The 57,089-nt window shown below is 71.0% G+C and carries 51 protein-coding genes (2 of these 51 only partly in view); 20 read left to right on the plus strand and 31 right to left on the minus strand.

The genetic code is table 11. The annotated features are described in order from the left end of the window. The 3 genes from ACIA8K_RS14385 to ACIA8K_RS14395 all read right to left on the minus strand — a co-directional run. Positions 1–255 carry the 5' end (the start) of a class I SAM-dependent methyltransferase gene (locus ACIA8K_RS14385; RefSeq protein WP_396059218.1) on the minus strand. 486 nt of this gene lie to the left of the window's left edge, so only the first 255 of its 741 coding nucleotides appear in the window; the start codon lies at positions 253–255; its stop codon lies off the left edge, out of view. 271 nt (positions 256–526) lie between these two features. Beyond that, positions 527–736, minus strand: coding sequence for a BldC family transcriptional regulator (locus tag ACIA8K_RS14390; protein ID WP_033343489.1), 210 nt, complete (start codon positions 734–736; stop codon positions 527–529). 379 nt (positions 737–1,115) lie between these two features. After that, positions 1,116–1,958: a hypothetical protein gene (locus tag ACIA8K_RS14395; protein ID WP_396059220.1), complete on the minus strand. Its 843-nt coding sequence runs from the start codon at positions 1,956–1,958 to the stop codon at positions 1,116–1,118. Positions 1,959–2,123: 165 nt separating this feature from the next. Here ACIA8K_RS14395 and ACIA8K_RS14400 point away from each other — a divergent pair, with 165 nt between their 5' ends. Then, a complete protein-coding gene (locus tag ACIA8K_RS14400) occupies positions 2,124–3,218 on the plus strand; it encodes a Glu/Leu/Phe/Val dehydrogenase (RefSeq protein WP_396058731.1) in 1,095 nt (364 codons plus the stop codon). Between the two features lie 139 nt (positions 3,219–3,357). Continuing rightward, positions 3,358–3,582, plus strand: a complete 225-nt coding sequence (locus tag ACIA8K_RS14405; protein ID WP_396058733.1) for a DUF3073 domain-containing protein — start codon at positions 3,358–3,360, stop codon at positions 3,580–3,582. Between the two features lie 217 nt (positions 3,583–3,799). Here ACIA8K_RS14405 and amcA read toward each other — a convergent pair whose 3' ends face one another. From amcA to ACIA8K_RS14430, 5 genes are all read right to left on the minus strand, one after another. Further along, the gene (gene amcA, locus ACIA8K_RS14410; RefSeq protein ID WP_396058735.1) at positions 3,800–4,042 is read right to left on the minus strand and encodes a multiple cyclophane-containing RiPP AmcA; all 243 of its coding nucleotides are present in this window, start codon (positions 4,040–4,042) and stop codon (positions 3,800–3,802) included. Next, the gene (gene amcB, locus ACIA8K_RS14415) at positions 4,008–5,114 is read right to left on the minus strand and encodes a cyclophane-forming radical SAM peptide maturase AmcB (protein ID WP_396059222.1); all 1,107 of its coding nucleotides are present in this window, start codon (positions 5,112–5,114) and stop codon (positions 4,008–4,010) included. The genes amcA and amcB overlap by 35 nt, the downstream gene beginning before the upstream one ends. A gap of 293 nt (positions 5,115–5,407) precedes the next feature. Further along, complete coding sequence (purM, locus tag ACIA8K_RS14420) at positions 5,408–6,550, minus strand: phosphoribosylformylglycinamidine cyclo-ligase (RefSeq protein WP_396058737.1); 1,143 nt, start codon at positions 6,548–6,550, stop codon at positions 5,408–5,410. A 107-nt stretch (positions 6,551–6,657) separates the two neighbouring features. Further along, positions 6,658–8,259: an amidophosphoribosyltransferase gene (gene purF, locus ACIA8K_RS14425; protein ID WP_396058739.1), complete on the minus strand. Its 1,602-nt coding sequence runs from the start codon at positions 8,257–8,259 to the stop codon at positions 6,658–6,660. 129 nt (positions 8,260–8,388) lie between these two features. Continuing rightward, positions 8,389–8,742: a sterol carrier family protein gene (locus tag ACIA8K_RS14430; protein WP_396058741.1), complete on the minus strand. Its 354-nt coding sequence runs from the start codon at positions 8,740–8,742 to the stop codon at positions 8,389–8,391. A gap of 185 nt (positions 8,743–8,927) precedes the next feature. Here ACIA8K_RS14430 and ACIA8K_RS14435 point away from each other — a divergent pair, with 185 nt between their 5' ends. Continuing rightward, positions 8,928–11,024 (plus strand): hypothetical protein, encoded by a 2,097-nt coding sequence (locus ACIA8K_RS14435; RefSeq protein ID WP_396058743.1) that lies wholly within the window; start codon positions 8,928–8,930, stop codon positions 11,022–11,024. A 56-nt stretch (positions 11,025–11,080) separates the two neighbouring features. Here the strand turns inward: ACIA8K_RS14435 and ACIA8K_RS14440 are convergent, their stop codons facing one another. The 6 genes from ACIA8K_RS14440 to ACIA8K_RS14465 all read right to left on the minus strand — a co-directional run bounded on the left by ACIA8K_RS14440 (position 11,081) and on the right by ACIA8K_RS14465 (position 18,640). Continuing rightward, positions 11,081–11,857, minus strand: a complete 777-nt coding sequence (locus tag ACIA8K_RS14440; RefSeq protein ID WP_396058745.1) for a 2-phosphosulfolactate phosphatase — start codon at positions 11,855–11,857, stop codon at positions 11,081–11,083. 287 nt (positions 11,858–12,144) lie between these two features. Next, positions 12,145–14,592, minus strand: a complete 2,448-nt coding sequence (gene purL, locus ACIA8K_RS14445; protein WP_396058747.1) for a phosphoribosylformylglycinamidine synthase subunit PurL — start codon at positions 14,590–14,592, stop codon at positions 12,145–12,147. Further along, on the minus strand, positions 14,589–15,284 hold the full coding sequence (gene purQ, locus ACIA8K_RS14450; protein ID WP_396059224.1) for a phosphoribosylformylglycinamidine synthase subunit PurQ: 696 nt from the start codon (positions 15,282–15,284) through the stop codon (positions 14,589–14,591). Before purQ ends, purL begins: the two co-directional genes overlap by 4 nt. Next, entirely contained in the window at positions 15,281–15,529 is a 249-nt protein-coding gene (purS, locus tag ACIA8K_RS14455; RefSeq protein WP_396059226.1) for a phosphoribosylformylglycinamidine synthase subunit PurS, read from the minus strand. Before purS ends, purQ begins: the two co-directional genes overlap by 4 nt. A gap of 254 nt (positions 15,530–15,783) precedes the next feature. Beyond that, positions 15,784–17,235: an adenylosuccinate lyase gene (gene purB, locus ACIA8K_RS14460; RefSeq protein WP_396058749.1), complete on the minus strand. Its 1,452-nt coding sequence runs from the start codon at positions 17,233–17,235 to the stop codon at positions 15,784–15,786. Between the two features lie 118 nt (positions 17,236–17,353). Continuing rightward, on the minus strand, positions 17,354–18,640 hold the full coding sequence (locus ACIA8K_RS14465; protein WP_396059228.1) for an acetyl-CoA C-acetyltransferase: 1,287 nt from the start codon (positions 18,638–18,640) through the stop codon (positions 17,354–17,356). A 39-nt stretch (positions 18,641–18,679) separates the two neighbouring features. Between ACIA8K_RS14465 and ACIA8K_RS14470 the strand changes: the two genes are divergently transcribed. Further along, positions 18,680–20,032 (plus strand): 3-oxoacyl-ACP reductase, encoded by a 1,353-nt coding sequence (locus ACIA8K_RS14470; RefSeq protein ID WP_396058751.1) that lies wholly within the window; start codon positions 18,680–18,682, stop codon positions 20,030–20,032. Beyond that, positions 20,032–20,820, plus strand: a complete 789-nt coding sequence (locus ACIA8K_RS14475) for a MaoC family dehydratase (RefSeq protein ID WP_396058753.1) — start codon at positions 20,032–20,034, stop codon at positions 20,818–20,820. The genes ACIA8K_RS14470 and ACIA8K_RS14475 overlap by 1 nt, the downstream gene beginning before the upstream one ends. Here the strand turns inward: ACIA8K_RS14475 and ACIA8K_RS14480 are convergent, their stop codons facing one another. Genes ACIA8K_RS14480 through ACIA8K_RS14495 form a run of 4 tightly spaced genes read right to left on the minus strand, consistent with a single transcriptional unit; the run spans position 20,821 to position 24,345 of the window. Beyond that, positions 20,821–21,366 carry a hypothetical protein gene (locus tag ACIA8K_RS14480; protein WP_396058755.1) on the minus strand — a complete coding sequence of 182 codons (546 nt, stop codon included), beginning with the start codon at positions 21,364–21,366 and terminating at the stop codon, positions 20,821–20,823. Between the two features lie 17 nt (positions 21,367–21,383). Then, a complete protein-coding gene (locus ACIA8K_RS14485; protein WP_396058757.1) occupies positions 21,384–22,562 on the minus strand; it encodes an ABC transporter permease in 1,179 nt (392 codons plus the stop codon). Continuing rightward, the gene (locus ACIA8K_RS14490; protein ID WP_396058759.1) at positions 22,559–23,236 is read right to left on the minus strand and encodes an ABC transporter ATP-binding protein; all 678 of its coding nucleotides are present in this window, start codon (positions 23,234–23,236) and stop codon (positions 22,559–22,561) included. The genes ACIA8K_RS14485 and ACIA8K_RS14490 overlap by 4 nt, the downstream gene beginning before the upstream one ends. Continuing rightward, positions 23,233–24,345 carry a peptidoglycan-binding protein gene (locus ACIA8K_RS14495; RefSeq protein WP_396058761.1) on the minus strand — a complete coding sequence of 371 codons (1,113 nt, stop codon included), beginning with the start codon at positions 24,343–24,345 and terminating at the stop codon, positions 23,233–23,235. Before ACIA8K_RS14495 ends, ACIA8K_RS14490 begins: the two co-directional genes overlap by 4 nt. Before the next feature lie 102 nt (positions 24,346–24,447). Here ACIA8K_RS14495 and ACIA8K_RS14500 point away from each other — a divergent pair, with 102 nt between their 5' ends. Both ACIA8K_RS14500 and ACIA8K_RS14505 read left to right on the plus strand, forming a co-directional pair. Next, the gene (locus ACIA8K_RS14500) at positions 24,448–25,116 is read left to right on the plus strand and encodes a response regulator transcription factor (protein ID WP_396058763.1); all 669 of its coding nucleotides are present in this window, start codon (positions 24,448–24,450) and stop codon (positions 25,114–25,116) included. Then, positions 25,113–26,840 carry a sensor histidine kinase gene (locus ACIA8K_RS14505; protein WP_396058765.1) on the plus strand — a complete coding sequence of 576 codons (1,728 nt, stop codon included), beginning with the start codon at positions 25,113–25,115 and terminating at the stop codon, positions 26,838–26,840. Before ACIA8K_RS14500 ends, ACIA8K_RS14505 begins: the two co-directional genes overlap by 4 nt. 117 nt (positions 26,841–26,957) lie before the next feature. Here the strand turns inward: ACIA8K_RS14505 and ACIA8K_RS14510 are convergent, their stop codons facing one another. After that, the gene (locus tag ACIA8K_RS14510; RefSeq protein WP_396058767.1) at positions 26,958–28,928 is read right to left on the minus strand and encodes an alpha/beta fold hydrolase; all 1,971 of its coding nucleotides are present in this window, start codon (positions 28,926–28,928) and stop codon (positions 26,958–26,960) included. 139 nt (positions 28,929–29,067) lie between these two features. Here ACIA8K_RS14510 and ACIA8K_RS14515 point away from each other — a divergent pair, with 139 nt between their 5' ends. After that, a complete protein-coding gene (locus ACIA8K_RS14515) occupies positions 29,068–30,231 on the plus strand; it encodes a sensor histidine kinase (protein WP_396059230.1) in 1,164 nt (387 codons plus the stop codon). Then, the gene (locus tag ACIA8K_RS14520; protein WP_396058769.1) at positions 30,228–30,884 is read left to right on the plus strand and encodes a response regulator; all 657 of its coding nucleotides are present in this window, start codon (positions 30,228–30,230) and stop codon (positions 30,882–30,884) included. Before ACIA8K_RS14515 ends, ACIA8K_RS14520 begins: the two co-directional genes overlap by 4 nt. Before the next feature lie 5 nt (positions 30,885–30,889). Here ACIA8K_RS14520 and ACIA8K_RS14525 read toward each other — a convergent pair whose 3' ends face one another. Next, complete coding sequence (locus ACIA8K_RS14525) at positions 30,890–31,522, minus strand: TetR/AcrR family transcriptional regulator (protein ID WP_396059232.1); 633 nt, start codon at positions 31,520–31,522, stop codon at positions 30,890–30,892. A gap of 57 nt (positions 31,523–31,579) precedes the next feature. Between ACIA8K_RS14525 and ACIA8K_RS14530 the strand changes: the two genes are divergently transcribed. The 3 genes from ACIA8K_RS14530 to ACIA8K_RS14540 all read left to right on the plus strand — a co-directional run bounded on the left by ACIA8K_RS14530 (position 31,580) and on the right by ACIA8K_RS14540 (position 34,943). Further along, on the plus strand, positions 31,580–32,032 hold the full coding sequence (locus ACIA8K_RS14530; RefSeq protein WP_396058771.1) for an SCP2 sterol-binding domain-containing protein: 453 nt from the start codon (positions 31,580–31,582) through the stop codon (positions 32,030–32,032). A 4-nt stretch (positions 32,033–32,036) separates the two neighbouring features. Further along, positions 32,037–33,248 carry an acyl-CoA dehydrogenase family protein gene (locus ACIA8K_RS14535; RefSeq protein ID WP_396058773.1) on the plus strand — a complete coding sequence of 404 codons (1,212 nt, stop codon included), beginning with the start codon at positions 32,037–32,039 and terminating at the stop codon, positions 33,246–33,248. An 81-nt stretch (positions 33,249–33,329) separates the two neighbouring features. Continuing rightward, positions 33,330–34,943: a diguanylate cyclase gene (locus ACIA8K_RS14540; protein ID WP_396058775.1), complete on the plus strand. Its 1,614-nt coding sequence runs from the start codon at positions 33,330–33,332 to the stop codon at positions 34,941–34,943. Positions 34,944–35,172: 229 nt separating this feature from the next. Here the strand turns inward: ACIA8K_RS14540 and ACIA8K_RS14545 are convergent, their stop codons facing one another. From ACIA8K_RS14545 to ACIA8K_RS14560, 4 genes are all read right to left on the minus strand, one after another. Further along, positions 35,173–36,606, minus strand: coding sequence for an FAD-dependent oxidoreductase (locus tag ACIA8K_RS14545; protein ID WP_396058777.1), 1,434 nt, complete (start codon positions 36,604–36,606; stop codon positions 35,173–35,175). A 39-nt stretch (positions 36,607–36,645) separates the two neighbouring features. Beyond that, positions 36,646–37,788: a polysaccharide pyruvyl transferase family protein gene (locus tag ACIA8K_RS14550; RefSeq protein ID WP_396058779.1), complete on the minus strand. Its 1,143-nt coding sequence runs from the start codon at positions 37,786–37,788 to the stop codon at positions 36,646–36,648. 111 nt (positions 37,789–37,899) lie between these two features. Beyond that, positions 37,900–39,141 carry a phosphoribosylamine--glycine ligase gene (purD, locus tag ACIA8K_RS14555; protein ID WP_396058781.1) on the minus strand — a complete coding sequence of 414 codons (1,242 nt, stop codon included), beginning with the start codon at positions 39,139–39,141 and terminating at the stop codon, positions 37,900–37,902. 34 nt (positions 39,142–39,175) lie between these two features. Then, entirely contained in the window at positions 39,176–40,462 is a 1,287-nt protein-coding gene (locus ACIA8K_RS14560) for an adenylosuccinate synthase (RefSeq protein ID WP_396058783.1), read from the minus strand. A 127-nt stretch (positions 40,463–40,589) separates the two neighbouring features. Here ACIA8K_RS14560 and ACIA8K_RS14565 point away from each other — a divergent pair, with 127 nt between their 5' ends. Further along, entirely contained in the window at positions 40,590–41,597 is a 1,008-nt protein-coding gene (locus ACIA8K_RS14565; protein ID WP_396058785.1) for a hypothetical protein, read from the plus strand. Between the two features lie 672 nt (positions 41,598–42,269). After that, the gene (locus tag ACIA8K_RS14570; protein ID WP_396058787.1) at positions 42,270–43,856 is read left to right on the plus strand and encodes a chromosome partitioning protein; all 1,587 of its coding nucleotides are present in this window, start codon (positions 42,270–42,272) and stop codon (positions 43,854–43,856) included. Between the two features lie 43 nt (positions 43,857–43,899). On the opposite strand, the gene ACIA8K_RS14575 is transcribed toward ACIA8K_RS14570, so the two are convergent. Beyond that, the gene (locus tag ACIA8K_RS14575; protein WP_396058789.1) at positions 43,900–44,316 is read right to left on the minus strand and encodes a DUF3151 domain-containing protein; all 417 of its coding nucleotides are present in this window, start codon (positions 44,314–44,316) and stop codon (positions 43,900–43,902) included. Between the two features lie 234 nt (positions 44,317–44,550). On the opposite strand from ACIA8K_RS14575, the gene ACIA8K_RS14580 reads away from it, so the two are divergent. Both ACIA8K_RS14580 and ACIA8K_RS14585 read left to right on the plus strand, forming a co-directional pair. Continuing rightward, positions 44,551–45,747 (plus strand): LOG family protein, encoded by a 1,197-nt coding sequence (locus ACIA8K_RS14580; protein WP_396058791.1) that lies wholly within the window; start codon positions 44,551–44,553, stop codon positions 45,745–45,747. A 238-nt stretch (positions 45,748–45,985) separates the two neighbouring features. Then, complete coding sequence (locus tag ACIA8K_RS14585; protein WP_396058793.1) at positions 45,986–46,192, plus strand: hypothetical protein; 207 nt, start codon at positions 45,986–45,988, stop codon at positions 46,190–46,192. A gap of 3 nt (positions 46,193–46,195) precedes the next feature. Here ACIA8K_RS14585 and ACIA8K_RS14590 read toward each other — a convergent pair whose 3' ends face one another. From ACIA8K_RS14590 to ACIA8K_RS14605, 4 genes are all read right to left on the minus strand, one after another. Continuing rightward, on the minus strand, positions 46,196–46,714 hold the full coding sequence (locus ACIA8K_RS14590) for a hypothetical protein (RefSeq protein WP_396058795.1): 519 nt from the start codon (positions 46,712–46,714) through the stop codon (positions 46,196–46,198). Between the two features lie 97 nt (positions 46,715–46,811). After that, positions 46,812–47,837: a class II fructose-bisphosphate aldolase gene (gene fbaA, locus ACIA8K_RS14595; protein WP_396058797.1), complete on the minus strand. Its 1,026-nt coding sequence runs from the start codon at positions 47,835–47,837 to the stop codon at positions 46,812–46,814. A gap of 124 nt (positions 47,838–47,961) precedes the next feature. Then, the gene (locus tag ACIA8K_RS14600; protein ID WP_396058799.1) at positions 47,962–48,933 is read right to left on the minus strand and encodes an LCP family protein; all 972 of its coding nucleotides are present in this window, start codon (positions 48,931–48,933) and stop codon (positions 47,962–47,964) included. Between the two features lie 5 nt (positions 48,934–48,938). Next, the gene (locus ACIA8K_RS14605) at positions 48,939–49,418 is read right to left on the minus strand and encodes a SigE family RNA polymerase sigma factor (RefSeq protein ID WP_396058801.1); all 480 of its coding nucleotides are present in this window, start codon (positions 49,416–49,418) and stop codon (positions 48,939–48,941) included. Between the two features lie 272 nt (positions 49,419–49,690). Here ACIA8K_RS14605 and ACIA8K_RS14610 point away from each other — a divergent pair, with 272 nt between their 5' ends. The 4 genes from ACIA8K_RS14610 to ACIA8K_RS14625 all read left to right on the plus strand — a co-directional run bounded on the left by ACIA8K_RS14610 (position 49,691) and on the right by ACIA8K_RS14625 (position 56,409). After that, a complete protein-coding gene (locus ACIA8K_RS14610) occupies positions 49,691–51,298 on the plus strand; it encodes an LPXTG cell wall anchor domain-containing protein (protein ID WP_396058803.1) in 1,608 nt (535 codons plus the stop codon). 120 nt (positions 51,299–51,418) lie between these two features. Continuing rightward, on the plus strand, positions 51,419–52,822 hold the full coding sequence (locus tag ACIA8K_RS14615; RefSeq protein WP_396058805.1) for a 3' terminal RNA ribose 2'-O-methyltransferase Hen1: 1,404 nt from the start codon (positions 51,419–51,421) through the stop codon (positions 52,820–52,822). Then, on the plus strand, positions 52,819–55,356 hold the full coding sequence (locus tag ACIA8K_RS14620) for a polynucleotide kinase-phosphatase (RefSeq protein ID WP_396058807.1): 2,538 nt from the start codon (positions 52,819–52,821) through the stop codon (positions 55,354–55,356). The genes ACIA8K_RS14615 and ACIA8K_RS14620 overlap by 4 nt, the downstream gene beginning before the upstream one ends. A gap of 141 nt (positions 55,357–55,497) precedes the next feature. Then, positions 55,498–56,409: a DedA family protein gene (locus ACIA8K_RS14625; RefSeq protein ID WP_396058808.1), complete on the plus strand. Its 912-nt coding sequence runs from the start codon at positions 55,498–55,500 to the stop codon at positions 56,407–56,409. A 192-nt stretch (positions 56,410–56,601) separates the two neighbouring features. Here ACIA8K_RS14625 and ACIA8K_RS14630 read toward each other — a convergent pair whose 3' ends face one another. Next, entirely contained in the window at positions 56,602–56,979 is a 378-nt protein-coding gene (locus ACIA8K_RS14630; protein ID WP_396058809.1) for an ArsR/SmtB family transcription factor, read from the minus strand. Between the two features lie 56 nt (positions 56,980–57,035). Further along, positions 57,036–57,089 carry the end of an orotate phosphoribosyltransferase gene (pyrE, locus tag ACIA8K_RS14635; protein WP_396058810.1) on the minus strand. The gene runs 486 nt beyond the window's last position, so the window shows 54 of its 540 coding nt (coding positions 487–540); its start codon lies beyond the right edge, outside the window — the gene reads right to left on this strand; it ends in the stop codon at positions 57,036–57,038.

The raw sequence follows: 57,089 nt of genomic DNA on the forward strand, positions 1-57,089 counted from the left end.
ACCCGACTCCTGCAGCGCCAGCGCGATCCGGCCTCCGCCGGTGCCGATGTCAAGCGCCCGCCCGCGCACCCGCGCGACGGCCCGGTGGTCATGTGCCTGCCACTCGTCCGGGCCGAGAAGGTACTGCTCAGCGGGCGCGCCGTTGATCGTGCCGTCCTCGCGCTCGATGATCTCGATGACCGGCCGCGGCACCCGGCCACCGGCCAGCGGTCGGCGCCCGGCGCCGATGTGGATCGCGTAGGCGTCCTGAAGCATCTCGCCGAAGACGTCGCCGAGTCGCGGACGCGGAACGATCTGTTCGTTGCTCACGTCCACAGCCTGTCAGATGGGAGACACCGAACTCGGCCGCCGCGCGTTGAGCCGTTCGGAGCGCGATCCCGTATGTAAGGTCAGCGAGTCACAACCGAACAGAGAAGCCTTCCGCGGATCTGCCCGCAGACAGAGCGAAGGCGGAGGATCACACGGACTGATCCGTGATTCCCTCCGCCCTGGCACTACCTACCGGCGGGTCGTGAAGAGCGGTCCGTCAGTCACCCTGACGCTGCGTGGGGATCTGCCCCTGCAGCAGGGCGCGAACCTCAGACTCACGGTAGCGACGGTGGCCGCCCAGCGTCCGTATTGCGCTGAGCTTGCCCGCCTTCGCCCACCGAGTCACCGTCTTCGGGTCGACACGGAACATCGACGCGACCTCGGCCGGCGTGAGTAGCGGCTCTGGTTCGTGCGTACGCGATGCCATCGGTCACTCCTCCACAGGTACCTAAAGACATCGGCCGGGGTCCCGCCGGCCGACGCGTCTCTCATGGTCCGGCTAGTCCCCGATGTCCGACATGGGCCGAACGGACTAACGTCCCTGGATGGACGGATGAGCCATGACCGATTTATCCACATTTTCTACGCCCAATACCTACTTATTTGGACGGTCCATCACGCTTGGTAGCTGGTTACTCACGAGTCTAACCGCCCATGGGAGCGCGACCACGGTCCGATTCGACCCGCAATGTTCGCCATTTGCGTGACATGTCGCGCAGGGGTGTGTCGATCGGCCGACATCCCTATAACAAGACGACCGCGGGTAGGCGTGTCAGCACGCCCCGCGGCCGTCCCGAAGATCGCTCTCAGTTACATCGCTCCAGAAGCTGGACCGCACGCCACCGCGCGACGAGCTTCTCGTAGGCCTCGGTCGCGCCCTCCGCATCGCCGTTAGCGAGACCGGCGAGCCCGGCCGCGACAAGCGCCGGCGAATCGTCCGCCTCCAGCTGGTCATCCGGCATCAGATCCACCAGCCCGCCGTAGTCCAGCTCCACCACCGACCGCGGGTGGAACTCCTCCAGCCAGCGCGCGCCCTCCTCCACCGCCTCGGTGATCGGCGCGTCGCCCACGCTCTTGCGCAGCACCGAGACGCCACGGTGGGCACGCCGGCGCGCCTTGGAGATGTCGGTGCGGAACCGCAGGCGCCGCCGGCCCCTGGGCCCGGTCACCAGTTCCCGCTCCCCCTGGTCCACGAAGACGAACCAGCGCAGCGGTACGCCCCACGTGGAGGCCTGCTCGTGCACGCGCGGCACACCCTGCTCCAGCACCTTGGCCCCGCTGCGCCAATCGTCCACCACGGCCTTGGCCTGACCGGCCAGGATCGGCGGCACGAACGCGTCGGCAAGCACGGCGGGCACGCCGTCCCGGGCGGAGAGCGCGGCCTCGGCGACCCGCAGCTTGAGGTTCCATGGGCAGACCAGGATCGTGTCCTCGTCCTCAAGCACGTAGGCCTCGTCCGGGAGGTCGGGCAGCCGAGTCCAGCCGGCGCCGAGCGCCTCAAGCACCGCGGTGCGTTGCCGCCCGGGGCCGTCGCCGGTCGTGATCGCCCGGCCCTCCCGCGCGTACCGCCGCCAGAAGAGCTGACGTTCCCGGTCGAAAGCGGTCAAGGGCTCGTAGACCCGCAGGTACGACGCGAACAGTGACGACACGGCCCGATCCTTCCACGCCGCGGTGAAGTGCTCGTCCACAGCATCTCCGATCACGGTACTTATCGCCCACTCCAACGCCGAAGTCCTAGGGTCTGTGTAGGCACCGACAAACCTGCCTACGACGTATTCGCCCCACAAGGGCGCCGCTACCGCCAGGGAGCAGAGATGTCCTTCTTCGCCAACGCCGACGACCAGGGACTGACCGGTCATGAACAGGTCGTCTTCTGCCAGGACAAGCAGTCCGGGCTGAAAGCAGTCATCGGGATCTACTCGACCGCACTGGGCCCCGCGCTCGGTGGAACCCGCTTCTTCCCCTATCCGGACGAGGAGTCCGCGGTCGAGGATGTGCTCAACCTCTCACGCGCGATGGCCTACAAGAACGCGCTCGCCGGCCTGGACCTCGGCGGCGGCAAGGCCGTCATCTGGGGCGACCCGGAGCAGCTGAAGAGCGAGGCCCTGCTGCGGGCGTACGGCCGGTTCATCGAGTCGCTGGGCGGCCGCTACTACACGGCCTGCGACGTCGGCACCTACGTCCCGGACATGGACGTGATCGCGCGCGAGACGCGGTACGTGACCGGGCGCAGCGTGGAGCACGGCGGCGCGGGCGACTCGTCAATCCTCACCGCGTGGGGCGTGTTCCAGGCCATGCGGGCCTCGGCCGAGCACCTGTGGGGCAGTCCGACACTGGCCGGGCGCCGGATCGGGGTCTCCGGGCTGGGCAAGGTCGGCAAGTACCTGGTGGGGCATCTGATCGAGGACGGCGCGTCGGTGACCGCCACGGACGTCAGCGCGGCCTCGCTGGAGTGGGCGCGCAGCACGTACCCCCAGATCGATCTGGTTCCGGACACGGACACGCTGATCACCTCGGACCTCGACGTCTACGCGCCCTGTGCGCTGGGCGGCGCGCTCAACGACGAGTCGGTGCCGCGGCTGCGCGCCAAGGCGGTGGTGGGCGCGGCGAACAATCAGCTGGCGCACCCGGGCGTCGAAAAGCTGCTTGAGGAGCGCGGAATTCTCTACGCGCCGGACTATCTGGTGAACTCCGGCGGCGTGATCCAGGTGGCCGACGAGATCGAGGGCTTCAATTTCGAGCGTGCGAAGCTCCGGGCGAGCAAGATCTACGACACCACGAAGAAGATTCTGCGTCTCGCGGAGTCGGACGGGGTGCCGCCGGCGGTCGCCGCGGACCGGCTGGCCGAGCGCCGAATGGCCGAAGTCGGGCGGCTTCGGGGGATTCTTCTGCCGCGCCGGGCCTTTTAACGACGCGCGTGGGGCAACGTGCGCTACCCGAGGTGCCGAACGTCGCCTCGCCCATGTACCGTAAGACCCACGAGAGATGCCTGACGTCATCGGGGCCCGCCTTCGGGCTGCCCCGAATTCTGTGCGAGGGGGTCGAGCCATGGGGCGCGGCCGAGCCAAGGCCAAGCAGACGAAGGTGGCCCGGGAGTTGAAGTATCACTCCCCGAACACCGACCTCGCCGCCTTGCAGCGGGAGCTTACCGGCGGTCCGAATTCGGGCCACGACATCGACGACGGGCAACAACCGCGCGTCGACGATGACGACGAGGACGATACCGCCGACGACGACACGGATTCGTGGTCGTCGCCGCGGCGACGTCATTGATCGCTGGCAACACTGAGCACGCGGACCCCCCGCGTGCTCATGCGTGTCCGCATCCGCCCTGAGGCGTTTCCACGCCCCTCGCGGTGATGATGCATGCGCGCACATCCAGCGGTCACGTCATTCGTGGCGCACCTATACGTAACACCGGCGGATCGTTGCAGGGCCACTGCGACGATCCGCCGGTGCTCCGTGCCCGCGTCTCACATCGACACATGACCTAACGGCTGGGCCGGTTGTTCCAGTTGTAGAAGGTCGGGATGTTCTCGAAGTGGTTCCACGCGCAGACCGCGCTGGAGCCGTCTTCGCCGGCTGCCGCCTCCGCGCGGCGTGAGCGTGCCTCCGCGGCCTCGTCGAGCAGCGCGGTCAGCCCGGCACCGGCGCTCCGAACCCGCTCGGCCACCGAGCCGGGAGCCTCCTCGACGGCGCTATCCGGCTCTCGAGGGTTGGTGATCTCGGGCATGATGCAGCACTCCCTCCAATAAGCGGATCTTGCTGTTGCGGCAGTGGTTCGTCTCCGTACCGTCGAAACGCCCGTGCTCGAAGTATCGGTTGGCGGCATGCGCGCCACCGCAGAACTCGAAGTACGGGCACCGGGTACGGCAGGCCTCCACGCCGGCCAGGAACTCACCGATCCATGGGGTGGACGTCGCGTCCGCCAGAATGTGCTCCAGACTCCGCTCCAGCACATTGCCGCTGGTGAAGTCGCCGTACCGTGGATCGGAGAAGCCCGCCAGCTCCGGCGAGAGCAGCACGACCGAGCCGTCGTACGCGATTGTGGGGATCGGGTCCAGCCGGCGCGGCAGTAATGCGCTCGCGGTGCCATCGAGCACCGCGGCCGCGTACCGCAGGCACAGCTCAACCTCCCGCAGGTGGATGCGCGGGTCCCGGCGCCAGGCCGTGACCAGCTCCGCCCAGAACGCGGTCACCGCCTCGGCCGGGAAGCCGTTGTCGCGCGTGTTGACGCCCTCCAGCTCTTCGACGTTGATGCCGAGCACGTCGCAGCCGAGCGTGAGGAAGTAGTCGTAGATCTCGGTGGCGAGGCCCGGGAACGGCGCGCCGACCACGCAGAGCGCGGAGTAGCCGATGCCGTGTCTCCGCAGCGTCTCGATGCCCCGGGCGATCCGGTCGTAGGCGGGCCGGCCGCCCCGGGTGACCCGCTCCCCGTTCCGCTCGCGCGGGCCGTCCACGCTCACGCTCACCCGCATGTCGTGCGCGGTGAAGAACTCGCACCAGGCGTCGTCGATCAACGTCGCGTTCGTCTGGACGTGATGCTCGACCTCCGGGCCGAACGGGGCCATCAGCGCGGCCAGGTGCTCCCGGCCGGTCGCCAGCGGCTCGCCCCCGTGCCAGACGACGGAGAAGCGGGTGTCCCGCGCCCACCTGTTCACCGGGGCGGCGACCGCCTCGGCCACGGCCGTCGGCATTCGCCGGTCGACGGCACGGAACGGCAGATAGCAGTACGTGCAATCGAGGTTGCACAACGTCGTCGGCTGCATCACCACGTACGACGGTACGGCGGCGATCCCACGCATCCCCGAATCGCTCACCGCACCTCCCCACCAGCCCGCCCGCTCCGGTGAACGCCGGGTAACGCCTTTTCAGGCTAGGCGTCCATGTCTACCCGGGTGAAGCCCCAATCAGGTATCTGGAGGATCACCCACGCAGGTCCCGGAACCGTGCAACCTCGCAGCACACCCGCCGGGTCTGCCGGACCACCGCGGCACCGGTGCCCGCGGGAGCAAACGGGCCGGACCACGGCGGGAGTGGGAAAAGGAAAAGGCCGCGCAAGCGGTGAAAGCCTGCGCGGCCGGTAATGCCGATGCCTTTAGCCCCGGGTGTGCTGGCCGATCATCTGGACCGTGCCGGTGCCCTCGATGATCTCGCCCGCGTGCCAGGCGTCGACGCCACGGCCGGCCAGGAAGGCCAGCGCGCGGTCCGCGTCGGCGGCCGAGACGATCGCGAACATGCCGACGCCCATGTTGAACGTCGACTCCATCTCCGGGTCGTCGATCCGGCCCTTGGACTGGACCAGCTCGAAGATCGACTGCGGCTTCCAGGTGGAGCGGTTGACCACCGCGTCCACGTGGTCCGGGAGGACGCGGACCAGGTTGCCGGGGATGCCACCGCCGGTGACGTGCGCGAGCGCGCGCACCTCGCACTCAGCGATCATGCCCAGGCAGTCCTTGGCGTAGATCTTGGTGGGGGTGAGCAGCTCCTCGCCGAGCGTGCGCTGGCGGCCGAACTCCTCGACCACAGTGTCCAGCCGCATGCGGCCGGCGCCGAGCAGCACGTGGCGGACAAGCGAGTAGCCGTTGGAGTGCAGGCCGGAGGAGCGCATCGCGATCACGACGTCGCCGACCTCGACACGCTCGCGGCCGAGCAGGTCGGCCTCCTCGACCACGCCGACGCCGGTCGCGGAAAGGTCGTACTCGTCCGGGCGGAGCACGCCCGGGTGCTCGGCCGTCTCGCCGCCGAGCAGCGCGCAGCCCGCGTAGCGGCAGCCGTCCGCGATGCCCGCGCCGATCTCCGCGACCTTCTCCGGCTCGACCTCACCGCAGGCGATGTAGTCGAGCAGGAACAGCGGCTCGGCGCCGCAGGCCACCAGGTCGTCGACGACCATGGCGACCAGGTCGATGCCGACCGTGTCGTGGATGTTCAGCTGCTGGGCGATGACTAGCTTGGTGCCCACGCCGTCCGTGGAGGAGGCGAGGATCGGGTTCTTGTACTTCTTGGCGTCCAGCCGGAACAGGCCCGCGAAACCGCCCAGGTCGCCCATGACCTCGGGACGGGAGGCGCGGCGCACCTTGTTCTTCAGAAGCTCGACGGCGCGCTCACCGGCGTGGATGGAAACACCGGCGTCCGCGTACGTGACCGTGCGCTTTCCCCTGCTCCGACCGGCGCCGGCCTGCCACGGCTGCCGGTCACCGTTATCCGCCGCGTCGTTGGATCGCTCGGTCACGTGCGTCACGTATCTCCCCTTGTGCTCTCGCGTCAGGCCGGGCGTGCCGCCTTGCGCGCTTGACTGGCCGAACGGCCGCGAAGTCACGGTTCTCGTGGGTCGCGGCACGCGCGTGCCTAAGAATGATGCGGGTTGTCCGCGCCGCCGGGCGAGGCGACCAGGTCCACACCATCGTTTTCCAGCTCGTGGTCCGGGCTCGGGCCCGGAGCACCGCCCTCCGTAGCCTGCACGGGCACGACCGGCAGACCACCGGAGACCCGGCGGCCGACACCCTCGAGCACGTGCTTGCCGATCATGTCGCCGTCCGGCAATGCGATCGGGTACTCCCCGTCGAAACATGCGCGGCAGAGCCGGGTCTTCGGCTGCTCGGTGGCGGAGACCAGGCCGGCCAGCGAGATGTAGCCCAGGGAATCCGCGCCGATCGCGCGCCGGATGCCCTCGGTGTCGAGTCCGTTGGCGATCAGCTCAGCCCGGGTGGCGAAGTCGATGCCATAGAAGCAGGGCCAGCGCACCGGGGGCGACGAGATCCGCACATGAACCTCGAGCGCGCCGGACTCGCGCAGCATGCGCACGATGGCCCGCTGCGTGTTGCCCCGGACGATCGAGTCGTCGACCACGACGATCCGCTTACCGCGCACGTTCTCCCGGAGGGGGTTCAGCTTGAGGCGGATGCCGATCTGGCGGATGGTCTGCGAGGGCTGGATGAAGGTGCGGCCGACGTAGGCGTTCTTCAGCAGGCCCTGGCCGTAGGTGATGCCTGAGGCCTCCGCGTAGCCGATCGCGGCAGGCGTGCCGGACTCCGGCACCGGGATCACCAGGTCGGCCTCGACCGGCGCCTCCTTGGCCAGCTCACGGCCGATCTGCACGCGGGCGGAGTAGATGTTCCGGCCGTTGATCGTGGTGTCCGGGCGGGCCAGGTAGACGTACTCGAAGAGGCAGCCCTTGGGCTCCGGCGTCGCGAAACGCACCGAGCGCAGGCCGTCCTCGTCTATCGCGATCAGCTCGCCCGGCTCGATCTCGCGGACCACGCTGGCGCCGCAGATGTCAAGCGCCGCGGTCTCGCTCGCCACCACCCAGCCGCGCTCCAGGCGGCCGAGCACAAGCGGGCGCACCCCGGCGGCGTCACGGGCCGCGTACAGCGTGTTCTCGTCCATGAACACGAAGCTGAAGGCGCCGCGCAGCGTGGGCAGCACCTTCATCGCGGCTTCCTCGACCGACAGATCGGGGTAGCCGGCCAGCAGCGTGGTGACAAGCGACGTGTCAGTGGTCGAGCCGTCGGAGCCGAGGTCCAGGCCACGGTTGGTGACCTCGCGGGCCAGCTCCGCCGTGTTGACCAGGTTGCCGTTGTGCGCAAGCGCGATCGTGGTGCCGGAGGTGGTCGCCTTGATCGTGGGCTGCGCGTTCTCCCAGTTGTTGCCGCCAGTCGTGGAGTACCGGGCGTGACCGACGGCCAGGTGGCCGCGCAGGCTCGCCAGCGTCGGCTCGTCGAACACCTGGGAGACCAGGCCGACGTCCTTGTAGACCACCACGCTGGAGCCGTCGCTCACCGCGATGCCCGCCGCCTCCTGGCCGCGGTGCTGAAGTGCGTAAATACCGAAATAGGTGAGCTTGGCCACTTCTTCGCCCGGGGCCCACACTCCGAACACGCCGCAAGCATCTTGCGGGCCGGGCCTTTGGGGGTCGAGTTCGTGGCTCAACAGCCCGTCGCCTCGGGGCACCTGCTGCTCCATCCGTGTGGATCCGGCGGAAGTTCCGTCCGCCCGAAACAGTGTACGCGAGGCCAGGCGATTAACAGAGAGCCACCTTTTCGCTGCCAGAGGTCGATCAGCCCGTAATCGCACGGGAGACTAGATAGGGATGTAGGCAGATATATCAGCACGGTTTCCGCTGATGCGCAGACGTCCCTGAGTAATCGCGTCTTCCCAGGAGAGGCGCCCGGTCGCCAGACGTACCCATGTCTCCGGGTCCATCTCGACCACATTGGGCGGTGTGCCGCGGGTATGACGGGGCCCTTCGACGCACTGAATCGCACCGTACGGAGGAACGCGGACCTCCACCGAACGGCCGGGAACGCGCGCCGCGAGGGTGGCCAGAAGCGCACGCACCGCATCACGGAGAGCAATACGTTCCGGCGTCTCCCCGGCATCGAGGGAGGCCAGCACCGCTGCCACGACTGCCTGCTTATCGAGCGGAGAGGGCACGTCGGGACAATACGTTCCGACACCTGATGACTTCGTAGCTCCCCTGGGTCGCGCGTGAGGCACCCGACAAGGCATAGTGGCCCACGGTGTACTCAATCACGGGGTGAACCCGGCACGTCCGAGGCCGGGAGTCGATATCCCGGAAGGCGGTGGACGTGACAGCACACCGAAGGACCTGGCGCGATTTGGCTGGTCAGGAGGTCCGCGGCAGGCGCGCGCGTACCGCTGGCCTATTCCGCGCGGGTGTTGCGTTCCTGGCGGTCACCGGCAGCGTACTCTTCGTCGCTCCCGCTCCCGCCCAGGCGGCAGCACCCAAGCTCTCCAATGTCGTTCTCTCCAACTCAAGTCTCACGACCGGTCAGACAGCCCAGCTGAAATACACGGTCAAGGGCGACGACGATGACACCGCGGTAAGCGTGACGATCGGGCAGGCCGACGGCGTCACCTGCTCCGGCGACTGTTCCCCGAGCCTGACCGGCGAGGGTACGTTCACCGCGACGATCACCGCGGGCACCGTGGCCGCAGGCCAGACGAAGAACGTCGCGCTCAAGCTGACCGCCACCTCCAAGGGTCTGCTCGGCGGCGACGAGGTCACCACCCAGACGCTGAACCTGGAGATCAAGGGTCCGGCCGCGGTACAGACCGTCAAGAAGATCAGTGGCACGGTCGTCGACAACAAGACCGGCGCCGGCATCTCCGGCGCCTCGGTCGCGATCCAGGACGGCGGCGGCCACCGGTACGACACGGCGACCAACGGCCGGGGCACGTTCACCTTCAACGGGACCACGGACAAGCCGATCACCCCCGGCTCCATCAACATGGTCGTGGTCGCGAAGAACTTCGAGAACGGCGCTCAGACCATCAACGGCGCCAACAACGCCACGGTCTCCGAGGTGTCGTTCAAGCTGGCCTCCACAACTGCGCCCAGCCCGTCGGCGACACCGAGCGCGTCGGAAAGCGCGGAGCCGTCCGAGTCTCCGTCCGCGGAGGCGTCCGAGGCCGGCGGCGAGACCACGCCCGAGGCCACCGACGAGGCTGCGGAGACCGACAACGCGGCGAACTCGACGGATGACGACAGCGGCATCCCGTGGGCCGTCATCCTGATCGGCGCGCTGCTGGTCGCGATCGGCGTCGGCACGATGGTGCTGCTGTTCATCCGGCGCAAGCAGGACAAGGAAGCGGACGCCGCGGCGGTAAGCGAATACCGCGAACGCGGCCCGGGTGCCGCGGGTGGCGCCTACGGCGCGACGAACGACGCCACGCGCATCGGTGGCGCAGGCATGGGTGCGGGTGGTATCGGCGCGGGCGGCATGGACGACGCCACCCGGATCACCAACCCGTTGGCCGACGCGCCCACGATGATCACGTCGCGGGCCGCGATGGACGAGTTCCCCGACCCGTACGGCGCTCCGCCGCCCGGTGCGCCAGGCGCGCCGAAGTGGGCCGGCAGCGAGGACAACTACGGCGCCGGCGGGGATGCCACCCGCGCCGGCTACGGCGATGACCGGGGCGGCTACGGCAGCGCCGGGTCCGCGTCCGTCTCCGGCGCCGGCTACGGCGACGCCGACAACCACGGCGCCGGCGGCTACGACCGGGGTGGGTACGGCAGCGCAGGCTCCGCATCGGTCTCCGGCAGTGGTTACGGCGCGGGCGGCCGGGGCGACTACGGCGGCGCCGGGTCCGGCTCGGTGTCCGGTGGCGGCGGCTACGGTGCGGGCAACGACCCGTACGAGGAGCCCACCGGCCGGTACAACGGTGGCGGAGACGGCTACGGCGGTCAGGGCGGCGGCTACGGCGCCAACCCGGCCGGGCCGTACGGCCAGCGTGCGGACCAGGGTGGCTACGGCGCCCAGGAGATCGACTACGGCACGCAGGGCCAGGGCGGCGGCGCGGGTTACGGCGGCGGCCAGGGCGGCTACGGCGGCGGCGCAGGCGCTCAGGGTGGCTACGGCGGCCGGGGCGACGAGTACGGCTCCGGCGCTGCAGGTGGCTACGGCGGCACCGGTGGTCAAGGCGGTTACGGCGGCGCGGGCGGTCAAGGCGGCTACGGCGGCGCCAACGGCCAGGGTGGTTACGGCGACCGTGCCGGTTACGACCAGGGCGGTTACGACCAGCAGGGCGGCGGCTACGACCAGGCGGGTGCCGGGTACGGCGCCGACCAGTCCGGCTACCCGGCCCAGCAGGGCGGTGACCGCAGTGGTTACGACCAGAGCGGCGACCGCAGTGACAACCGCGGCGGCAACCAGCGCGGCGATCGTCGCATCGACTGGATGGACGATTAAGCCGATCGGCTGAGTAGAACGGGCCCGTGCCGCTTGGCACGGGCCCGTTCTCCGTTTCAGGCCCTGGTGAAGATGCCGCCGCGGAGCAGTGGCACGACAGTGGAGATGTTGCGCTGGACGGCTGTTTCGACGTCCTCGGCGTAGCCGCGGGCGATGAGTTCCCGGCCGGAGACGCAGCCTCGGACCGCGGCCGGGACGTCCGGCACGCTGTTCAGGGCGGCCAGCGCGACCGCCGCCTCCACCGACAGCCCGCCGGGGGCGCCGGCCAGCCCGTCCAGGACGGACGCGGCGCCGAGCAGGTCCTCCACCCCGGGTCGCAGCGCCTGGTCCGGCCACTGTTCGCCGGCCGCGATGACGCCGATCGGGGCCTGCACGGTGCCGTACCCCTGGGAGAGCAGCCAGTGGGCGACCGAGCGGGCGTTGCGGAGACAGGCGGCCACGACCGGCAGGCCGGTGGCGCTCGCCGCGGCGGAGATCGCGGACCCGTTCGGCGACGGCAGGACCAGGTCCGGCGTGGCGGGTGCGCGATGAAGAGCGGCCGGCGACAACGTCCAGGGCCGCTCCGCGCTGACGTCGGCGCGCCCGACCGCGGCGACCGCGCCGACCCGGGCCGCGTACGCGTCCGCCTGTGCGCTCCACGGGAACGGATGGACCCGGGTCCCGCGCGCGACCAGCACATCCACCGCGGTGGTGAAGGAGAGTACGTCGACCACGACCAGGGCGGCGCAGACGCGGCCCAGCTCGCTCGCGCCGGCCAGTCCCCAGTCGAACCGCACTCCCGCACCGGGCTGCGCGTAGACCGCGTCCACCACCGGATCAGCTTCGCCGCTCACGTGCGCACGCCCCGCCGTTCGTCGGGCACCGCTCACCGGCACCGCCGCTCATCAGACGCCACCCATGATGCCGCCCCACCGCCCGCCGGTGCGGCCACTCACCGCCCCTAGAAGCGCTGTATCGACGTCGGATGCCGGGGGCGGCGAGGCCCCGCAGCCTTACGTCGAGAAGCAAGGGGCGATGTGCGGCCCGGCATCCCACGTCGATACAGGCTCCGAACCCGGACACGGCGGAGCCCGCGCCGATCATCATCGACGCGGGCTCTGCCGTTCGTTACCGGAGACCGTTACTCGGCCGGGGTGGCGATGCCGTCCTCGCTGCTCGGCTCCGCCTGGGTGCTGTCCGCGGCGGCGGCCGGCAGGCCCTCCTCCGCGGGAGCTGCCGAGTCCGGCGCCGGGTCGTCGCCGGTGGCCGGGGAGGCCACGTTGCCGAAGAGGCGCGGCAGCGTGGCCGTGTGCGCCTCGCGAAGCTCGTCCAGCGGGACGCTGAACTGGCCGACGACCTCGACCGCGTCGCTTGCGGCCTCGGTGGTGCCGATCGCTGCCCACGGCAGCCCGTGCTCCTCGCAGAGCGCGGTGAACGCGGTCTCGTGACCGCGCGGTACGGCCACCACGGCCCGGCCGGCGGACTCGCTGAACAGGAAGACGAACGGCATGGTGCCGCCGGTGAACTCGTCCGGCAGCTCGACCTTGACGCCGACGCCGCGGCGCAGCGACGACTCGACGAGCGTCTGGATGAGGCCGCCGTCGGAGAGGTCGTGCGCGGCGGTGAGGTGCCCGACGCGGGCGGCCTCGGCCAGCACCTCGGCAAGCGACTTCTCGCGGGCGAGGTCGACGCGCGGGGGCTCGCCGCCGAGGTGGCCGTGGGTGACCCACGCCCACTCGGAGCCGGAGAGTTCGTTGCGCGTCTCGCCGAGCAGGAAGACCAGGTCGCCCTCGGGGTGCGCGGACGGCGTGAAGCCGATCGGCACCCGGGTGGCGACGTCGTCGATCAGGCCGAGGACGCCGACCACCGGGGTGGGGTTGATCGGGGCGGCACCGGTCTGGTTGTAGAAGCTGACGTTGCCGCCGCTGACCGCGATGCCGAGCTCCTGGCAGCCGTCGGCGAGACCGCGGACGGCCTCGGCGAACTGCCACATGACTGTCGGGTCCTCGGGCGAGCCGAAGTTGAGGCAGTTGGTGACCGAGATCGGCTTGCCACCAGCCACGGCGACGTTCCGGTACGCCTCGGCCAGCGCCAGCTTCGCCCCGTTGTACGGGTCGAGGCGCGCGTAGCGCCCGTTGCCGTCGACGGAGAGCGCGACGCCGAGGCCGGTCTGCTCGTCGATGCGGAGCACGCCCGCGTCCTCCGGCTGGGCGAGGACCGTGTTGCCGAGCACGTACCTGTCGTACTGCTCGGTGACCCAGGTCTTGTCGCACAGGTTCGGCGAGGCGATCATGCGCAGCACGGTCTCGCGGAGCGCGTCGCCGCCGACCGGGCGGGGCAGCGTCTCGGCGCGGTCCGCACGCAGCAGGATCAGGTCGGCCGGCTCGCGCATCGGCCGGTTGTAGACGGGGCCGTCATCCACGAGCGAGCCCGGCGGCACGTCGACGACCGTGTGGTCGTTCCACGTGACGAGCAGGCGGTCGCCGTCGGTGACCTCGCCGATCGCGGTGGCGAGCACGCCCCACTTGTCGGCGATCTTCAGCACCTCGTCGAGCTTCTCCGGCGCGACGATCAGGAGCATGCGCTCCTGGGACTCGCTGGCCAGGATCTCGTGCGGGTCCATGGACGGCTCGCGCAGCGGCACCCGCTCCAGCCAGACGCGCATGCCGGCCTCGGCTGCGGCGGCGGTCTCGGTGAGCGCGCAGGTGAGGCCCGCACCGCCGAGGTCCTGGATGCCGACGACAAGTCCGGCGTCGTAGAGCTCCAGGCAGGACTCGATCAGGAGCTTCTCCATGAACGGGTCGCCGACCTGGACGGACGGGCGGCGCTGCTCGCTGCCGTCGTCGAAGGTGGCGCTGGCCAGCACGGAGACGCCGCCGATGCCGTCCCGGCCGGTCTTCGCGCCGAGCAGTACGACGATGTTGCCGGCGCCGGTCGCCTCCTTCTTCTGGAGGCGGTCGACCGGCAGCACGCCGATGCTTAGCGCGTTGACAAGCGGGTTGCCCTGGTAGCAGGGGTCGAAGACGACCTCGCCGCCGATGTTAGGCAGGCCGAGGCAGTTGCCGTAGCCGCCGACGCCGGCGACGACGCCGGGCAGGACGCGCTTGGTGTCCGGGTGCTCGGGGTCGCCGAAGCGCAGCGGGTCCATCACCGCGATCGGGCGGGCGCCCATGGCGAGGATGTCGCGGACGATGCCGCCGACGCCGGTGGCCGCACCCTGGTACGGCTCGACGTAGCTCGGGTGGTTGTGCGACTCGACCTTGAAGGTCACCGCAAGCTCGTCGGAGATCTGGATGACGCCGGCGTTCTCACCGATGCCGGCCAGCAGGCGCTCGTTCTTCGGCGCCTTCTCGCTGAACTGCTTGAGGTGGACCTTGCTCGACTTGTAGGAGCAGTGCTCGCTCCACATGATCGAGTACATCGCCAGCTCGGACTGGGTGGGCCGGCGGCCGAGGATGTCGCGGATCCGCTGGTACTCGTCCTCGAGCAGGCCCAGCTCGGCGAACGGCTGGAGCTGCTCGGGGGTGGAGCCGGCGACGTCGACCGTGTCGGGCGCGGACACCGCGGTCTCCTTAACTGTCTGGGTCACGCGGGCACCGCCGCGGACTTGCCGGCGAGGTGGGCGAGGACGGAGGCGAACAGGCCGAGACCGTCGAGCGACGGCCCGGTCAGCGCCTCGACCGCGTGCTCGGGGTGCGGCATGATGCCGACGACGTTGCCGCGCTCGTTGGTGATGGCGGCGATGTCGCGCTGCGACCCGTTGGGGTTGCCGCGGATGTAGCGGGCCACGACCCGGCCCTCCGCCTCGAGCTCGTCGAGCGTGCGCTGATCCGCCACGTAGCAGCCCTCGCCGTTCTTGACCGGGATCAGGATCTCCTGGCCGTCGGTGAACGTGCCGGTCCAGGCGGTGCTTGTCGACTCGACCTTCAGCCACTGGTCCCGGTTGCGGAAGTGCAGGTGCTGGTTGCGGGTCAGCGCGCCGGGAAGCAGGTGCGCCTCGCAGAGGATCTGGAACCCGTTACAGATGCCGAGCACCGGCAGGCCGCCGTTGGCCGCGTCGATGATCGACTCCATCGCGGGAGAGAACCTGGCGATCGCGCCGCAGCGCAGGTAGTCGCCGTAGGAGAAGCCACCGGGGAGAACGACGGCGTCCACGCCGTGCAGGTCCGGGTCGGCGTGCCAGAGGCGCACGGCCTCGGCACCGGCCAGCCGGACGGCACGCGCGGCGTCCCCGTCGTCGAGCGAACCCGGGAAGGTCACCACACCGATCCGCATGCTCAGGCCTCGACCCGCTCGTCGGTGTGGATTGTGAAGTCTTCGATGACCGGGTTGGCCAGGAGCTGGTCGGCGATCTGCCGGACCCGGTCCTGGTCGGCGTCGCCGGAGAACTCCAGCTCGATGCGCCGCCCGATGCGGACCGACGTCACGTCGGTGACACCGAGCCGGGGCAGAGCGTTGGCGACGGCCTGGCCTTGCGGATCGAGGATCTCCGGCTTGAGCATGACGTCGACGACGACGCGAGCCACGAGGCACTCCTGACTGTTTGCGCTGTCCTGGCTGTTCTGCCGGTCAGTGGTGGCCAACCGGCTCACCAGCACCGCCTGGAGGGGCAAGCGCCCTCAGACTACCTGGTGGCCGGTCCGCACTCAGCTTGTGGTCGTCGCTGCGCTCCTCCGGCTCGGCGCCACTCCCGGCGGTGGCAGATTTCCCTGGGGGGAAATTTGCCACCTCTGGTCGCCCGCGCCTCGAAGCGCCTATGGCCGAGTCGAGGGCGGCCGGCCTAAAGGATCGGTGCCGGCGAATATGCGGCGGCGATCGGGTGGGCGGCGACCACGTCGGCGACCCGGTCGGCCACCGCATGCACCTGCGACGGGGCGGCGCCGATGAACGCGGCCCGGTCCGCCACGAGCGTGTCGATCTCGTCGCGGCTGAGGCTGAGTCGCTCGTCCGAGGCGAGCCGGTCGAAGAGGTCGTTCTCGGCCGCGCCCTTCTCGCGCATGGCCAGCGCCACGGCGACCGCGTGCTCCTTGATCACCTCGTGCGCGACCTCGCGGCCGACCCCACGGCGTACCGCCGCGACCAGGATCTTGGTTGTCGCCAGGAACGGCAGGAACCGGTCCAGCTCGCGGCCGATCACGGCCGGGTAGGCGCCGAACTCGTCGAGCACTGTCAGGAACGTCTGGAACAGCCCGTCCGCGGCGAAGAACGCGTCGGGCAGCGCGACGCGGCGCACCACGGAACAGGAGACGTCGCCCTCGTTCCACTGGTCGCCGGCCAGCTCGCCGACCATCGACAGGTAGCCGCGGATGATCACGGCGAAGCCGTTGACCCGCTCGCTTGACCGCGTGTTCATCTTGTGCGGCATCGCGGACGAGCCGACCTGGCCCGGCTTGAAGCCCTCGGTGGCCAGCTCCTGGCCGACCATCAGGCGGATCGTGGTGGCAAGCGACGACGGCGCGGCAGCGGTCTGCGCGAGCGCGGAGACCACGTCGAAGTCGAGCGAGCGCGGGTAGACCTGGCCGACGCTGTCCAGCACGCGCTCGAAGCCCAGGTGGCGGGCGACCCGGCGCTCCAGCTCCGCGACCTTCTCGGCGTCGCCGTCGAAGAGGTCGAGCTGGTCGGCGGCGGTGCCGACCGGTCCCTTGATGCCGCGCAGCGGGTAGCGGCGGATCAGGTCGTCGATCCGCTCGTAGGAGATCAGCAGCTCCTCGGCCGCCGACGCGAAGCGCTTACCGAGCGTGGTGGCCTGCGCGGCCACGTTGTGCGACCGGCCGGTCATCACCAGGTCGGAGTGCTCGATCGCGAGCCGGGAGAGGCGGGCGAGCGCGGCCACGATCCGGTCCCGGACCAGCACCAGCGACGCGCGGATCTGCAGCTGCTCGACGTTCTCCGTGAGGTCGCGGGAGGTCATGCCCTTGTGCACGTGCTCGTGCCCGGCGAGCGCACTGAACTCCTCGATCCGGGCCTTCACGTCGTGCCGGGTGATCCGCTCCCGGGCCGCGATCGACTCCAGGTTGACCCGGTCGAGCACCGCCTCGTAGGACTCGATCACGCCCTCCGGCAGCCCGATCCCGAGGTCACGCTGCGCCCGGAGCACGGCGACCCACAGCCGCCGCTCCATCCGGATCTTCTCTTCCGGTGACCAGATCGCGAGCAGCTCGGTGGAGGCGTACCGCCCGGCGAGAACGTTCGGGATGCGCGGGCGCTCGGTGGCGTCGGGGAGGGAAGTCACGGCCGAAGTCTCTCATGTTCGGCCTGCGCCACCGCCCGCCTGGCCACCGGACAAGATCCACCAATAGCGATACCAAGGATCAAACAGCGACATTCACGTGGGTACGGGGTGAACTATGTCACCGCTCGACGATGGCGACGACCCCGAGCCCACCGGCGGCGCAGATGGAGATGAGGCCTCTCCCGGCCGGCCTGTCGCTGAGCAGCTTGGCAAGCGTCGCCACGATCCGGCCGCCGGTCGCGGCGAACGGGTGCCCGGCCGCCAGCGACGAGCCGTTCACGTTGAGCTTCGCCCGGTCGATCGCGCCGAGCGGCGCCTCCAGGCCCAGCCGCTCCTTGCAGAACTCCGGCGACTCCCAGGCCGCAAGCGTGGCGAGCACCTGCGACGCGAACGCCTCGTGGATCTCGTAGTAGTCGAAGTCCTGAAGCGTGAGCCCGTTGCGCGCGAGCAGCCGCGGCACCGCGTAGGCCGGCGCCATCAGCAGCCCTTCGTCCCCGTGCACGAAGTCCACACCCGCGGTCTGGCTGTCACCGAGATAGGCCAGAACGGGAAGATTGTGCGCCTTCGCCCACTCCTCGGACGCGAGCAGCACGGTCGACGCGCCGTCGGTAAGCGGCGACGAGTTGCCCGCGGTCATCGTCGGGTGCGCACCGCGCGTCCCGAAGACCGGCGTGAGCCGCGCCAGCTTCTCAGGCGAGGTGTCGGCCCGCAGGTTCTGATCCTGCTTGAGCCCGAGGAAGGGCGTCACAAGATCATCAAAGAAGCCGCGCTGGTACGCCGCCGCCAGCCGCAGATGCGACTCAAGCGCGAGCTCGTCCTGCTCCTCGCGGCCGATGTTCCACGTCTCGGCCGTCAGCGCCGCGTGCTCGCCCATCGACAGCCCGGTCCGCGGCTCCGCGTTGCGCGGCATCTCCGGCTTGAACGGCTGCACCGGCCGCAGCTTGGTGGCCGCCTTCAGCCGGGCGCCGAGCGTGCGGGCCGTGTTCAGCTCAAGCAGCGCACGGCGGAAGTCCTCGTTCAGCGCGAGCGGCGCGTCAGACGTGGTGTCCACGCCGCCGGCCACGCCCACCTCGATCTGGCCGAGCGCGATCTTGTTGCCGACCAGGATCGCCGCCTCAAGCCCGGTGCCGCAGGCCTGCTGCACGTCATAGGCGGGGGTCCGCGGGTCCAGCTGGGAGCCGAGCACTACCTCGCGGGTCAGGTTGAAGTCGCGGGAGTGCTTGAGCACGGCGCCGGCCGCCACCTCGCCGAGCACCTCACCGGCCAGGCCGAACCGGGCGACCAGGCCGTCCAGCGCCGCGGTCAGCATGTCCTGGTTGGACGCCTGCGCGTACCGCCCGTTCGACCTGGCGAACGGGATGCGGTTGCCGCCAAGGATCGCGACCCGGCGGATGCTCTGCTGCACTGTTCCCCCCTCGGACTTACTCACGGGTAGGCTACGCCCATGGTGGACCGGTACGCGACCTTTGCCAACTCCGCGGCGGGCAGGGCGCTCGTCACACGCCTCGGCCTGCCCACCCCGCCCGTGCTCCGCCGCCACTCCCCCGGCGACCCGCTGGTGACCGGCCAGGTGCTTGTCGACGCCGCGCCGGGCGGGCGGCTGGCCCCGGTGGTGCGCACGATCCTGAGCGAGGCGGGTGTCCCGCTGCGCGACCCGGCCGCCGCCGCGGTGGAGGCCGGCGCCTCGGCCACGCCCGGCCGGCTCGCCGCGCTGATCTTCGACGCCACAGGTGTCACCGCGTCCGAGCAGCTGCGCGCGCTCTACGACTTCTTCCACGCCCAGGCCCGCACGCTGCTCCCGTCCGGCCGGGTGATCGTGCTCGGCACCGCGCCGGAGGACTGCGCGACGCCGCGCGAGGCGGTCGCCCAGCGCGCGCTTGAGGGCCTGGTCCGCAGCATCGGCAAGGAGTTCGGCCGGGGCAGCACGGCCCAGCTGGTCTACGCCGCGCCGGACGCGCCGCTGGAGTCCACGCTGCGGTTCCTGCTCTCCGGCCGCTCCGCCTACGTCTCCGGCCAGGTCACCCGCGTCGGGGAGGCCGGCCCGGAGACGCCCGCGGACTGGGAGAGGCCGCTGGCCGGCAAGATCGCGCTGGTCACCGGCGCGGCACGGGGCATCGGCGCGGCGATCGCCCGGGTGCTTGCCCGCGACGGCGCCCGCGTGATCGCGCTTGACGTGCCGGCCGCCGGTGAGCCGCTGGCCGCGCTGGCGAACGAGATCCGCGGCGAGGCGCTGCAGCTCGACGTCACCGCCGCGGACGCGCCAGGCCGCGTGGCCTCCTACCTCCGCGACCGGCACGGCCGCGTCGACGTGGTGGTGCACAACGCCGGCATCACCCGCGACAAGACGCTTGGCCGGATGAGCGCGGACCAGTGGGACGCGGTGCTCGACGTGAACCTGTCCAGCCAGGAGCGGATCAACGACGCGATCCTTGAGCTGCTGCCACCCGGCGGCCGGCTGATCCAGGTCTCCTCGGTCACCGGCATCGCGGGCAACCGCGGCCAGACCAACTACTCCACCTCCAAGGCGGGCGTGATCGGCCTGGTCGACGCGCTGGCGCCGGCGCTTGCCGGTCGCGGTGTGACAGTGAACGCGGTCGCGCCGGGCCACATCGAGACCGCGATGACCGCACGGATGCCCGTCGCGCTGCGCGAGGCGAGCCGCCGGTTGAACAGCCTCAGCCAGGGCGGACTGCCGGTGGACGTGGCGGAGACGATCGCCTGGCTCGCGTCGCCCGGCTCGTCCGGCGTCACCGGGAACGTGGTCCGCGTGTGCGGGCAGAGCCTGCTGGGCGCCTGATGTCCGTCTACAGGCGTGCGGCGCTCGGGCTGCTGCCGCTCGGCGCCCGGCCCCGCGACCTGCCGGACACCACACTGACCAGGAAAAACGTGGTAGTGAACCGGGCACACCTGGCCCGGTACGACAGGGTGTGCGGCTTCCGGTTCGGTGATGCGCTGCCCACGACGTACCCCCATGTACTGGCCTTTGATCTGGCCATGGAGTTGATGACGGCGCGCGCGTTCCCGTTTCCGGTGGTCGGGCTGCTCCATGTGACGAACCGGATCGAGGTGCTGCGGGCGCTGACCGCGGACGACCGCCTCGACATCGCGGTCAGGGCGTCGGGCCTGCGGGATCACCCGCGCGGGCGGCAGTTCGACATCGAGGCGACCGTGACCGCCGGGGGCGAGGCCGCCTGGCGGTCACGGTCCACCTATCTGCATCGCGGCCCCGGGACCGGCGAGTACGCCGCGGGCGGACCGGAGGTGCCGGCCACGACCGCCCGCTGGCGGCTGACACCGTCGATCGGCCCGGAGTACGCGGCGGTCTCCGGCGACCACAATCCGATCCACACGTCCTGGCTGGGCGCCCGCGCGTTCGGCTTCCCGGGCCCGATCGCGCACGGCATGTGGACGCTGGCCCGCGGGCTCGCCGCGATGGAGGGCCGGCTGCCCGCGACAGGTGTGGTCGAGACGGAGTTCCGCCGCCCGGTGCCGCTGACCGGCACCGTCGCGTTCGGCACCGACCTGCGCGCCTTCGCCGTCACCGACCCCCGCTCCGGCAAGCCGTACCTGATCGGAACTGTGTAGCTAACCCTTCCGGCCGTCGAAGGCGGTCGCCTGGCACTCCATCTCCATCGCCTCGTCCGGCTCCCACGTGTCGAAGCCGGGGCCGACCTTCCACTCACCGTTCTCCTTGACCAGCGGCTTACCGCCCGCGACCAGGCACTTGTGGTAGTTCTCGTTGTCGTCCGCCCAGTACGGGTTCTTGGTCTCGTCAAGCTCCGGCGCGAGTACCGGCCACAGCTTCTGGCAGTCCGCGTAGGCCGGATCATCGCGCGATGTGAGCCGCTGATTCCCCGGCGCACCGGGATCCAGATCGAGCAGCCCCTTCTCGTCAGTGGTGAGCCGCATCCCCTTCTCCTGCAGACACCTCATGAACGGCTGCTGCATGACGCGCTGCTCGTCCCAGGTGGTGTCCGGCCGGATCACCGGCGCGCCGGCCGGCGGCGTGGCCGAGGCCGCCGCGGCGGGCGTGGTGAGCGTGGGGATCTGTGGCGTGGCCTCCGGCTCGGCGCCACCGCACGCGGCGAGCAGAAAAACCGATCCAAGCACGACGAGGGTACGTTTCCGCATGTCGATCAGACCTTTCATCAGGTGGTGGCGAGTGCTTCGGTGGGGGTGAGGCGGGCGGCGCGCATCGAGGGGTAGACGCCCGCCACGACGCCGACGACCAGCGCGCCGCCGACGCCGGTGCCGAGCGCCAGCAACGGCACGACCGGCGGCCAGCCCTGATGCAGCGCGTAGCCGACGGACGCGGCCACGCCGAGCAGGGTCCCGGTCACGCCGCCGAGCAGCGACAACGCGACCGACTCGGCGAGGAACTGGGCGCGGATCTGTCCCCGGTGCGCGCCGAGCGCCCGGCGCAGGCCGATCTCCCGGCGGCGTTCCAGCACGGAGATGACCATGGTGTTGGCCACGCCGATGCCGCCGACAAGCAGCGCGACCCCGGCCAGGCCCAGGAAAAGCGCGTTGAAGTGCGTCTCGGTGGTGCGCTTCGCGGCAAGCGCGTCGGACGGCCTGGTGACCCGGACCTTTCCAGCACCCTCCGGGAAGACTGTCGCCGGCAGCACGTCGCGGACCGCCTCGACTGACGCGTCGTGGCTGCGCACGTAGACCACAGTCGGATGGCCGTCGAAGCCGAGCGTGGACTCGGCGGCGGGCCAGCCGACAAGCGCGGCCCGGTCGATCTCCGGGGCCAGCGGGACCGGGTCGAGGATGCCGGTAAGCGTGAACCAGCGCCGCCCGATCCAGACCTGCTGGTTCGCGGCCTCGGTGAAGCCCAGCCGGCCGGCCGCCTCCGCGCCGAGCACCACTGACGGGAACTGCTCGGTGGCCGGGCCGAACCACAGTCCGTCCTGGACGGTGCCGTGCAGCAGTGCCAGCAGCTCCGGCTCGACGGCCAGCACCGCGGTGGCGGCGGACGCGTCGGCGCGGTCGTTGCGGGCGATGGTGACGTGCGTGTTCGCCACCGCGCCGGCCTCGGTCACCGGCGCGATCCGCAGCGCCATCGCGGTGGCCTCCTTCGGCAGCTTGACCGGCGGATTCTCGTTCGGCACCGCGCTGGCCTGGAGCAGGTTGGTGCCGAGCCGGTCCAGCTCGGCCAGCAATGCCCGCTCGCTTGAGGCCGGGATGCTCATGACCACGACCATTGTGGCGATGCCGATCGAGATGCCGAGCGCGGAGAGCGCGGCCCGCATGCGGCGCACCCGCAGACCGACCAGGCCGAGCCGGATCAGGTCTCCCGCGCCCAGCCTGCTTGTCTCGATCATCTGGGCGCTCCGGTGTCCGTTACGATCCGGCCGTCGCGCAGCACGACGCGCCGCGGCAGCGCGGCCGCGATGTCCCGGTCATGGGTGATCACCGCGATCGTGGTGCCCTCCCGATTCAGTTGTCTGAGCAGCTCCAGGACCGCATGCCCGTTAGCGGTGTCAAGCGCGCCGGTCGGCTCGTCCGCGAGCACCAGCGACGGCCGGGTGACCAGCGCGCGGGCGATGGCCACGCGCTGCCGCTCGCCGCCGGAGAGTTCGTGCGGGCGGTGGTCCCGGCGGTGTGCCAGCCCGACCCGGTCCAACGCCTCGCTCGCCACCTGCCGCCGTTTCCGCCGGGGTACACCCGCGTAGAGCAGGCCGGTGCTCACGTTCTCCACCGCGGTGAAGCCATCGGTGAGGTGAAACTGCTGGAAGACGAAGCCAAGCTGCCGGCCGCGGAGCGCGGAGAGCTGCCGGTCGGAGAGCCGGCTGACGTCGTGCCCGCCGACCGCGACCGCGCCGGAGCTGGGCCGGTCGAGCGTGCCCATGATGTTGAGCAGCGTGGACTTGCCGGAGCCGGACTGGCCGACGATGGCCAGCAGCTCACCCGCGCGCACGGTGAGCGACACCCGGTCGAGCGCGGTCACCGTGCCGTAGACGCGGCTGACGTCGCTGATCTCCAGAACCGTGGTCATGAGACGGTGGCCACCGTGACGCCCTCGGCGATGCCGTCGCCGCTGATCTCCACCATGCCCATGGCGAACATGCCGGTCTGCACCGCGATCAGCGGGCCGCCGGAGACCTGGACCGCATAGCCGCCCTCGCGCAGTGCCAGCAGCGCCGCGACCGGCACGGCAAGCACGTCCTCCCGCGTCTGCCCGGCGAACGAGACCTGCACGACGCCGGACTCCAGGTCCTTCACCGCGTTCGGATCGGTGACCGCGACGACCACGGAGACCTCGGCGGCGGTGGTCACGTCTGCGTTCTGGTCGCCCTCCGGTGCGGTGGCGTTCCGGTCGATCAGCTTCACCGTCCCGGGCGTGCGCGTGCCGCCGGGCAGCTCCACCTCGACCGTCACACCCTCCTTGATCGCGCCCAGCTCGGCGACCCGGACCGGCGCGGTGACCAGCTTCTCGCTTCCGGTAAGCGACAGCACGCCGTTCGCGGCCGGGTCGCCGAGCTGCGCGTTGAGCGCGCTCACCCGGGCCGGGCCGGGCAGCACCACCACCCGCGCCGGGTCGATCACGCCGGTCACCGGCAGCTGGGCGTCGGTCTGCCAGCGCTTGATCGCCTTGATCACGTCGGCGGTGAGGATGCCGTCGTCCTTCTGCACGACCACCGGCACCGGGGACTCGCCCGGCTCGTTGACGGTCCGCCCCGGGCTCGGCTGGAGGCCCACCTGATAGTTCAGGGCGCGCAGGTTGTCGATCACCACGCGGACGTCGCGGCCGATCTGGTTCGGGGTGTCCAGCTTCCGGAACAGCGGCGTACCGCCGTAGAAGACGATCACCGGGTTGTCGTTGTTCCGGTACAGCGTCCGGCCGCGCTCCGCGTTCGCGCCGACGGCCGGCAGCCAGGTCACCGCGCCCTCGGCCCCCTTGATCACCCGAGGCGTGCCGTACCCCAGCTGTCCCCGGTAGGTCTGCGCGGTGGTCAGATCGGTGCGGGTGACCGCGACCGTCTGCACCGCGGTCGCCGGCGGCGCCGCATCCGCCGTTCGGTTCGTGCTCGTGCCCGCCCACCAGGCCGCGGCGATGCCCACCGCGCCGGCCAGGCACATCACGGCCGTCCATCTACGTCGCATACCGTCCGACCCTGCCGGGCGTTCGTCGCGCGGCGGTCAGCGATTTGTCGAGGGATTGTCAGATTTCCCGGCTTCGTCCCCGGTCCCCTTTACAGTCGAGCGGTGTTCGCCCGGATCCTGATCGCCGAGGACGACCCCCGGCAGGCGGAGATCGTCCGCCGATACCTGCAGGCGGCCGGATTCGACCCGGTCGTGGTCGGCGACGGCCGCGCCGCGATCGACGCGGTCCGCAGCAACCCACCGGATCTACTCGTGCTGGACGGGATGCTTCCGGAGATCGACGGCAAGGACGTGTGCCGCGTACTGCGCGTCGACTTCGACCTGCCGATCCTGATGCTCACCGCGCGGTCCGGCGCGGACGACCGGGTGCTCGGCCTGGAGCTGGGCGCGGACGACTACCTGACGAAGCCGTACGACCCGCGCGAGCTGGTCGCCCGGGTGCGCGCACTGCTGCGCCGCAGCTCCCCCCGGCCCGCCGCACCGCGACTCCTGCGGATCGGCGGGCTCGCGGTCGACCCGGCCGGGCATACAGTCACGCTGGACGGCGCCGACGTGCCGTGCACCCGCGGCGAGTTCGCGGTGCTTGCCGCGTTCGCCGCCGAGCCGGGCCGGGTCTTCAGCCGCCGCCAGCTGGTGGAGCGGATCAGCGGGCTGGACCGCAACGCCACCGATCGGGGCATCGACATGCACGTGATGAACCTGCGTCGCAAGATCGGGGCGGCCTACCTGGTGACAGTGCACGGCGTCGGCTACAAGCTGGTGGCCGGGTGAAGGGCGTACCGCCGCACCGCAGCCTTGTGGTCCGGCTCCTGGCCTCCTCGATCCTGATCGTGGTCGCCTCGGTCGCGGCCGCGGCGTGGCTTGCCGCGAAGACCGCCACCCGGGCGGCCCAGGAGGAGAGCGGCGCCACGCTGGCCGCGGACTCGACGATCTACGACACGCTGCTCGGGTACGCCGCCACCCACCCGGACTGGGACGGCGTCGAGCTGACCGTGCGTGCGCTTGCGGACGAGACCGGCCGGCAGATCGGGCTGGCCACCGCGGACGGGACGCCGATCGCGGGCATGACGCCGAAGGGGCAACCGGCCGCGACCGTCGATCCGCTTGACCCGGCGGGCGCGGCCGTGATCGACGAGCGGGCGGTCGGGCCGTACCGGCTGACCGAGGCGGAACGCACCAAGCAGCACGCCGCGGCCGAACAACGACTGCGCTGCCTGCGAGAACAGGGATTGGCGGCGTCAATCACCGAGTCGCCGAACGGCCGGGCGGTGGTGCGGATCGACCTGGTGAACCCACGCCAGCAGAGCGACTGTGGATATCCCGAGGGCATGATCACCGAGTCCGAGCGCGAGGCGCTCGACCGGCTGAACATCATGGTGGACGACTGCACCCGGGACGCCCGGCTGCCCGGCGTGAAGTTCATCAGCTACGACTTCACCTACATCTACGACATCGAGTCCGAGACGGAGATGCGCGGCACCGAGTTGCAGGCCTGCATCGACAGGAGCCGGCGTGCGCAGTTACGGCCGTTCGTGGCCGCGCCCGCGCTGCTCTACATCAGCAGCCCGGCCCGGCCGCCGGTGCCGGTCTTCGACCTGTCGCCGGCCAGCACGCTGCGGATCGCGGGCGCGACCGGGGCGGTGCTGCTGCTGGCGATCGTCACCACCGTGCTTGTCGGCATCCGGCTGGTCCGGCCGCTGCGCGCGCTCACCGCCGCGGCGGAGCAGGCATCGGACGGCCCGGTCGCGGTACGTGTGGACCGCAACGACGAGATCGGGCGGCTGGCCGGCGCGTTCAACGCGCTCTCCGCCCGCCGCGAGCACAGTGAGGAGCAGCGACGGAGCATGGTCAACGACATCGCGCACGAGCTGCGCAGCCCGCTGACAAACATCCGCAGCTGGCTGACCGCGGGCCAGGACGGGCTCGCCGAGGTGGATCAGGACCTGCTGGAGTTGCTGCTCGAAGAGACCGTGCTGCTCCAGCACATGGTCGACGACCTGCGCGATCTGGCCGCCGCCGACGCGGGCACGCTTACGCTGACACCGTCGCGCTGCTACATCGCGGACCTGCTGCGCCAGGTGGTGGACGCGCACCGGGGACCCGGCGTGACGCTCACGCTTGAGGCCCACGGCGACCCGGAGGCGGACGTCGACCCGGCCCGCCTCCGGCAGATCGTCGGCAACCTGGTCTCCAACGCGGTCCGGCACACCCCGCCCGGCGGCCGGGTGGCGGTGCGGGTGTCCGCCACCGGCCGCACGCTTGTCATCGAGGTGGCGGACACCGGCATCGGCATCGCGCCGGACGACCTGCCGCACGTCTTCGACCGGTTCTGGCGTGCCGACCCGTCCCGCGCCCGGTCCACCGGCGGCAGCGGTCTGGGCCTGGCCATCGCCCGCCGGCTCGCCCAGGCCCATCACGGCGACATCACCGCTGCCAGCACGGTCGGCGTCGGCAGCACGTTCACGGTGCGGCTGCCAGGGCACGCCGCCTCCTGACCGGACCGCCCGCTACCGGCACGGGTCATCGACGGCCGATTCCACGGTCGGATCGCCCGCGACCGGCAGGCCGTCGATGACCCGTGCCGAGGAGCGTGCGGGCCGGACCGGCCGGGGCTAACGAACGTCGACGGGAACCGCCCGGGAGCGTCGGCGCAGATCGAGGGTGAGCAGGGCGAGATTGGCGAGCGCGGCCGCACCGAGCAGCGCCGTCAGCGGGGCGGCGAGGCCGGGAAGGGCCGCGAAGCCGAGCGCGGCGCCGAGCAGCGCCCCGGCCACCGCCACGACCGCGCCGAGGAGCCGCGGCCGGTCGGCGCCGGTCCATGCCGCCCAGGCACCGAGGCCGATGGCCAGGCCGGCGGAGGACACGACCACCCCGGCGCCTGCCACGTAGGCGTCCGGGCCGATCGTCCAGATCGTCAGCACGACCAGCGACCAGGCCCCGAGCCCGAGCGGGAGCGGCGTGAGCACGCGCAGCCAGGCACCGGCCCGTTCCCCGAAGCCGCCGGTACGCCGGAGGCGACGGATCATCGCGACACCAAGCACCAGGGCCAGGATCGCGGCCGTGAGCGTGACAGCGACCAGGGTGTTCGCGATCGCGGTCATGGTCAGCGGTCCCGGGTCGAAGTCGACCGGGCGGGTGTCGAACCGGGAGTCGTCCACCCGGCCCTCCTCGAAGAACGTGGTAAGCAGGTGGCTGCCCGCCTCGGGCTGGTGCTCCCAGAAGTCGGCGGTGTGGCCGAGCTCGGGCAGGATCACCTGCCGGCCCCGGGGCAGCGCGGGCAGCAGGTCCCGGGTGGCCGTCTCGGCCGGCGTGGAGAAGTCGACCGAGCCGCTGACCAGGAGAGTTTCGACGTCGGTCGGCCGGGTCGTGCGATATTCGGCGTTGTCGGGGCTGTCCGGCCAGACGGTGGAGAAGCCGGCCGGGCCGCCCCAGAGGAAGGCGGTGGCGTCGCTGTGCAGGATGGAGCCGGGATCGCCGCCGGCACCGTAGAACTGCGCGGCCGACGGGGCGTCGAGCATGGCGTACGAGGCGAACTCACCCCAGACGATCGAGTCGGGCATCACCACCCCGCCGAGCGTGGACATCGCCCAGAACGCGCCGCCGCCGCTCAGGTAGGCGTCGATCACGGTCGGCGCGGACAGCGGCGCGGAACCCTTCCCGTTGTGGTGCATGCTGAACAGGCTGGCGATCCGCACGTTGCCCGGCTGGATCCGGAACGGGCCCCAGCGTGTCGGCAGCTCGTCGGAGGCCGCGCGCATGTCGGCCGCCAGATCGCCGGTACGACCGGCGCACCGTGGGTCGGCGCCGCACAGCCGCGCGTACTGCGCGATCTGCGAGTCGGTGATCACCGGGTCCCAGACCATGTGACCGGGCGGGTTCACCGAGATCATTGCCGAGCGGGCAAGCGACTCCGGGTGGCGCCAGGAGTAGACCATCGAGGTCCGGGTCCCGGCGCTGGAGCTGACCAGGTTGATCCGGGAGTAACCAAGCGCGGTGCGGGCCGCTTCGAAGTCCTCCACCCGTTGTACTGCGGAATACCCGGTCAGGTCCACGCCGTCCTTGGTCAGGCGCTGCGCGCACGCCTGGAACGCCCGGGTGGTGGCACGCAGCGCCTCGTCGCCGGTGAGGTCGGCCGAGGCGTGCATCGAGCCGGTCACCTCGGCGCAGTCCAGCCGGCGGGAACCGTCCACGCCGCGGTAGCCGACGAGCACCACGTCGTGGTTCTGCCGGAGCCGGCTCGCCTGCGGGAAGGTCATGTTCGTCGAACCGGGGCCGCCGCCCAGCCGGAAGATCGGCTCCCGGGGCTGCGGAGACTCCGCCCGGATCCGGATCACCGGAAGCGCGATGAGTGCGGACGACGGGTTGCTCCGGTTCTCCGGGACGACGAGCGTGCCGCAGTCGGCCCGCACCGCCCCGGCCTCGGTCCGGTACTCGCACTCCCGGGAGGTGAACGCGCCGGGCCGGGCCCCGTCCGGCACCGCGAGCGTGTCCGCCGGCCGGAAACTCAGGAAGACGAGCGCGGCCACGATGCCACAGGTGACCACGAAGGCGGCGGCACGACGCCGGCTCTCGATGTTTGCCATTCCTAGAACGTAGGAATCCGGGCGGCTCCGGACCTCCCTCCCGCGGGGAGCCCGGCCTCCCTCGCACGTGGGATGCGGACGCGGCCGGAACCCGCCATGATCACCGGAAAACCGGCCTCGGCAAGGAGTTCCGTTGGACGTGCCCGTCGCGGCGATCCGCAAGCTGACCCGCCAGTCGCTGCTGGTGGCGGTCGCCTGCGCGGCCGCGGACGCGATCGCCTTCGTCCTCCAGGAGCTCCCGGCCGACGGCGCCCGCTGGACGGTGGCCCTGGTGGCCATCATCGCGGCCGATGCCGCGCTCGCCACCCCGACGCGCTGGTCCGGCGTGGTGGCGACCGCCGCGGTGTCGGTCCACGCCGCCTGCGCCCTGCTGCTGGACGGCCCGCAGGACATCCGGCTCAACGAGGCAGGCGTCCTGGTCGCGTCGTACCGCGCGGGGGCCTGGCTGCGCGGCGGACCGGCCGGCGCCGTGCTTGTCGTCGTGGTCGCCGGCCTGGTGCTGTCGCACCTCGCCCGCGGGCACGCGCTTGACTGGACGGTCGTGGTCGCGGCGGTGAAGATCGGGCTGGTCACCTGGCTGGTCGGCCGCTACACCACCGCGCGGCGCGCGCACCTGGACGAGCTGCGGCGACGGGCCGAGCACGAGGAACGGGACGCGCGCGAGGCGGTCGCGCACGCGGTCGCCGAGGACCGCGCCGCAATCGCCCGGGACCTGCACGACGTCGTCACCCACCACGTCAGCGCGATCAGCATGCACGCCGGCGCGGCCCGGATGCGGCTGGCACACACGCACGCCGACCCGGCCGCGGTGGCGTCGCTGCGGTCGGTCGAGGACGCGAGCCGCTCCGCCCTCGGCGACCTGCGGGACATGCTTGACGTGTTGCACGGCAAGCGCTCCGCCGAGCAGCCAGGCCTGGCCGACATCGACGATCTGCTGCACGGGTTCCGGACCGCGGGGATCCCGGTGCGGCTGGAGACGCTCGGGACGCCCCACGCGCTTCCGCCCCCGCTCGACGGCGCGCTCTACCGGATCGTGCAGGAGATGCTGACGAACGCGCTGCGCCACGGGGATCGCGGGGCGGTCACCGTGACGGTCCGGTTCACGCCCGGCACGCTGGAGGTCGAGACGATCAACCCGTACGTCTCGCCGGGCCCGGTGAGCGACCACGGCCGCGGGCTCACCGGCATCCGCAACCGGGTGACGGCGCTTGGCGGCCGGACCCGGAGCGGCCCGGGGGCGGACGGCCGCACCTGGAGCACCGCGGTCTCCTTCGACCTGACGGACCTGACGGAGCAGAGATGACCATCACCGTGCTGATCGCGGACGACCACGCGTTATTCCGCTCCGGGTTCCGGGCGATCCTGGACACCCAGGACGACATCGACTGCGTGGCCGAGGCGGCCGACGGCGAGCAGGCGGTCGAGGAGGCCCTGCGGCTGCGGCCGGACGTGGCGGTCCTGGACGTCCGCATGCCGCGCCGGGACGGTCTGGGCGCCGCCAAGGCGATCCTCGCCATGCCCGGCAACCGGACGAACGTCATCGTGCTGACCACCCACGACACCGACGAGTACGTGCACCGGGCCATGACCGCCGGCGCGCGCGGGTTCCTGCTCAAGTCGATGCCGCCGGAGGAGCTGATCGCGGCCATCCGGATCGCCGCGCGCGGTGACGTGCTGATCGATCCGTCGATCGTCAGGCGGCACATCACCCGCTTCACCGAGGCGCTGACGCCCGCCGGGCCGTCGGCAGCTATCGAGCGGCTGACCGCCCGGGAGCGCGAGGTGCTGCAGCTGCTGTCCCGGGCGTACAGCAACGCGGAGATCGCGGGACGGCTCCACGTCGGCGAGGAGACGGTGAAGACCCACGTCTCAAGCATCCTGCGCAAGCTGGAGCTGCGGGATCGCACGCACGCGGTCGCGTACGCCCACCTGACCGGGTTCGCCGAACGGCACTGAGCCGGTCAGGACGGATGCCAGGAGGTGCCGGTGAGCAGACGGTCCGCGCCGACCCAGGCGATGTTCATCATCTGGGTGGCGGTCTTGGCCGGGTCCGCGCCGGGGTGGTCGGTCATCCAGTCGGCGAGCGACTCACCGGCGCCGACGAGCGCGTGCGCCATCACCTCCAGCTCGGTCTCGGTGGCCTGACCGCCGGAGCCGGCCATCGCGGCGCTGAGCAGCGCGGTCACCACCCGCACCATGCCGGCGCGCATGCCGGACAGCTCGGCGGCGAACGGTTCCAGTCCGCGCGCCTGCCGGTAGAGCACGGTCCAGCCCTCGCGGTTGGTGGCGACGACGTCGAAGAACGCGCGCAGGCCGTGCCAGAGCTGCCGGTCCGCGGGGGCGCCGGGATCGACCGCGCCGGCGACCACCTCCATCAGGCGGGTGGCCTCGCGGCGCAGGCAGGTGAGGAACAGCTCCTCCTTGGCGCCGAGGTAGGCGTACACCATCGGCTTGGAGACGCCGGCGTCCTCGGCGATCTCGTCCATCGACGCGGCGTGGTAACCCCGGCGAGAGAAGACCCGGGTCGCCGAGTCCAGCATCTGCGTCTCTCGGACGGCGCGCGGCAGGCGCTTGAAGGCTGGCACGCTTGTCAGCATATCTACCCACGCGTAACCTTACGCGCGGGTAGATTAGCGGAAGGACGGCGTGACATGACCGATTTCGACCCAGACACCTTCGCCACGATGGAGCCCCGGGAGTTCTCGAAGATCGTCAAGTCGACCCCCGACTCGAAGATCGCCGAGGTGATGGGCGGCCCGCAGCGCACGCTCATCCTCGACGAGGTCTTCAGCCGCATGCCGAAGCAGTTCCGGCCCGAGCGCGCGGGCGACACGAACGCGGTGATCCACTGGACCGTCACCGGGCGGCCGGACGGCGGCGCGGACACCTACGAGATCGTGATCGACAAGGGCGCCTGCACGCTCTCGCCGACCGTGGACCGCACGCCGAAGCTGGCGCTCACCATGGGACCTGTGGAGTTCATCAAGCTGATCTCCGGCCTCGGCAACCCGGTGATGATGTTCATGACGGGCAAACTGAAGGCGGACGGCAGCATGGGCCTCGCCTCGCAGATCCAGACGCTCTTCGACATCCCCAAGGCGTGACGTCGTGGAGTTCTCCCTCGATCTGAACGAGGAGCAGGCCGAGCTGCGTGACTGGGTCCACGGCTTCGCGAAGGACGTGTTGCGCCCGGCCGGCGCGGAGTGGGACGCGCGCGAGGAGACGCCCTGGCCGGTGATCAAGGAGGCCGCCACGATCGGACTCTACGGCTTCGAGTTCCTGGCGAACGCGTGGTCCGACCCGAGCGGCCTGTCCATGCCGATCGCCCACGAGGAGCTGTTCTGGGGCGACGCCGGCCTGGCGATGTCCATCTTCGGCACCTCACTGGCGGTCGCCGCGATCTTCGGCTCCGGCACGCCCGGCCAGCTCGCCGAGTGGGTGCCGCAGTGCTTCGGTGATGCGTCCGCGCCCGCGCTGGGCGCGTTCTGCTCGACCGAGCCGGAGGCCGGGTCCGACGTGGGCGCGATCCGCACCCGCGCGGTCTACGACGAGGCGAACGACGAGTGGGTGCTCAACGGGCAGAAGGCCTACGCCACGAACGGCGGCATCGCGGCGGTGCACGTGATCACCGCCTCGGTCGATCCGAGCCTCGGCACCCGTGGTCAGGCGGCTTTCGTCGTACCCCCGGGATCGAAGGGTTTGTCCTCGCCGAAGAAGCTGGCCAAGCTGGGGCTGCGGGCCTCGCACACCGCGGATGTCTTCCTCGACGACGTGCGGGTGCCGGGGCGGTGCCTGCTCGGCGGCAAGGACGCGCTGGAGGCTCGGCTGGCGAAGGCGCGCAACAACGAGCGCGCGGCCGGTCAGGCGTCGATGCGCACGTTCGAGCTGTCCCGGCCCACGGTCGCGGCGCAGGCGATCGGCGTGGCGCGGGCCGCCTACGAATACTCACTCGAGTACGCGAAGGGCCGGGTGCAGTTCGGCAGGCCGATCGTGGAGAACCAGGCGATCGCGTTCGCACTCGCCGACATGCGGATGGAGATCGACGCCGCCCGCCTGCTGGTCTGGCGCGCCGCGTGGATGGGCCGCAACAACCGCCCGTTCGCGGCAGGCGAGGGCTCGATGTCCAAGCTCAAGGCCGGCGAGGTCGCGGTGGCGGTCACCGAGAAGGCCGTCCAGATCCTCGGCGGCGCCGGATATCTGCGCGAGCACCCGGTCGAGCGCTGGTACCGCGACGCCAAGATCTACACCATCTTCGAGGGTACGTCCGAGATCCAGCGCCTGGTGATCGCACGGGCCGTGTCGGGTCACCAGATCAGGTAGCGCCGCTCACAACCCCTCAGCCCGCGCTCCCCTCCCGCCGATGGAGCGGCGATCCAGACGTCCGGCCGGGAGGAGACGCACATGATCACCACCGTGCTGTGCGTGCTCTTCCTTGCCGCGGCCGCCACCTCGTCCGGCATCGCGCTCGTCGCATGGCGGCGCCGCGCGGTCGCCTCCGGCTTCGGCGCGATCGCGTTCCTCAACGCGGGCCTGGCCGGCTGGTCAGCACTCGACGCGGCCGAGCTGACGGTCCGGGACGCACGCCTCCTCGAATCCGTCATGGCGATCTCGTTCGTCTTCGTCTGCGCCGTGGTCGTCGGCTGGCTGATGCTCTCCTACGCGCTCACGGACCGGATCTGGCATCCGAGCCGCCGCCTGATCGCCCTGCTCTCGATCGAACCGGCGCTTTGCCTGGTCACCGCGCTCACCAACCCCTGGCACGGGCTGTTCATCACCGGCTTCCGGCCCACCGGATTCGACGGCGGGCTGGTGGCGACGTACGGGCCGCTGTTCTGGGCACACACCGCCTACAGCTACGCGGTGCTGGCGTTCGCGTTCTTCCGCGTCATCCGGCTCTGGTCCGCCACGTCGTCGCGCTACCAGGCGGGCGCGTTCGCCGTGGTGATCTCGCTGCCGTCCGGAATCCTCAACGTCGTCGGCCTCTCGCTGAACGGCCGGCTCACCGACCTCACCGCGCTCGGCTTCGTGATCACCGCGCCGATCATGTACTGGATGGTGGTCCGCGCGTCGCTGCCCGAGCAGACACCTGTGGCCCGCCGCCGCGTCTTCGAGAAGATCAGCGACGCGGTCGTGGTGGTCGGCCGGGACGGGCGCATCCTCGACGTCAACCCGGCCTTCGAAGCGCTGATCCGGCTGCTGGCCACCGACCCGCCGGACGACCTGATCGGCCGCACCATGGTCGACCTGGTCGGCCCCGGTACCGCGCTGATGCCCGGCCGGGACCTGCTCCTCGACGCCGACCGCGAGCAGACCCTGGAGAACGCGTACGGCTCCGGCCTGGACCTGGACGTGCGCACCAGCCGCCTCTTCGGCCGCGGTGACCGCTGCGTCGGCTGGGCGATCGTCACCCGCGACGTCACCGACCTCAACCGGCAGCGACGCGAACTGGCCCTCGCCAACGACCGCCTCCGCGAGCAGCTCACCACGATCGAACTGCTCCGCGCGGACCTCGCCGAGCAGGCGCTCCGCGACCACCTGACCGGCCTGCACAACCGCCGGCATCTGATGGCCGGACTCACCCACCTGGTCGGCGCGGGCGGCCCGCTGTCGGTCGTGCTGATCGACATCGACCACTTCAAGCGCGTCAACGACCGCTACGGCCACGCGGCCGGCGACACGGTCCTGGTCCGGGTGGCCACCGCGCTGCGCAGCGCGGTCCGGCACGGCGACCTGCTCGCCCGTTACGGCGGCGAGGAGTTCGTCCTGGTCCTGACCGGCACCGAGGCCCCACACCGGGTCGAAGCGCTCCGCGACCTGATCGCCACCACCCCCATCGACGTCGGCGACGGCCACACCGTCACCGTCACCTTCAGCGCCGGCATCGCATCCCTGACCACCCCCGACACCCCCGAAACGCTGCTCGCAGCCGCCGACCTAGCCCTCTACACCGCAAAAAACACCGGCCGCAACCGCATCACCCTCGCCCCCACCCCCCTGGCTCTCCCCCGCCCCTGATCCCCGCCGCCAAACGCCAGACACGCAACGCGCCCACCGCTTTTAGTCTGCAGTTTCTCCGGACCCGTCGCTTGCGTGACCACGTCGTGAGGCGCGGACGACCGAAGAAAGTCGTTCTCAGTCAGACACGCTCTTCGTCTGCCTGAGAACGCCTTTCTTCGGCCGTGGCGTCGAGCCCGGAGGAGCGAAGCGACGACCAAAAGCAGAGCAACGACCCAAAAAACACAACTCAACCAAGGCTTGCGCGCTGGGTACGCAGCTCCCGCTGGACGGCCTCGACGGAGAGATCGCGTGGGGGTTTGCCCTCGCGGGAGGAGAGCGCGGCGGCCACGCCGGCCGCCTGGCCCGTCGCCATCGAGATCGGCATCACGCGGTACGACGAGTGGGCCACGTGGTCGCCGGAGATGGCGCGCCCCGCGACAAGCAACCGGTCCGTCCCGCGGGGCAGCAGGCAGCGGAGCGGGATGTCGTACGACGAGCCCTGCGGGAGGCGCTTCAGCACGGTCCCCCGGCCGGTCGGGTTGTGGATGTCGACCGGGTAGGCGCCGCGTGCGATCACGTCGTCGAACTTGCGCGCGGTAAGCACGTCCTCGCCGGTCAGCGTGTACTCGCCCTGGATGCGCCGCGTCTCCCGCACGCCGACCTGGACGCCGCTCTGCACCGCATAGGCCTGCTCGAATCCGGGCACCCGCCGCTTCAGGAACGTCACGATCTGCGCCATCTGCTCGTGCGCGACAAGCTCGGCCCGGGTGAGGTCCCAGACGCTTGTGCCGAGTACGCCGGTGACCCGGGTGGAGTTGACCGCTACCTCGTCGTCGTAGGGCGTGGCGAAGAAGAGCAGATCCTCCCGGGTGAGGTCGAGCTCGCCGGCCTCGGTGGCCTCCCGGATCAGGTCCCACAGGCCGTAGACGCCGCGCCACTGGTCCGGGTGCTCGTGCACGTACCCGTTGAAGCCTTGATGGTTGAAACGGCCCATCCGGAACATGAGCGTCATCGGCTGGGTCAGCCCGTCCTCGGGGCGGCCGATCTCGTAGGGCGCACCGGCCGCGGCCGCGAGGTCTCCGTCGCCGGTGCAGTCGACGACCACGTCCGCGTCGAGCACGATCGGGCCGGACTTGCCCTCGAAGACCACGCGCACGCCGTCGGGCAGGTGGATCAGGTCGGAGGCGAACGAGTGCAGCAGCAGGTGCACGCCGGCCTCGGCCAGCAGCTCGTACGCGGTCAGCTTGAACAGCTCCGGGTCGAACGGCACCGTGTAGCCGGTCTCCGGGCTGGGCTTGATCACGCCGCCCATCTGGTCGAGCCGGTCGAGAAGCGTCCAGAGCACGCCGCCGACGACGGGTTCGCCCTCGCCGTGGTCGGTGGGCAGCAGCCGGGTGTCGTCGCCGCCGACCGCCTGCTTCATCTCGTTGTGGAAGGCGGTCAGCGGCATCACCAGCGCGGCGGTCGCGTTGCCGCCGAGGAAGCCGTACCGCTCGACGAGTGTCACGCGCACGCCTGTCGCGGCCGCGCCGAGGGCCGCCCCGATTCCGGACGGCCCGCCGCCGACGACAAGCACGTTTGTCCGGCCGGCGCGGCGGGCGCGGCGCGGTGGAAGTTCGACGCTCTCCTCGTTCGGTGGCGGGGCCAGACAGGCGGTCGACACGTACGGCGACAACGTCATGCGCAATCCCCTACCCCGGTGGTGGTCTCCTATCCCTTTCTACGCGTCGATCAACGTCCGCGGGCTGATGTTCTCAAGGACCGCACCGAGCCGCTCGCCGGTCTCGGCCGACCGGGTGCGCAGAACGGCCATCCGTTCGCGCGTGTCGGCGACCCGCGTGGGCCGCTCGTCCCAGAGTCGGTCGACCTGCGCGAGCAGCGGCCCGACCGACTCGCGCATGACGCCGCGGAGAGCCGGCGCTCCCGCCTGCTGGGCGAAGTCGAAGACCTTCCCGGCGTACGGCAGGGGCAGGAACGGCACGCCGGTCAGCGCGTTGAAGATCAGGAAGTGCAGGCGCATGCCGACCGCCAGGTCCAGGTGGCGCATCAGGCCGAGCATCTGCCGCGGCCGGTAGTCGCCGTAGAGCACCCGGCAGTCCTGGACCGCGGTCATGTGCGAGAGCACCGCGTGCGAGTGCCGGATGTCGTCGCGCTCCATCGGCACGAAGAGCAGCTGCGCGTCCAGCCGGTGGACCAGGAAGTCGCCCATCTGTGCCAGCAGCTGGTGGTAGGACTCCTCGTCAAGGTGCTCGGCGGCCTTGCCTGGCTCCCGGACGCTCATCCCGACCAGGCGGCGGCCGGCCGGCACGCCCTCGGCGCGGAGCATCTCGTCGCTGAAGTCCTCGGGCTGGAGCAGCAGCGCCGGATCCGCGGTGACGTGGATGGTGCGGGTGACGCCGGCCTCCTCCAGGACCAGCCGGGACTCCTCGTCCCGGACCGTGACCTGGACCGCCTCGGAGAGCACCTCGCGGACGATCGCGCAGTCCGCCTCCTCGGTCAGCGGGCCGGCGCCGAGCGCATAGGTGAAGACCGGGACACCCCGCTCCTGGGCCGCCTTCGCGACGCGCAGGTACCGCCGTGCCTCGGTGTTGTAGAGGATTCCGCCGCCGCCGAGGATCAGCAGGTCGAGCTGGCCGAGCGAGGCCGCGGTGGCCTGCCGGCTCATGCCCTCCCAGCCGACCACCTCGACGCCCGGGTGCTTCGCCACTGTGTGTTCCGGATGGCGGGAGAAGACCAGGACCCGGGCGTCCGGGCGCCGGTGGCGCAGATCATCCAGCAGGCTGGTGAGGATGGCTTCGTCGCCGAGGTTCCGCCCCCCGTACGAGCCGAGCACGCCAACTGTGGGTCCGGTTCTGCCGAGCACTGCGCACCTCCCTGCATCGTGTGCGAGCCCGGCAGGCGCCGACCTCGCACGCTCGTTACCCCTTTTCTCAGAGTGACACACGTGACGAATCGGACCTGCAACATACGTGTGTCAGACCCGTACGCGTCCCTCCACGGCCGCGAGCGCGATGTCCGCCCGATGGTGCGAACCGGCCAGTTCGATGCCGTCGACAAGTGCGTATGCGGCACTGCGGGCCGCCGGAAGATCCGCACCCGTGGCGGTCGCGCAGACCACCCGGCCGCCGGACGAGACAAGCGCGCCGTCCGCCCGCCGCGCCGTGCCCGAGTGGATCACGCCGGGCCGCTCCGCGCCGGTCAGCACGCCACCGGTCCGCGGCGCCTCCGGATATCCCTCCGACGCCACCACGACTGTCACCGCGGAGCCGTCCCGCCAGGTCAGCGGCGGATGTGCGGCCAGCTCGCCGATCGCGGCCGCGCGCAGCAGCCCGCCCAGCGGCGTGGTCAGCATCGCCAGCACCACCTGGGTCTCCGGGTCGCCGAAGCGCGCGTTGAACTCGATCACGCGCGGGCCCTGTCCGGTGATGGCGAGACCGACGTAGAGCAGGCCGCTGAACGGCGTGCCGCGCCCGCGCATCTCGGCAAGCGTCGGGTGCACGACCTCGGCCATGACCTGGTCCACGAGCCCGGAAGGCGCCCACGGCAGCGGCGTGTACGCACCCATGCCACCGGTGTTCGGCCCGGCGTCGCCGTCGCCCACCCGCTTGAAGTCCTGCGCCGGGAGCAGCGGCAGCGCCGCCTCGCCGTCGGTGACCACGAAGAGAGAGACCTCCGGGCCGGGCAGGTACTCCTCGATCACCACGCGACCGCACTCGGCCGCGTGGGCGAGCGCCACGTCCCGGTCGTCCGTGACCACGACGCCCTTGCCCGCGGCGAGACCGTCGTCCTTCACCACGTACGGCGTGCCGAACTCGTCGAGCGCGGCGGCCACCTCCTCCGTGGTGGAGCAGGTGAACGCGCGGGCGGTCGGCACGCCGGCCGCGGACATCACGTCCTTGGCGAACGTCTTGGAGCCCTCAAGCGTGGCGGCCGCGCCGGACGGGCCGAAGCAGGCGATGCCCTTGGCCCGCACCGCGTCCGCCACGCCCGCGACGAGCGGCGCCTCCGGGCCGACGACGACCAGGTCGGCGCCGACCTCGACGGCGAGCGCCGCGACCGACGCCGGGTCGGTCGCGGTCACCTCGCGCAGCTCGGCGAACTGGGCGATGCCGGGGTTGCCCGGCGCCGCGATCAGCTGCTCGACCGCGGGGTCGGCAGCCAGGCCGATGGCGAGGGCGTGTTCACGCCCTCCGGAACCGATGAGAAGTACGCGCACGCTGAGTGATGTTACCGACGTGCGTGGATCAACCTCAGATCAGCTGGTGCCGAACGACGTTCTCGTCGCGGCCCGGGCCCACGCCGACCACGCTGACCTGCGTGTTGCACAGCTCCTCGATCCGCGCGATGTAGCGGCGCGCGTTCTTCGGCAGCTCGGCCTCGGTACGGGCCTGGGAGATGTCCTCCCACCAGCCGTCCAGCTCCTCGTAGACCGGCTTGGCGTGGTGGAACTCGGTCTGCGTCATCGGCATGTCGTCGACGCGCTCGCCGTCGATCTCGTAGCCGACGCAGATCGGCACCTTCTCCAGTCCGGAAAGGACGTCCAACTTGGTCACCACCAGGTCGGTGACGCCGTTCAGCCGGGACGCGTACCGGGCCACGACCGCGTCGAACCAGCCGCAACGCCGTTCCCGGCCGGTGGTGGTGCCGTACTCGTGGCCGATCTTGCGAAGGTGCTGGCCGAACTCGTCGAACAGCTCGGTCGGGAACGGGCCCGAGCCGACGCGCGTGGTGTACGCCTTGCTCACCGCGATGACCTTTGTGATAGCGGTCGGCGGGATGCCCGCGCCCACGCACGCGCCGCCGGCCGTCGGGTTCGACGAGGTGACGAACGGATACGTGCCGTGGTCCATGTCCAGCATGGTCGCCTGGGCGCCTTCGAGAAGCACGTTCTCGCCGCGGTCAAGCGCGTCCCAGAGGATCGTCCGGGTCTCCGCGATGTACTGCTTGAGCCGCTCCGCGTAGCCGAGGTACTCCTCGACGACCGCGTCCACGTCCATCGCCTTGCGGTTGTAGACCTTGAACAGGATCTGGTTCTTCTCGCGCAGCGCCAGCTCGAGCTTCTTGCGCAGGATGCCGGGGTCGAGCAGGTCCTGCACACGGATGCCCATCCGCGCGACCTTGTCGCCGTAGGCCGGGCCGATGCCGCGGCCTGTGGTGCCGATCCGCGACGAGCCGAGGTACCGCTCCACCACCCGGTCCAGCGCGCGGTGGTGCGGCATGATCAGGTGCGCGTCGCCGGAGATGCGCAGCCGGGAGACGTCGACCCCGCGCTCGTTCAGGCCGTCGATCTCCTGGAGCAGGATCTTGGGGTCGACCACGACGCCGTTACCGATCACAATGATCGCGTTCGGAGACAGCGCGCCGGACGGCATGAGGTGCAGGGCATACTTCTGGCCGTCGGGAGTGATCACGGTGTGGCCGGCGTTGTTGCCCCCGGAGTACCTGACCACGTAGTCGACCCGCTCGCCAAGCAGGTCGGTAACCTTGCCCTTGCCCTCGTCGCCCCATTGCGCGCCGAGAAGCACTATCGCTGGCATCTGAGAACCCGCCTCCGAGGGCTCGGGTGCCACGGTGGCGACCACACGGCAAGCCCGAGGTGTCAGGCTAACAAGAAGTTACGGCCACGTTGGAGATGGCCGCGAAGATCACGGGAGGCCACCGGCCGTGTACGACGTGGTGCTGCTCAGTCTCGCCTCCGGCGCGCCCGCCGGATCCGACACCTGCGGAATCGGCGGTTCCTGCTGCGGCGGAACCGATCAACAGGGCGCTGAGCAGGTCACCGATCGCTCCTGCGCCGAGCCGGGCACGCGCGTGCCGGTGCTCGCCTGCGGCGATGCGCTGACCGCCGCCGGCGCCCGGGTGGAATATGTCACCGCCCGCTCGGATGCTGAGATCGACGACGTGCTGGCCCGCCTGGACGGCCCGCCCCGCGAGGACGGCCTGACCTGGCCGGACCCGGAGAGCAAGACCCGGGTGGTGATCGCGGCCGCGTCCGGCGCGCAGATCCGCGCGGTCATCCGGCGCCTGGTCCGCAGGTTCGCGCCGCCGCCGAGCAAGCGCCCCGCCGACCTCGACGAGTCGCGCACCGTGCCCGATCTGCCCGCGCTCGGCGTACTTCCGCTCGACCCGGCGCGCGCCGGAACGCCTGACGACCTCATCGCGCTGCTCGGCCTGCCCCGCGACCCGGCCGCGGTCGCCGCCGCCGTGCTCGGCGACCGCATCCGGCGCATCGACCTGCTGCGGACCGACGCCGGATCCGTCACCCTGGACGGCACGCTGCTCGCCGGAAAGGATGCCGACGGCAAGCCCTTGCCCTGGCGCGGCAGAGTGCAGGTGGACGACGCGGTGTTGAGCGACGGGGAAGAGGGCATTCTGGCCTGCGCGGTGGGTAACGCGGGAGGCTATGCACAGCTGGACGGCATCCCATTGCTCAGCGACGCCGACCCCGGTGACGGGACGGTGGAGGTCGCGGTGGCGGTGCCGGTGATGACCAAGGCCCGATTCCGCAGGCCTCGGCTCCGGATCGAGGTGCGGCGAGCGCGCGGCCGCGCCGCGTCCGTGACGCCACGGGACGGTGAAGTGCAGTTCGTCGACGACGGGGTGGCCGGCACGCTCAACCGCAAGAGGTCCTGGTGGACCGAGGCGGGCGCGTGGGCGGCCTACGTCAGCTAGAAGGGAAGGCAGCGCACGGTGGCCAATAGCTTCCTGCCGGACGCGGAGGACGAGGAGCCGTTCTGGGCTCCGGACGACCAGGAAACGTCTCCTGCGGACGATGCCAAGAACAAACCGGTGGCGCCGACGCCGCCGGTGCCACCGGCCGTGCCCACAACCCACGATCACAAGCAGGCTCCGGTGGTACGGCCTGCGCCGCCCGCTCCCGGGCCGCCCCCTCCGATGCCACCTCAGCCGGGGCCGCCGCCCGGGCCGCAACCGGGACCGCCCGGCCCGCAGCCGGGGCCGCCGTTCACCCCGCAGCCAGGGCCGCCCGGCCCGCTGCAGGGACCGACTGTGCCTCAGCCGGGTCCGCCGTTCGTGCCGCAGCCAGGGCCGCAGCAGCGTGGCCCGCAGCAGCCGGGCCCTCATCAGCCTGGCCCCTACCCGGGTCCGCAGCCTGCCCCTTACCCGGGTCCGCAACCGGGACCGCCCGGTCCCAACCCCTACCCGGGACCACAACCGGGACCGCCCGGGCCGCACCCGGGACCAATGCAGCCTGGGCCGATGCAGCCTGGGCCGATGCAGCCTGGGCCGATGCAGCCTGGGCCGATACCGGGGCCGATGCCGCCTGGGCCCGATCAGCGCTCGCAGGGCCGCGTCTCCGTGCCGGTTCCGCCCGGGCCTGGCCCCGTGCCGCCCGGCCCCGGCCCGTCCTATCCCGGCCCCGGCCCGATGCCACCCGGCCCGATGCAGCCCGGCCCCGGCCCCGGCCCGATGCAGCCCGGCCCGATGCAGCCCAACCCCGGCCCGCAGTATCCCGGACCGCAGCAGCCCTACACCGGCCCCACGAATCCGGACTATCCGCACCAGAACCCGCAGTACCCGGGTCCGCAGCAGCAGCCCGGTCCGTACCCGGGTCCGGGACCGGCCTACCCCGGCCCGATGCCGCAGTACCCGCAGCCCCAGCACCAGCAGGGGCCGATCCCCGGTCCCGTGCCGCCCGGTCCGGGACCCCAGCCGCCGTTGCCGCCGCTGGTCCACCAGGAGCACCCGGCGCCGCCCGTACCCCCGGGCCCTGGCCCTGGTCCTGGTCCTCAGCCCGGCCCGGGTCCGCAGGATCAGCAGCCGCCGCAGCCGGATCAGCCCGCGCCCCGGGACTTCCCGCGGCCGCCGACGCTCGATCGCCCGCCCTATCCGGGACCGGACCAGGCGCAGCAGGGGCCGTCCTGGCAGCCGCAGCCCGACTACCAGCAGCAGAACCCCTACGCGCCGGTTCCCTACCCGCCGCACGAGGGCCAGCAGCAGCCGATGCCGGACACCGGGTGGGAGCCGGACGCGCACGAGCCGACGCCGACCGCTGACGACTTCGCGCGCCGCCGGACCATGAAGCCGGCCGATCCGATCGCCACCATGGGCGGCCGGGCGATCCTCCGGAACGCCACGTTCGGCGTGGTCAAGCTGGGGCCGGGGCGGCGTGAGCAGGAGATCAAGAAGGACATCGACACGGTACGCCGGAACTTCGGCGGCCTGCGTCAGGTCACGATCGTCAATCCGAAGGGCGGCGCGGGCAAGACGATAGCCGTGCTGCTGCTCGCGATGACGTTCGGTCAGCGTCGCGGCGGATACGTGCTGGCCTGGGACAACAACGAGACGCAGGGCACCCTGGGCATGCGCGCGCAGCAGGACTTCCACGCGCGTACCGTGCGGGATCTGCTTCGTGATCTGGTCAGTTTCCAGGGTGCGAGCGGCCGGGTCGGCGATCTGTCGCAGTACGTACGCGCGCAGGGCGAGGGCATGTTTGACGTGCTCGCGTCCGACGAGTCGGCGACCGCGGGTGAGATCCTCACCGCTGACGCGTTCGCCGAGATCAGGGACGTGGTCAGCCGGTTCTACAAGCTGATCTTCGTGGACACCGGTAACAACGTGCGTGCGCAGAACTGGCAGGCGGCGATCGACGCCACCGACCAGCTCGTGGTCACCATGTCGGCGCGTAACGACTCGGCGGAGACCGCGGCCCGGATGCTCGACCACCTGGAGCAGACCGGGCGGCAGCGGCTGGTCCGGCAGGCGGTGACGATCGTCTCGATGCCGTCCACCAAGCGCGACCTGGACACGGACGCGATCATCCGGCACTTCGCGGCGCGGACCCGGGTGGTGCTCACCGCGCCGTACGAGCGGTCGGTGGACACCGGCGAGCCGCTGCGCTACGGCGCGCTCTCCGCCGCCACCCGCGACGCGTGGCTGAAGATCGCCGCCTCGGTGGCCGAGGGGCTGTAGGTGAGCGCTGGTCCGGGGCTCACCCCGGACCAGCGCTTATCGATCAGGCTCCGGCGAGCGCGTCCGCCGCGACCGGGTCGCAGTCGCGGAGGAACTGGGCGCAGCGGGCCGCCTCGTCCGACTCACCGATCGCGTCGGCCGCGCGGGCGAGCTCGTGCAGGCAGCCCAGGAAGCCACGGTTCGGCTCGTGCGACCACGGCACCGGGCCGTGGCCCTTCCAGCCGTTGCGGCGCAACGCGTCCAGGCCCCGGTGGTAGCCGGTCCGGGCATAGGCGTAGCCCGCGACGGTCTGGCCGCCGTCGATCGCGCGCTTGGCAAGCGCCGCCCAGGCCGCGCTGCTGGTCGGGAAGCGTGCCGCCGCCTCGGCGTACCCCTCGTCGTTGTCGGCCGTGGCCAGCACGTCCGCGGCCGGGTCGGCGGGCAGCAGCGTGGCCGGTGGCTGTGGCATCAGATTCTGCATGCGTTCATTCAACCCCGGCCGGTACGGCAGCCCACCGCGCCGGGCCTGGCCGAACGGCTGAGTGTTTGGTCACGCGTGCGGCGCGCACCACGACGCGACCGGCCGGTGTCCGCGAACCCGCCGGTCGACTACAAACAGAGGTCCGGAGCCTCCCCAGGAACCGGAAAGTCGAGAGCCCGGCGCTCACCCCGCCGGGCTCTCACCCTGGTGGCGGCCATGCGGCAGACTTGAGCGGTGCCGACTCCCCCGCCCCGCGACGTCCTCGAACACAACGACCACACCGCGTCGGAGGTGGAGTCGCGGGCCGAGTTGGACCGCCATCTCGCCGCCGGAACGCTTGCCGGTCTCGCCGTCCTCGGTCTGCAGCTCGACCAGGATCCGCCGGATCTGTCCGGTGTGGAGCTGACCGGCGCCCACTTCCTGGGCTGCTCGTTCGCGTCCGCCGAGGTGGTCGCGGACCTGGTCCGACGTGGCGCGTCGGTGGTGCCGTCGCTCACCTCGATCCCGTACCCGACGCATCCGGCCCGGCTCTACACGGCGGAGGAGATCTCCGGCGGGTTCGCGGAGCACGGCTTCGACGGCATGTACGACACGGTCGTCTACCGGCACTTCCGCGAGAACGGCGGCGCGGTCCCGGCGGTCCGCGAGGCGCTCGCCCAGCGCCTGCACGACCACGGCATCGACAACGCGCTCGCCTACGCCACCCACGCCTGGCTTGCCGCACACGGTCCCGCCTCGGTGGTCGGCGTGATGGGCGGGCACGCGGTGGCGCGCGGCTCGGACGCGTACCGGCTGGCCGCCACGCTCGGCCGCTCGCTCGCCCGGCGCGACCGTCTGGTCGTCACCGGCGGTGGTCCCGGCGTGATGGAGGCGGCCAACCTCGGCGCCTACCTCGCCGACCGGTCCGAGGAGGAGCTGGCCGAGGCCGTCGACATGCTGGCCGCCGCACCGGACTTCATGGACCACCGCCCGTTCACCGAGGCCGCGCTCACGGTCCGGGCGAAGTTCGCCCCCGCACCTGACGCGTCGCCGACCGCCTGGGCCCGCCGCGGCGGCCTGTCCGTACCCACCTGGCTCTACGGCCACGAGCCGGCCAACCTCTTTGCCGGCCGGGTCGCGAAGTACTTCAGCAATGCGATCCGCGAGGACACGATCCTCCGTCTGTGCCGCGGCGGCCTGGTCTTCGCGCCCGGCCGCGCCGGCACGGTCCAGGAGGTGTTCCAGGCCGCGACCAAGACCTTCTACGGCACCGACGGCCCGAGCGGCGCCTACGTCTTCCTCGACTCCGCGTTCTGGACCGGCACGCTCCCGGTCCGCACGCTCCTTGACCCGCTCTTCGCCCAGTCCCCACACGGCGACCTCACCGGCACCATCCACCTCACCGACGACGTCCACGAGGCAGTGGCGATCCTGACGAAACCGAAACCCTAGATCCAGAGCCGGATCTACCCACTTTCGCCGGACTCACCGCCCGCACGCTCCCGCGGGCTCTCGTTCCGCCGCCGGTCACGTCCAGATCCACCCACGTGGTTGCGGGGTGACCAGCGGCGGGACAGGAAGCCCGCGGGAGCATGCGGGCCGCACCACCGCGGGAGCGGGAAAATCTGCTTGATGATCTGTTTTTGTGGCCTTCTCGCCGCGATCTCCCCGCGCTGCGTGGTTCGACCCGATGGTCGAGACTACGGTCATGGAGGTCTTCCTGGTGGGGCTCGCAGGCCTGTTGCTGCTCGTGCTGCTGGCGAGTCGGCGGGGGCGCACGACGAGCGGGAGCGGGCGGCGGAGCGGCGGCTTCGTCTTCGGTGGCGACAGTGGGGACAATGGAGACGGTGTGGACGGTGGCGGCAGCGACGGTGGTGGGGGTGGCGGCGGGGACTGAGTGTCAGACGATCGGGATGCGGTGCCAGAAGCCGATCGGCAGGTTGACCTCGTCAGCGGTGGAGAGGCCGTTCTCGTCGAGCGCGTTGTAGATCGAGAGGCGCACGTCGTCCAGGACCAGCTCGACTGCGTGCAGCACGCGCGGGCGCCAGTGCGACGGCATGATCCGCTCGATCACGTTGACCTCGCGCAGGTGGCGGCCGCGCAGGCCGGTCAGGGACGGGTGGAGGCCGGACCGCCAGTCGAGGCGGATGCCGGGCCAGTCCAGCGGCGCGCTCATGTCGACCTGGCCCCAGGTGATCGCGCACTCGTCGAACTTGCGGTGGGTGATCTCCACGTTGAGGTCGCCGAAGCCGAGGATGACCGGGCCGCCGGCGAACCAGGTGCCGGTCTCCAGGTCCCACATCAGCCAGACGTCGTCGAGCGGCCGGTCGAGGACGCGGGTGAAACGGGCGCGGTGCGCGGCGGCGAGGGCGCGCGAGCTGTACTGGAACTCCGGCTCGTATCCGTCGATGCCGAGCATGCCCGCGCCCCCCGTTCAGAGTTCGTAGATCGTAACCAGACGACGAACGGCCGGTCCCGCTGTGGGGACCGGCCGCGTCGAAAACGGAACTAAAGGATTACTTGTTCAGCGTGGTGCCGGTCGAGCGGAGGTGCTCGCAGGCCTCGACAACGCGCTTGGCCAGGCCGTTCTCGGCGAGCTTGCCCCAGGCGCGGGGGTCGTACGCCTTCTTGTTGCCGACCTCGCCGTCGATCTTCAGCACACCGTCGTAGTTCTTCAGGATGTGGTCGACCACCGGGCGGGTGAACGCGTACTGCGTGTCGGTGTCGATGTTCATCTTGACCACGCCGTAGTCAAGCGCGCCGTGGATCTCGGAGAGCAGCGAGCCGGAACCGCCGTGGAAGACCAGGTCGAACGGCTTGTCCTTGCCGTACTTGGCGCCGACCGCCTCCTGGATCTCCTTGAGGATCTCCGGGCGGAGCTTGACGTTGCCCGGCTTGTAGACGCCGTGCACGTTGCCGAAGGTCAGGGCCGTCATGTAGCGGCCCTTCTCGCCCAGGCCGAGCGCGGCCGCGGTGGCCAGGCCGTCCTCAACCGTGGAGTAGAGCTTGTCGTCGATCGCGGCGGAGACGCCGTCCTCCTCGCCACCGACCACGCCGACCTCGATCTCGAGGATGATGTGCGCGGCCGCGGAGAGCGCCAGCAGCTCCTCGGCGATCTGCAGGTTCTCGTCGACCGGCACGGCGGAGCCGTCCCACATGTGGGACTGGAACAGCGGGGCACGGCCGTTCGCGACGCGGTCCTTGGAGATCGCGAGCAGCGGGCGGACGTACGCGTCAAGCTTGTTCTTCGGGCAGTGGTCGGTGTGCAGCGCGATGTTGATCGGGTAGTTCTTGGCGACCTCGGTGGCGTACTCGGCCAGCGCCACCGCACCCGTGATCATGTTCTTCACGGTCGGGCCGGAGGCGTACTCGGCGCCGCCGGTCGAGATCTGGACGATGCCGTCGCTGCCCGCCTCCGCGAAGCCCTGAAGCGCCGCGTTCAGCGTCTGGGACGACGTCACGTTGATCGCGGGGTACGCGAACGCGCCGGCCTTGGCGCGGTCGAGCATCTCGGCGTAGACCTCTGGGGAAGCGATTGGCATCGGAGCAACTCCTTGATCAGTGCGCTGGGTCCAGGAACCCCCTGCGGGACCGCGTTGTCCTTCGCGGGCAGTATCCCGTACGCCTCATGTGTCGGAAACATCGCCCTGGAGTTACCACCAGACGCTATCCGGTCACGTGATCCGGGTGGGCGGCGACGAACTCGGCGAGCGAATCACCGGCGATCGCCGCGAAGAGCTGGTCCGCGGTTGCCGGGTAGACCTGCTCCCGGAGGTCCCCGTCGTCGAACGGGATCTCCGAGTAGCGGGGCGCGCCGATCCCGATGACCGGCTCGCCGGCCAGGTCGAGGTCGCCGGCCTCGGCAAGCAGCGCGAGCCCGTCCTGGTCCAGGCTGATGCCGCTGCCCGCGATGTCGATCAGGCTGAGCAGACCGGCGTCCGCCGCCTTCGCCGCGAGCGCGCTGAGATACCGCTGGGCCGGGCGGTCCGGGTTGGCGGCGCCGTCCGGCACGGTGTGCCGCGCGCGGAGCAGGCCTGTCGCGTCCGCGCCGCCGAGCCGGGAGCACCCCGTGTCGAGGCAGAGCTCGACACCCCCGACCCGGTCGGTAAGCGCCTCGACCGCCTGGTAGCTGACGGTGACGGTGCCGTCGAACGTGAGCCCGGTCAGTTCCCGCACCGTACTGCGCATCATGTCGGCGCCGCCCACCTCGAACGCGACGCTCAACTTCTCACCGGCGCTGTAATGCGGTACGACCACATGGCCGTCGCGCGGCAGCGAGACCAGGTAGACCGCGTCCCGGGCGGCCGTCACGTGCGCGATGACCACGGTGTCCGCGCGGCCTGCGTCCGTGCCGATCACCAGCACGTTGAGCGGGCGGGCCTCGGCGGCCACCACCGGCGGCGGCGACACCGACGAGGCGACCTCCACCGCGGGGGCGGCCGTGCCGTCGGTCCCCCGGAGGAACGCGGGCACGGCCAGCACTGCGGTGACCGCGAGCGCGGCGCCGACCGACCTGCTGATCAGCCGGCGACGGCGGCGGCGTCCGGTGGTGACGTCGATGGCCTGGCGCAGCGGACCCTGGTCCGGCACGAGGTGCTCGTGGCGGGCGAACGTCTCCCGCAGTTCGTTCTCGATCATCTTTCCTAGACCTCCACCAACTGTGCCCGGAGGGTGGCGAGCGCGCGTGAGATCGACGCCCGGACCGTGCCGACCGCGCAGCCGAGGATCTCGGCGATCTCCGCGTCCGGCAGGTCCTCGTAGAAGCGCAGTACCAGCGCGGCCCGCTGCCGCCGGGGCAGGCGCGACAGCCAGGCCCAGATCTGGTCGCGGTCAGCGGTGGCCTCGGCATGATCGACGGTCGCCGCGATGCCCTCGTCCGGCTCGGCACGCAGCAGGACGCGCCTCAGCCAGGAGCCGCGGCGCCAGTCGAAGTACTGGTTGGTCAGCATGCGCCGCACGTAACGGTCCGGCGAGTCGGCTTTCGACACGCGGCGCCAGTTCAGCTGGACCCGGACCATCGTCTCCTGCACCAGGTCCTGTGCCAGGTGCGGATCTCCGGTCAGCATCACCGCGTACCGAGACAGCGCAGCCAGCCGCGAGTCGGCGAACTCCGCATAGTCCAAGGGGCACCTCCGAGTGCTCTCCCCTAGATGACGGCGAGCGGCCCTCACATCATTGCGCGCGATCGCAAAAAGTTATCCACCGGGCCTGAGCTGCGGTTTTGTGGTTATCCCCAGAGTTATCCACAGGGCTGCGGGTTATCCACAGCCGGGTTGTCCACAGGGCGGCACTCATCCGTTCGGCCAGACTCCCAGGGTTTTCTCAGTTTGGGGTCGCGACCCAGAGATCGTTAATCATAAGATCCGCTCGCATTCGCGACCACGGGAGGATCTTCGTGAAGCTGCTTGTCGCCCGGCGTCTACTGGCCGGGCTGGGTGCGGTGGTGACCGCAGGCGCGGTTACCGTCTCCGGCACCCCCGCTCAGGCCGCCGAGATCGGCCTGAGCACCTTCTTCGACGACGTGACAGTCGCCGCCGGGTCTCCCGGGGTCACCCGGTCACTCGCCCTCTACGCGGCCGACCCGGCCTCCACGGCCGATGTCACGATCGTCTTCGACACCACGGGTGTGGCGGGCGTAGCGCGAATCGAGCCGCAGGAGGGTGAATTCTGGCAGGACTGGATCTGCACTCCGGCGGGCGCGCTCATCACCTGTGTCTGGCGCAATGAGTTCCCGGCCGAGTTCGACGAGGGCGGCCGCAGCATCATCGACGTGACGATCACCCCCACCGGCGGCGTGTCCGCCGGCGCGGCCGGCACGCTCAAGACGACAGTGACCGCGGCCGGCGCCACGCACACTGCCACCAGCAAGGTCACGATCGGCGATGGGGTGAACCTCGCGACTGCGACCCAAACTCTCACCGGCACCGGTGCTCCGGGCAGCACCGTTTCCGTCTCGGCCGGTGTCCGCAACCTCGGCGAGAGGACGGCCGAGGGCGTCGTGCTCTGGGTCAGCGGTGAGCCCGGCCTGGGCCTCTCCCAGTACGGCAACTGCCAGTACATGAAGAGCAGCGGCGGCTTTCTGCAGACGTACTGCGAGTTCGACGACGACATCGCGCCTGGCAGCACGTACCGGGCCGAGCTGGGCATGGAGCTGAGCGCCCAGGTGTTCGCGCCGAGCACGCAGTACGGCTTCTACCAGTGGATGACGCCGGCCGAGTACCTCGACCTGACGTCGTGGCAGAAGTTCGCCGGCATCACCTTCGCGAAGGGCACCGGCGCCGCGCTCCCGCTGAACGAGTCGTCGGTCGCCGCACGCGGCGCGCAGGTGGACACGGATCCGAGCGACAACACCGGCATGTTCGAGATCTCGGTCACCGGCCAGAACAGCGCGGACCTGGAGGCGATCGGAACTGGGTTCGACGGTGCGGCCGGCGAGTCGGCCACGGCGCAGGTCGGCATCAAGAACAACGGCCCGGCGATGCTCGACGGCAGCATGGGCGGCTTCTCCGCCACCGCGGTCCGGGTCACGGTCCCGGCCGGCACGACGGTGACTGAGGTCGACGAGGACTGCAACAACGTCACGAACTCGGAAAGCTGGGAGGGCAACACCCCCGGCGGCACCGACTACTTCTGCTACACCGGCACCGTCTTCACGCCGGGCCAGCAGGCGCTCTTTGACTTCACGTTCCACATCGACGAGAAGAAGACAAACGCCACCGGCTCGGTCATCGCGAACGACAAGGCCCTGGTGGACACCCGCTCCGGCGACACCAACGCGAAGAACGACGTCGCGTACATCCTGGTCAACGGCGACGGCACGCTGCCGCTGCCCGGCGGCGAGGGCGGCGAGGGCGGCCAGGGCGGCGGCACCGGTGGGGGCGGCACGCTGCCCGTCACCGGGGTGCAGGCCGGCCTGATCGGGACCGCCGGCGCGGTGCTGCTGGTGCTGGGCGCGGGCGCGTTCCTGCTGGCGCGTCGCCGGCGGACCTCGTTCGTCGCGTAATACCGCTTGCTCGGCGCCCCGTCTGCCCGCACGGCAGGCGGGGCGCCGTTGCGTGACCGATCAGGCCCGTGACGCCGAAAATCGAGGGAGATTCGCACAGTCGGCTGAGACGATGGCCGGGTGCTGATGACCGTCTCGACCACGCATACGCCCGCCACCGATCTCGGGTTTCTCCTCGTCAAGCATCCTGACCGGGTGCATCAGTTCGAGATGCCCGCCGGTCTGGCGTACGTGATGTATCCCGAGGCGACCGAGCAGCGCTGCACCGCGGCGCTGCTGCTTGACATCGATCCGCACACGCTCAGCTCGGCCCGCCACCGCGCCAAGGCACCGGAGTCGGCCGGGCTCGGGCAGTTCGTCAACGATCGGCCGTACGCGGCGTCGAGCATGCTCGCCTCCGCGCTCGGGCGGATCTTCCGCAGCGCGCTGCGCGGCGCCTCGAAAGACCGGCCGGAGCTGGCCGCCACCCCGATCCCACTTGAGATCGCGGTGCCGGTGCTGCGGTGCCGGGGCGGCGCCGAGCTGGCCCCGCGCCTGTTCGACCCGCTCGGCTGGGCCACGTCCGCGGCACCGATCCCGCTTGACGACGACTGGGGCGACAGCCGTTATGTGGAGCTGCGACTCACCGGCACGCTCCGGCTCGCCGACGCGCTCAACCACCTCTACGTGCTGCTCCCGGTGCTTGACGACGCGAAGCACTACTGGATCGCGCCGGACGAGATCGACAAGCTGATCCGGGCCGGTGAGGGCTGGCTGGCCGGCCACCCGGAGCGCACGCTGATCACCCGCCGCTTCCTGGCGCACCGCCGGGCGCTGGCCGGCACGGCGCTGGCCCGGCTCGCCGAGGAGCGCCGCCGGCTGGACGAGCTGGACGAGGTCGCCGACCCGGACACCATCGAGACGCCGGAGGTGGAGGCGCGCCAGCCGCTCGCCGTGCAGCGGCGGGAGAGCCTGCTTGCCGTGCTGCGCGAGCTGGGTGCGGCCCGCGTGCTGGACCTCGGCTGCGGCTCCGGCGCGCTCCTGTCCGACCTGGTCCGCGACCGCCGGTTCACCGAGATCGTCGGCGCGGACGTGTCCTCCCGGTCGCTTGAGATCGCGGAGCGCCGGCTGCGGCTGGACCGGCTCCCGGAGCGGCAGCGGGACCGGATCAAGCTGTGGCAGACCGCGCTCACCTACCGCGACGACCGGCTGCGCGGCTTCGACGCGGCCGTGCTGATGGAGGTGATCGAGCACGTCGACCCGCCTCGGCTGGCCGCGCTCGAGGACGCGGTCTTCGGCCACGCCGCGCCGATCTCCGTGCTGGTGACCACGCCCAACTCCGAGTACAACGTGCACTACGAGCTCGAGGGTCTGCGTCATCACGACCACCGCTTCGAGTGGACGCGCGCGGAGTTCACCGCGTGGTCCACCCGCGTCGCCGAGTTCTACGGGTACACCGTGCGCCTGCACGGCATCGGCGAGCAGGACCCGGAGACCGGCACGCCCACCCAGTTCGCCGTCTTCACTCGTGAGGTGCCCGCATGACCGAGCTGCTCATCCCCGACCTCTCCCTGGTCGCGCTGGTCGGCATCTCCGGTTCCGGCAAGTCGACCTTCGCCCGGCGGCACTTCGCGCCGACCCAGGTGCTCTCCTCCGACTCGTTCCGCGGCCTGATCGCGGACGACGAGAACGACCAGACCGCCTCGACCGACGCGTTCGACGCGCTGCACTATGTGGCCGGCAAGCGCCTGGCCCGCGGCCGGCTGACAGTTGTCGACGCCACCAACCTGCAGGAGCATGCGCGCGCCAACCTGATCACGGTGGCGAAGGAGCACGACGTGCTGCCGGTCGCGATCGTGCTTGACGTGCCGGAGACGCTGGCCTGGGAGCGCACCGAGGCCCGCGCGGACCGCACGTTCGGCCGGCAGGTGCTGGTGCGCATGCGCCGCGACCTACGGCGGTCGCTTCCCCGGCTGCAGCGCGAGGGCTTCCGGAAGGTGCACGTGCTGCGCGGCCCGGAGGAGATCGACGCGGCCACTGTCGGCTACGAGAAGCTGTTCAACGACCGCCGCGAGCTGACCGGCCCGTTCGACATCGTCGGCGACGTGCACGGCTGCCGTGCGGAGCTGGAGACGCTGCTGACCACGCTCGGCTGGGACGTGCACCGGGACGCGGCCGGGTACGCGGTGTCCGCCAGCCACCCTCGGGGGCGTACCGCCGTGTTCGTCGGTGACCTGGTGGACCGCGGCCCGGACACGCCGGGCGTGCTGCGCCTGGTGATGGGCATGGTCGAGGCCGGGACCGCGCTGTGCGTGTCCGGCAACCACGAGGCGAAACTGCTCCGCAAGCTCCGCGGCCGGGATGTGCAGCTCACCCACGGTCTCGCCGAGTCGATGGCGCAGCTGGAGGCCGCGCCGAGTGAGCTCACCGACCGGCTGCCCCGCTTCCTCGACTCGCTGATCAGCCACTACGTGCTTGACGGCGGGCGTCTGGTGGTGGCGCACGCGGGCCTGAAGGAGGCGTACCACGGTCGTGCCTCCGGCCGGGTGCGCTCGTTCGCGCTCTACGGCGAGACCACAGGCGAGTCCGACGAGTACGGTCTGCCGGTCCGTTACCCGTGGGCGCAGGATTACCGCGGCAAGGCCGTGGTCGCCTACGGCCACACGCCGGTGCTCGCGGCGGAGTGGGTCAACAACACCATCTGCCTGGACACCGCGGCCGTGTTCGGTGGTTCGCTGACCGCGCTGCGGTACCCGGAGAAGGAGCTGGTGAGCGTGCCGGCGGAGGCGGTGCACTACGCGCCGGTCCGCCCGCTGCACACGCTCCCCGGCGCGCAGCGCCCGGCGGACGCGCTTGAGCTGTCCGACGTGACAGGCCGCCGTCACCTGGAGACCGGGTACGGCACGATCACGGTCGCCGCGGAGAACTCGGCCGCCGCGCTTGAGGTGATGAGCCGGTACGCGATGGACCCCCGCGCGCTCCTCTGGCTGCCGCCGACGATGGCGCCGTGCTCGACCGCGCCGGACGGCGATTTCCTGGAGCACCCGGCACAGGCGTTCGAGGACTACCGGTCGGCCGGCGTGGCGAAGGTGGTGTGCGAGGAGAAGCACATGGGTTCCCGCGCCGTGGTGCTGCTGTGCCGGGACGCGGAGGCGGGCAAGCGGTTCGGCGTCTCGCGTGGTGCGGTCTGGACCCGTACCGGCCGGCCGTTCTTCGACGACCCCGCGGTCACCGAGGAACTGCTGGGCCGGGCCGGTGCGGCGGCGGAGGCGGCCGGCCTGTGGGACGAGCTGTCCACCGGCTGGGTGCTGCTCGACTGTGAGCTGCTGCCCTGGTCCGCCAAGGCCGGCGGCCTGATCCGCGAGCAGTACGCGAGCGTCGGCGCGGCCGCGAACACCGCACTCCCGGCCGTCCGGGCGATGCTGGCGACCGCGGCCGGCCGCGGCCTGGACGTGTCAGCGCTCCAGGACCGGATGACCCGCCGCAACGCGGACGTTGCCGCCTACCGGGACGCCTACCGCCGTTACGTGCGACCTACCGACGGGCTGACCGGCATCACGCTCGCGCCGTTCGCGGTGCTCGCGGCGGACGGTGTCTCGTTCGCGGGCCGCAACCACGGCTGGCACCTGATGCTTGCGGACCGGCTCTGCGCGGCCGACCCGGAGCTGTTCACGTCCACCCGGCGGCGTGTCGTGGATCTCGGCGACGAGGCCGCGGTGGCGGAGGCGACCGAGTGGTGGCTGGCGCTGACCGGGGCCGGTGGCGAGGGCATGGTGGTGAAGCCGTTCGAGGGCCTGGCGGCGAAGTCCGCGAAGGGCCGCCTGGTGCAGCCCGGCATCAAGTGCCGTGGCCGGGAGTACCTGCGGATCATCTACGGCCCGGAGTACACCGAGCCGGAGACGCTGGACCGGCTGCGGAGTCGGTCGCTGGGACGCAAGCGCGGGCTGGCGTCCCGGGAGCACGCGCTCGGCCTGGGCGCGCTGGACCGGGTCGCCGAGGGTGCACCGCTGTGGCGGATCCACGAATTGGTCTTCGCGGTGCTGGCCTGTGAGTCCGAGCCCGTCGACCCCCGTCTGTAATTGGAAAGGCACACAACGGTGAGATAAGCGCGGCTGGTCATCCGCCGGTCGCGCTTTCTTACGCATATTCTCAGGAGACCCTCAGCTCTGTAACAGATTCGCGTCTCGACGGCATACGTGAAGGCGGTAACCTGTCTCCCCGTGGACAACGCCGACAACGCACGCCTCATCGTCGACACTTTGGCGATCAACCCTCTCGATCCGAAGGATCTGATCACCACCGCCGGACTGTTTGGTATCTGGGGCATTCTCTTTGCGGAAACCGGACTTCTGGTCGGCTTCTTCTTCCCCGGTGACTCACTGCTCTTCCTGGCGGGCGTGGCAGCGTCCACGGTCGCCGAGCAGATCTTCGGCGCGGGCGTCTCGCTCTCGCTGCCGGGCCTGCTGATCGGTGCGCCGATCGCCGCGATCGTCGGTGCCCAGTTGGGCCACTGGCTGGGTGCGAGATACGGGCGCCGGATGTTCGAGCGCCCGGAGTCCCGCCTGTTCAGGACGGAGTACGTCGAGAAGGCGGAGTTCTACTTCAACAAGTACGGCCCGGCCAAGGCCGTGGTGCTGGCCCGCTTCATCCCGATCGTCCGCACCTTCCTGAACCCGGTCGCCGGCATGCTCGGCATGCCCGCCCGCCAGTTCTTCATCTGGAACGTGGTCGGCGCGATCCTCTGGACCGACGGCATCATCCTGGCCGGCTACCTGCTCGCGGCGCAGATCATCAAGGTCATCGACCCCGAGGACATCGACCACTACCTGCTTCCGGTCATCGTCCTGATCGTCCTGATCTCGGTCCTGCCGGTGATCTTCGAGTTCTTCCGGGAGCGCCGCGCCAAGGCCAAGGAGGCCGAGGCGCACGCCCGCGCAGCCGAGGCCGAGGCCCGCATCGCCGAGGCCGGGGCGAACATCGTCGAGGCGGTCGAGCACGTCGTCGAGACGGCCACCCAGCAGATGCCCGCGGTGTCCGACCAGCGGCCCGGCCAGGTCTACGGCAGCGGCGCCTACAACGCCCCCCAGCAGGGCAATCAGGGGTACGACGACGGCCAGGGCTACCGCCGGTAGGTCTCTGCCGAGGTCGGCACACACGGAAAATGGCGCGGTCCCCGAGGGGGCCGCGCCATTGTGCTTGTCCTGACCGTCACACCCGGTGCACCGTCCCCACGGCGCGCACCCGCGTGTTCGCGACGACCATGACGCCGGGCGCGACGGTCCGGTGGGCCGGACCGCCACACCCGGCGGTAGAGAACGTCAGACTCAGCGAGTCTTCTTGGTGGCCCGCTTACGCGGCGGGGTGAGCAGGTCAGCGATCGTGGCGATCGCCGCCGGCACCAGCCGGTAGTAGGCCCACACGCCGCGCTTCTCCCGCTCCAGCAAGCCGGCCTCGGTGAGGATCCGCAGGTGGTGGCTCACCGTCGGCTGGGACAGGCCCAGCGGCGCGGTCAGGTCGCAGACACAGGCCTCTCCGTCCGGAGCGGACTGGATGAGGCTGAGAAGACGAAGTCGGGCCGGGTCGGCAAGCGCCTTGAGGACACCAGCCAGACGCTCGGCGTCAGCTTTTTCAATCGGCTCACCGGCAAGCGGCGAGATCTGAGGCATGGTCAGTTCGGCCAACGCAGTTCCCACGAAATCCATCCTTCCACCTACAGCATCGATTCGCCTGCATATCCGCAGGTCAAATCGGTAAACTTTTAGGCCGTTAGGCCGAGGTCGGCCAATGTATAGGCCGCGCGATAGGACAGTCC

This window comes from Catenuloplanes sp. NPDC051500, assembly GCF_044454585.1.
Taxonomy (GTDB): Bacteria; Actinomycetota; Actinomycetes; order Mycobacteriales; family Micromonosporaceae; genus Catenuloplanes.

What these genes read in the sequence shown, in the direction of transcription:
- ACIA8K_RS14390 (WP_033343489.1), bottom strand. Translation starts at nt 736, where the DNA reads ATGGCATCGCGTACGCACGAACCAGAGCCGCTACTCACGCCGGCCGAG.
- ACIA8K_RS14400 (WP_396058731.1), top strand. Translation starts at nt 2,124, where the DNA reads ATGTCCTTCTTCGCCAACGCCGACGACCAGGGACTGACCGGTCATGAA.
- ACIA8K_RS14405 (WP_396058733.1), top strand. Translation starts at nt 3,358, where the DNA reads ATGGGGCGCGGCCGAGCCAAGGCCAAGCAGACGAAGGTGGCCCGGGAG.
- amcA (WP_396058735.1), bottom strand. Translation starts at nt 4,042, where the DNA reads ATGCCCGAGATCACCAACCCTCGAGAGCCGGATAGCGCCGTCGAGGAG.
- amcB (WP_396059222.1), bottom strand. Translation starts at nt 5,114, where the DNA reads ATGCGTGGGATCGCCGCCGTACCGTCGTACGTGGTGATGCAGCCGACG.
- ACIA8K_RS14470 (WP_396058751.1), top strand. Translation starts at nt 18,680, where the DNA reads ATGGTGGACCGGTACGCGACCTTTGCCAACTCCGCGGCGGGCAGGGCG.
- ACIA8K_RS14475 (WP_396058753.1), top strand. Translation starts at nt 20,032, where the DNA reads ATGTCCGTCTACAGGCGTGCGGCGCTCGGGCTGCTGCCGCTCGGCGCC.
- ACIA8K_RS14480 (WP_396058755.1), bottom strand. Translation starts at nt 21,366, where the DNA reads ATGCGGAAACGTACCCTCGTCGTGCTTGGATCGGTTTTTCTGCTCGCC.
- ACIA8K_RS14485 (WP_396058757.1), bottom strand. Translation starts at nt 22,562, where the DNA reads ATGATCGAGACAAGCAGGCTGGGCGCGGGAGACCTGATCCGGCTCGGC.
- ACIA8K_RS14490 (WP_396058759.1), bottom strand. Translation starts at nt 23,236, where the DNA reads ATGACCACGGTTCTGGAGATCAGCGACGTCAGCCGCGTCTACGGCACG.
- ACIA8K_RS14495 (WP_396058761.1), bottom strand. Translation starts at nt 24,345, where the DNA reads ATGCGACGTAGATGGACGGCCGTGATGTGCCTGGCCGGCGCGGTGGGC.
- ACIA8K_RS14510 (WP_396058767.1), bottom strand. Translation starts at nt 28,928, where the DNA reads ATGGCAAACATCGAGAGCCGGCGTCGTGCCGCCGCCTTCGTGGTCACC.
- ACIA8K_RS14520 (WP_396058769.1), top strand. Translation starts at nt 30,228, where the DNA reads ATGACCATCACCGTGCTGATCGCGGACGACCACGCGTTATTCCGCTCC.
- ACIA8K_RS14530 (WP_396058771.1), top strand. Translation starts at nt 31,580, where the DNA reads ATGACCGATTTCGACCCAGACACCTTCGCCACGATGGAGCCCCGGGAG.
- ACIA8K_RS14540 (WP_396058775.1), top strand. Translation starts at nt 33,330, where the DNA reads ATGATCACCACCGTGCTGTGCGTGCTCTTCCTTGCCGCGGCCGCCACC.
- ACIA8K_RS14545 (WP_396058777.1), bottom strand. Translation starts at nt 36,606, where the DNA reads ATGACGTTGTCGCCGTACGTGTCGACCGCCTGTCTGGCCCCGCCACCG.
- ACIA8K_RS14560 (WP_396058783.1), bottom strand. Translation starts at nt 40,462, where the DNA reads ATGCCAGCGATAGTGCTTCTCGGCGCGCAATGGGGCGACGAGGGCAAG.
- ACIA8K_RS14575 (WP_396058789.1), bottom strand. Translation starts at nt 44,316, where the DNA reads ATGCAGAATCTGATGCCACAGCCACCGGCCACGCTGCTGCCCGCCGAC.
- ACIA8K_RS14585 (WP_396058793.1), top strand. Translation starts at nt 45,986, where the DNA reads ATGGTCGAGACTACGGTCATGGAGGTCTTCCTGGTGGGGCTCGCAGGC.
- ACIA8K_RS14590 (WP_396058795.1), bottom strand. Translation starts at nt 46,714, where the DNA reads ATGCTCGGCATCGACGGATACGAGCCGGAGTTCCAGTACAGCTCGCGC.
- fbaA (WP_396058797.1), bottom strand. Translation starts at nt 47,837, where the DNA reads ATGCCAATCGCTTCCCCAGAGGTCTACGCCGAGATGCTCGACCGCGCC.
- ACIA8K_RS14600 (WP_396058799.1), bottom strand. Translation starts at nt 48,933, where the DNA reads ATGATCGAGAACGAACTGCGGGAGACGTTCGCCCGCCACGAGCACCTC.
- ACIA8K_RS14620 (WP_396058807.1), top strand. Translation starts at nt 52,819, where the DNA reads ATGACCGAGCTGCTCATCCCCGACCTCTCCCTGGTCGCGCTGGTCGGC.
- ACIA8K_RS14630 (WP_396058809.1), bottom strand. Translation starts at nt 56,979, where the DNA reads ATGGATTTCGTGGGAACTGCGTTGGCCGAACTGACCATGCCTCAGATC.